This window comes from Amycolatopsis sp. MtRt-6 (genome assembly GCF_017308975.1).
In the GTDB taxonomy this organism is placed as follows: Bacteria; Actinomycetota; Actinomycetes; order Mycobacteriales; family Pseudonocardiaceae; genus Amycolatopsis.
This window is the reverse complement of the sequence record NZ_JADWPD010000025.1, coordinates 115,344-169,846: the sequence shown is the minus strand read 5'-3', so window position 1 is coordinate 169,846 and position 54,503 is coordinate 115,344. Positions and strand designations below refer to the sequence as shown.

Below are 54,503 nucleotides of genomic sequence, written 5' to 3'. Positions count from 1 at the left end.
GGGTGAGCCTTTCGACTGCGGCGGGTCAGTCGTTGCTGCTCCTGGTACAGGTGCATCCGCTGCAGGAGCTATCGGGACATGAGCGTCGGCCATTCGGGTGTTCTCCTACGGGTCTACTGCCAGTACTGCTTATACTGGCGATATGAGCGCTATTGGCACCTTGATCAGGGAAAACCGGCTCAGACTTGGGCTCACCCAGGCTCAGCTCGGGGGGCTTGTCGGCCGGACGCAGGTAGCCGTGTCGGAGTGGGAGCGCGGTGTCGCGCTGCCCTCGTGCGATGGGAAGGACCTGGCGGCGGCGTTGCAGATCTCGCGGGACAAGCTGGTCGCCGCCGTGCAGTCGCAGATGTTCGATGACGATGACGTCCTGCGGGTGCTGCGACAGTGCGATCTGCCGAAAGAGCAGCGCGAGGCTTTGATCACGATCTACCAGGTGATGCGCAAGGCTCAGCCGCCTAGCGCAGGTAGCCAAACCGACGAAGCTGCCTGACCAGTTCAGATTCGTCTTGGGTCGCGTTGACCAACTGCGCGGGTGTCGGGCGCGCAAGGCCGGTGGTGCGGTAACGGCGGCCTCGCTTGGCGAGGTCGCCGAGCTGGCCGCCGACGCCGCGCACGGTGGTGGCCTCGCGGGTGTACTCGTGGTTTCCGGCGGTGTAGACGGCGCCGTGCCGGCGGGCGTTGACGACGCGGGAGATGTCGGCCCCGGCGCGGATCGCGGTCGCGGCGTGGGTGCCGAACGCCTTGTTCTGCTGGGCGTAAGTCATCCGGTCGAACAGGGCACGTGGGGTGTTGGCGGGGCGGCCGGTGCGCCACTGGTCGCGGGTGACCGGGTGCATGGTGCAGTCGCAGTTAGGGTGGCGCAGGAAGCCGGTGCTGTAGCGGTACAACCGGCCCGTGAGCTGGATGCACCGCCCGCATGCGGGCAGGTGCACGCCCCGCTCGTAGCCAGCGATCTCCGGTTCGAGCACCGCGGCCGCCGTCGTGGCCAGACGTCCAGCGTCAGCGGTCTCGGTGGCGACGTAGCGCAGCAGCCGCGCCAGCCCCATCGTCCGTGCCTCGCTCAGCGCCACCCCGAGCGTAAGGGTCCGGCGGAAGTGGCGAAATGCGAAATCCATCAGCGCGACCAGCGGAAGTCCGGTCGTCGCGTGTCCAACCCAAGCCCGCGCGACGAGGACGCCTAGCGGCGCGGACACCACCCCGGCCGCCGCAAGCGTCGCCGCGACGTACAACGGCGCCAGCGCCACCGAGTCGGCCTGCGCTTGCTCCACCGCCGCGACCACCTCCGGCCGGACCTGCTCGGTCCAGACATCGACCGTGTCCGGCCCGGCGGGCAACTGCACCCAAGCCGACTGCGCGCGGTCGACGGCGGCGCGCAGGACGCGTTGCTGGTCGAGGTAGTAGGCGGTATCCGGGCTCGTCGACGGCGCGGTCACCGTAGCGTCCCGGCGTAGACGGGCTCCTGGAACTGCACGGCCGTCGCGGGCCGCAGCCGTGTCCCGGCGACGATGCTCGGCCGCTCAGGGGCGGGCGCGTCCTGCGGCGGCTGGGGGTCGTCCTGGGTGGGCTTGGGGCCGTAGCTGGCGGCCAGGTCTCCTCCGGCGGCGCGGGCGTAAGCCTCCTGGTCCTCGGCCTCCATGTCCTGGATCTGCGCGTCGGAGTAGTCCAGCGCCCGGCGCGCGGCCCGGCGCGGCAGCAGCTTGTCCGCGCTGTAGAGCTTGACCACGGCGTCGGCCTGCGCGGCGAACGTCGGCGTGGCCGGGTCCATCCACTGCGTCTCCACCCGCGCGGCCTCCTCCGGTACCCGACCGTCGCGGACGTGCAGGATCCGCTGGGCCACGCGTTCCCAGCCGTCGCCGAAGGACGCCTGACGCCGTTCGGCTCGCTTGATGTGCCGGGACTCCGAGGAGCGGATCGCGTCCGCCGACGCGGGGTTCTCGGTGCTGTAGCCGAGGAAGTGCGGCGGCAACCCGGACAGCGACGCGACCAGCCGCGCGAGCGCGGCGAGGGTGTTGTGGAAGTTGGAGAGGTCCGCCTCGGGGAACTGCCCGACCGCGACACCGTCCTCTTTCGGAGATTTCGCCGAGGCCCACAGCACGCCGGCGACCGCCTGCCAGGGAGTGAGCGGGTTGCCGTTGCTGTCGACGAAGTCGTTCTTGTCGAAGCCCAGCGCGTACCGTCTCGGCATCGCGTGGAACTCGGCGGACACCATCATGTCCGTGGCGATCTTGCACGCCGCGTCGGACAAGGGCAGCACGCTCGCCAGCTCGGAGCGCCCGAGGCGCGGGAGGGCGTAGCGGCGGCGTCGGATCCGCGGCCGGTTCACCAGCGGCACGACCGGGACGACACCCATGCCGTGCTCGTCGCGGTCGGTCTCGGTCCAGTTCCCGCCGGAGTTGTCGGAGGTGTACCAAATCGTCTCGTTCGGCAGGTACAGCGTGGCGTAAGCCTCCGCCAGGTCCCCGTCGCCCTCCTCGGCGTACTGGCGCTTCAGGGCGGCGCGGACCTCGCGGGTACGCGGGTCCAGGTCGACGTGGACGTCGAACGGAGACTCGATCGTCACCAGCGGCGCACTCGAGTCCTGCTCGTTCGTGCCGACGATCGCGAACGACCGCCCCAGCGCGAGCGCGTCCACGTGGGCTTGGCCGGAGTGCAGGCCGAGGCGGTTTGCCTGCCAGATCCGCCACAGCTCGCGGTCAGCCTCCTGCTCGCCGCCGAGCCGGAACCCGGTCACGTCCAACCGCTCGTCAAGGCTGTCCACGACTAGCTCGGGCCAGTTCACCACTACCTGGCGCACCCGGTTGTCCAGCCGACGCAGCAGCTCCGGGTGCATGTAGGACAGCGACTGCTCGCCCTCGTAGTACGAGTCCAGCAACTCCAGCTGTGGGATTTGCGCATTGTGCTGCCGAGAGACGCGAGTGATCCACGCTTCCGGCGTCAACTCGCTGGCTTCGAAGACCGCGATAGGTCACCTCCTAAGCTGGCAGGCATGACCTGGTGGGCTGCTGTGTTGGGATTCGTTGGCGCGTTGGCTGGCAGTTGGGGCGGTCAGCTCATCGCGTCGAAGAGAGAGGATCGTCGCTGGCTGCGCGAACGTGATCGCGAAGACGTGCGGCACGCACGTGAGATTGAGGTATTTAATAAACGACTATTTCATGACTCGCTGGCGGACTGGAGATCCGAGCGAGTCCTTGCCTATCAGGAGTTCCTCGATTCCTTCGACGACTGGTGGAGATCGTCAGCAATTCTCGGAAGGACAATCTTTCCCGGACTCGCAGAAGGTGTCAGCCTGCCAGAGGTCGAAGTCGACGACCTGTACAGTCAGTATAATCGACTGCAGGCGGCAACAAATCGCCTCGAAATAATTGGCAGCAGAGTAATAAATGACGAAATTGAAAAGATAGTCGGCGAGGCCATGAGGATAACATCCACCGTCGTGAAGATGGAGCGGCTTAGAGCTGATGGTGCAGAGGTCGACGCCGTCAAGGTGGGCAATGTGCTCGCACAATTAGCCACTGCGCGAGGACGAATAAAGGACTTGGCTCGCGCCGATGTCCTGGTTGATCAACGCGATATCGACTCGCAATCTAACTCATGACGATCATCTTTCCAGATTTGGCGCGCTTCTGACCTCTCAATCGCCAGCCTGAAACGGCCATCGCGGCCGTAGGGACAGCGTCGATCCGTTTCCCGGTCTTGCTGCGTTGCGGCTTGTCGGGCCGGATCAGGTCGGGTTCGCCGGGCGGGTGGCGGACTTCGACGGAGTCGAAGCAGTACTCGGCGACGGGGTTGCCGTGGTGGGACCAGGCACGGGACCGGGTAAGGGTCATGAGTTCGGTCATACCGTGGGTCATGGCCTTATAAGTCTGCGGGACCGGGTACATCGGCACTCCAGTCCGCTTCTCCAGTCTCTGGCGGACGGGTTCGCCGGACCATTCGTCGTAGTCGATCTCGGCGACGCGCAGCAGGCCGGTGTCGGCGGTGATGTCGTTCTCGATGACGTCGTAGTCGATGACCTCGCCGGGGGTGGCGGCAATCCAGCCTTGCTCGACCCAGCGAGAGATCCGGCCATCGGTGTGCTCGTCTAGGAAGGCGACTCCAGCTTCGGGAAGCCAGAACCGCCAAAGCGCGGAGACGTGGCCGTCGACGCCGTCCGGCACGATCAGGCACCACGCGGTCAGGTCCAGCTTCGAGGCCAGGTCGAGTCCACCCCAGGCGGGGCGGCGGGCGTGCTGCTCGCGTAGCCGGCCAGGCTCGTCCACCACGGTGCCGACGCAGAGCTGGTAGAGGTGCATCGGCATCCACCGGGTCGACTGGGCGACCCACTGGTTGAGCCGGTACTGGCGGAACACGTTCTCCTTGGCCGGGTCGTTGCGAGCTTCGAGGGCTTCTTCGCGTAGGGCAGCGAGGGAGAGGAAGTCGCCGAGGGCGGGGTTGGAGTGGTACCAGTTGGCCTCGTCCCACGGGTCGGCGTCCTCGGGCAGGTTGCGCAGGTAGACGAACCGGTGCGGCGCCCTCTCAGGGGCGTCGGCGATCTTGACGCATTCGTCGTGCTCCGCCTTGGCGAACGAGCTCGGGTCGTCGCCCGCCGTGGTGGCGGCCAGCAGGAGGGGTTCGAGGCGGGTGCCCATGCCGGTGCGCATGGCGTTCCAGAAGTCCGCGTTGGGCTGGGTCAGCACCTCGTCGAAAATCACGCACGACGGGTTCGAACCGAGGTTACCCAGCGCATCGGACGGGACGACGGCGTAGACGCTGTTGGTCTTCTCGTCGACGATGCGGGCGGAATGCTCGATCACCCGCAGCCGCCGAGACAGCACCGGGGAGAGTGCAACCATGCGGGCGGCAACCTTGAAGACGAGCTTGGCCTGGTCGGTGTCGCGGGCGCAGCCGTAGATCTCCGCAGACTCCACGCCGTCGCCGCAGAGCATGTAGAGCGCGACGAAGGCCAGGAGCTCGCTCTTGCCGTTCTTGCGGGCTAGCTCGATCCAGCCGATCCGGTACCGGCGGACGTAGCACTCGGCTTCGGGGTCCCAGCGGACTTCGCCGAACAGGGGGCGGACGATGCCGTCTCGCTGCCAGGGCGAGAGGATGAACGGGCGGCGGGCCCAGCGGTCTTTGGTGTGGACGCAGATTTCGTGGCAGAACGCGACCGCATGGTCGGCGCGAGGTTCGCAGAGGTGGTCGCCGCGTTGGCGGCACGTGCTGCCATCGAAAGTGCGCCCGCACTCCGGCAGCCCCGATCCCGGTTTCGGGTTTCGTGGTGTGCGGGTCTTCGGGTTGCCGGAGCGCGTTCGCTGGGATGCCGTAGCCGGCGGGTCAGCTGAGGAGGCGGTCCGCGCCCTTGGAGGTGTCGGCATCGGACACCTCGACCTTGATCGACGCCCGATCAGACGGGGTCAGCCCGAACCGCGAGGCGAAGGTCAGGAACGTCCGTTCGGCCTCCGCCTGCACCTGCAGCGCAGGATTCTTCATCAGCCCTGATCCGCCCTGCACCAGCAGCGCCGACCCGTTAACCAGCTGCGTAGCCGCCCGGTACCGGGCCAGGGCCTCGCACAGCACCAGAAACGCGTCGGCGTCCCAGACGGTCAAAACGCCGCGGGACTCCAATCCCGGCGCCAGCCGTGCCCAGATCTCACGAGCCTGCTCCGATGCCCAATCCGGGCACGCGATCTCGGCGGTCGGCGGGACCGGCTCGGCGTCGTTGATCCGATCCTTACGGTCGCCGTGCAAAATGCGCAACGCTGTTGGCTTGGCATCAGGACCTCGTTTTCCCACGTTCACCACCCATTGCAGCTATTGGGAGACTTCGAGGATGCCATCGAGGATCAATTGGGGGCAGACTTCCAGAGCAGCATCCAGCGCCAATTCCAGCGGGACTGCTGTCGATTGGCTACTCACGTCGAGATGTCGAAGCCAGCTTGCTGGGTGGTACCGCGACAGCATGGACAGCGCGAACAAGACACCCCACCACGCGATGAGGGGATGAATGTCCGTGTCGGCACCGGGGGGAGCCGGAAAGACCCAATGGGCGTCGTCCCTGAGGTAACGTCGCCGCCGCCCGCGGACAAACGCCTCGATGTCGTAGCCATCTGGTGCAGGCCACGACCGGGCCACGGACACGATCCTGCGCCCATCGTCCGTCGGCCTGAACGCTGCGGCCGGAGACGAGGACAAATCCTCGATAAGTTGGGCACCCGCCAGACCCGGATACTTGGCAAGGTACTCCGAAACCTCCGCGTGGGTAGCTTCGAGGAAACGATCAGGAACGCTGCCTACCCAGCCGATGAGGTTCATTCCTTGCATTGCCCCGGATAGGTAGAGCCTAAGGACACGAAAGTCGTAGTCTGTCGCTCCGATGCTCGAACTAACCAGTTCCGGTATGCAGTTCCAGAGAAAGGGAAACTCAACCGGTTTCTCTAGAGAGGCAGACGAGAGAAACCGAGCCAGTGTGGTGAAGCTTCCACCTTTGCCGTCGTCCTGAAGAACAAGATCAGATAGCGGGGGCTCCTGGCCGAGGTTGGGCACCTCGATCCCGTGTCCCTTTAGCTGCCACGCATTCTTGTCCTGGCCTGTCGCGGCCGCAGCTATCGCACGGCCGGCCTGGCTGAGACCGTAGAATGCAAGGATCGGTCGGGCGGCATAGTCGACGTTCGCCGCCGCCGCGAACAGCTGCTCGGCTTGTTCGAGCGCTGCATTGAAGACCGTCTGCCGCATTCCTCGCGCTGCCCAGCCCGGTGGATGATGCCGAAGAGCACGCAGCCGTCGCCAAGGAGTCTCCGCAAACCGAGTAGGTTCGTCACGGGGATCTGATCCTGGGTGAAACAACGGCACAGAAGCCTCCGGGCTGGACAACGCTCAATACGACAGGCAGCCAGTCTAGGTGCCGGAGGTGCGGCCTCGGCCAGAGCTAGCGGCGCGGCGGGAGAAGGCGCGGCGGACGCCGGCTACGGCGCGGGCGAAGCGGTTACGCAAAGGGCTACTCCTTTCCTTCAGTGTCGGCGGGCATGGGGATGCCAAGAGCGCGGGCGACGGCGTAGCCGTCGAGGTACTTGTCCCCGATCGGCAGCAGCCGGGCGGCGGCCAGGAACGCGTCCTTGTCCTCGCGGGTCTTGAAGCACAGCGCGAACCAGTACTCGGAGTCGGTGGCCAGCCGGAACCGCTCGTCCTCGCGTTTGGTTCGCTCGCGAAAGCCGCGGGCGACGGCGTCGAGCTCGGCCTCAGAGTCGGCGGCCAGGTCGCCGGTGTACTCGATATCGGCCAGCGGGTCGGGTTCGGGTTCGGCGTTGAGCTGGGCGAGCAGGTCGTCGTGAGAGGTGGGTCCGCCGATCGCGGCGGTGGCCTGCAGCTGGGCGAGCAGATCGCCGTTCGGGTCGGGGTTATCGGTGGAGGTCACGGCGGAAGATCTCCAGGTCGGCGAGCGGGAACCAGTCCAAGATGCGCTGGTAGTCGTCGGGAGCGTGGCGGCGGATCTGGTCGAGGAACCGGAAGTCCAGGCCGTCGAAGGAGCGGCCGAACCACTCGTACTCCGGTGGCAGCGGGCAGGCGTGGCGCTGGAGAGCGGCGCGGACGTCGGCGATGCGCCAGTCCCAGATGATCGAGACCCGCCGGACGTGCTCCTTGAGCGGGCCGTGGGTGACCATGGCCATCCGCCGGTTCGGTGAGTCCGCGGCCCGGACACCGTCGGCGTTCCAAGCCCCGGGCAGGCCCAAGTCGTCACGGATCGCGTCGGCCAGCTCCTGATACGTCGGCTCGGGGAACTGGGCGGCCTCGATGATCGCCAACCGCTCCGGGGGCTGGAACACGAACGCGTTGAGCCACCGGTACAGCGACGGGTGCGGCAGGTTCAGGATCTTCGTGCCGAAGAAGTCCTCGTAGAAGGCCAGCGACTCGTTCACGAACCGCAGGCCGGGGATGAGGTAGAGGTGGTACGGGACGACGGCGATGCCGGCCTCGCGCATCGCCAGCCACGAGGCGAGGGAGTCCTTGCCCCGGGAGAAGCCGAGCAAAACCGGTTTCCCCTCGACCGCGATCTGCGCCCGGATCTGGTCGGACGGGGTGATCCCGTCAATGGTGATCGGCACGACCACCTCCGCCGCGGGTGGAAACCCGGTTTCCGATTGGCAACCTGGTTACCATCGGTGCGTGTCGAACCCGATCGAGAAGAACGCCGACGAGCTGGCCCGCGTGCTGGACGAGATCGAGCAAGCCGCCGAGCAGGCCGCCGGTTGGCTGGATGAACGGGATCGGCTTGTGGTGCACGCGAAAGCCCTCGGCGCCAGCCACCGCCAGATCGCGCCGCACGCGGCCCTGTCGCACACCGGAGTCGGCAAGCTGATCAAGCGGGAAACCGGGTCGGCGGACAGCCGGGCCGACGTGGGTTGAGCGTCGGCGGAAACTTGGCAAGACAGGATCGGGCCTCAGTGGCTTGTGCCTGCCGGGCAGGCTCGGGGGTTGGCCCCCTGGGTGGTGCGGCCCGGCGGCGTGCCGGGCGTTGAGTGTGGGTTTCACGGGGTGTTCCAGCCTCCCCGGGTGCGGGGGTCGGTGGCGGTGCAGTGGGCATGGCAGCGGGCACACAGGCCCCGGCCCCGGGCGGGGTTATCGGGCTCCAGCCCGGCGGCCACCAGCTCACGGCGGATGAGCGGCCAGTGATCGGCCACGGTGGACGGCTCGGCACACGGCCCGGCCGGGTGCCCTGGACAGTCGGTCCGGTCACAGCGGCACACGGGGTCACGGGCCAGCACAGCGGGCCGGAAGCGGGTGCGGTGTGCCCCGGCATAGCCCCGGTCGGTGCTGGTGCCTCCGGCCCGGCGGGCCCTGCTGCGGCACTGCGGGCAGCGGCCCGGGGTGCTGGTGAGGTTCGGGCAGCCGGGGCGAGTGCACCGGCGGGGAGCGCGGGCAGGCAGCGGCACCACCCCCGCCCCGGTCCGTTGCGTGGCCGGCAGGGCCCACCACCCTTGGCGGATGGTGGGCCCTGCTTCACGGTGTGCACGGTCAGGCGTGCCGCGTCTGTTTCCCGTTGTTGTGCTTCGGGCTCCGGCCGGTGCCCCACAGGTCCGGCCACGGGCCGGTGTGTTCGGTCATCCACCGGTCCAGCCCGCCGACTGTCTCGGCGAGCTCGGCCAGCGGCGGCCACTCGGTGTCCTGGGACGGGGTGACCAGGGTTCGGATGTCCTGGAGAGCGGCGGCCGGGTCGTCGATCACCCGCCAGCGGCAGGACTCGTAGCCTGGGTCGGTGTGTGGGTGAGTCCACGGGCCGGGCAGCCCGGCCCCGGCGGACATCCATTCGTCCAGTTGCTGCCAGGCCATCGGCAGGTGCCCGGGGTACTGCGGCACGCGGTGCCGGTACAGGTTCAGCTCCTGACGGATGATGTGGAGCAGGCGGGTGGTGTGGGCGCCGTCGAGCCCGTGCGCGATGCTCGCTTTCATGAATTCCATGGCTCAGGCCACCTGGAACAGGTTGAACGCGAGTTCCTTCGTGTCCCGGGCCTTGCCCACCAGGGCCCTCTCGGCCCGGATACGGGCGGAGTCGGCATCCTCACCCCGGACCGGCGCGTGGTGGTCCAGGTACTCCACCACGGTCTGATACCCGGACCAGTGAGTGCCCCGGGTCTTCTTGCCCTTGATGTTCTCGTTCGTCTCGCCCTTGAAGATCTGCATCAGGGTGCCGGTCAGTGCGTCGTCGCGATCCTTGACAGCGGAGTTGGCCTCCTCGGCCGGGGCAGGCCAGATCTCACGGCACAGCCGCTCGAACTCCTTGATGGTCAACTCAGCTTTGATCATCTTCTCGGCTTCGTCGGCGAACGCATCTCGGTAGTCGAAAGTGATCTTCAGAGCTTCCCGGGCCTCGATGATCCGCTGCGGCGCGTTCGGGGAGTGCCGGACGGTGTAGCGGGACCGGAAGTTGTACAGGGCGGCGGCCTGGGTGTTGGCACACACCACCCTCACCGGGGTAATCAGGAACTCGGAGGACTTCCCAGGCCGGAAGTAGTTGAACCCGGCTAGGTTCAACTCAACCGGGTCCACCCCGCCCACCATGATCCCCTTGGGCAGCCGGGCGGTGATGAAGGTGTCCAGCCCACCCCGCAGCGATCCGGCGGTGTCCACGATCGCCCCGGACTGGTCCAAGATGGCCTGAAGAGTCTGGCCCATTTCCTCATTGGAAATGGGGGTGTAGTCGAGTCCGCCCACGGACAGGACTTCCGGGAGTCCTGTCACCGGGTGGATGCGGACCACGGCGCGGTTGTTCGGGACCTCGACGGCGTGGGTGGTGTCGTGCTCGTCAACGATCCGGCTGTCGTCCTGACCCTCGTGGTCACCGGTGACGCACATGTCGTCGTGCTTCTCACCCAGCGGCTTGGAGCACTCCAGGCACTTGGACCCGGCCACGGCGGCAACCAGCGGTTCCATCCGGACATCCCAGTTGGCCAGCTGGCCCAGCTTGAGGGCTTCCGGCACGGTCATCGGGCCCGGGGCGACCACCCCCAGGCGGTGCCAGCCGGGGGTGTTGGCAGAGACAAAGGCAGCAGTGCCATCGGCATGAATTTCAATCTCATGAGACATGAGAGAAGGACTCCTCTATCCAGTGACACCCTAGAACGGGTGATCAGTGGGGTTATTGATGGTGGCACCACTGACATTACCGGATTTCCGGGCCTTGTCCAGCACTTTCTCATCGGATTATCCGATTGGGCCGTCGGATTCTCGCGTTCAATTCGACGAGCAGCAATAGCGCCAATCGCGGATACGCGTGAGGGCTCGGCGGTGCACCACCGAGCCCTCACGCTGCCCTTCGATATCAGTACCACCATCAATCGAGAGGAGCGTGGCCCATTATGCCCTGCTCCTCGCGTGCTCGTCGACCGCCTTGCCGCGCGATGCCGTGGCCGGCGGGGACGGCCTGGCGGTGTTCGTGGGTAGTGCCGCAGCGACTCGCGCGAACACTGGCACGTCTCACCATCCGAGCACCTGTCGCCACAATCCCTGGAACGGCGTCTTGCGGATGTGCGGCTCGATCTCGGTTTTCCACTGCCACAGCAGGGCGAACCCGTCGCGAGTGGCGCGCAGGCGACGGCCGGACAGGTAGACCAGCCCGTCGGTTTTCGCCCGGGCGAGTTCGTCGGCGCCGACGTCGGCGGGCAGCAGCCCTTTGTCTAGGTTCAGCATCGCCAGGTACAGCACCCGCATGGTGCGGACGTTGCTGGCAAGCTTCTCGTAGAGGTCGAGTTCGAGCCGGACGGTGTCGTCCAGGCCCTCGCGGTAGCGGGTGTACGCCTCGGCGGTGAGCACGTCGTACCCGGTGTCGGGAGTGCGCTCGGCGGCCATCACGGCTGCCGTCCCTTGGCGAGGGCCCAGCGGGCGCGGTCGTGGTCGAGCGGCACGATGTCCGGGCCCTGGATCTCGCCGCCGTCCTCGTACTGGCGGACGTGGTGTGCGCACCACGGTTCGAGCAGGGCGGCGTCGAGGATGGTGGCGAGTTCGCCGCAGGCGGTGTCGGTGCAGGTCGCGCACGCTTCGCAGAGCGCCCCGCCTAACGTGTCCTCCGGCGCGCTGTGCAGCAGCACGGCCACGGCCGGGGTGCCGTCGTTGGCGCACACCGGTGTCGTGCGGTTGTCGGTCATGTGGACTCCCCCTGGGGCAGAACGGTGACGCCGTGGTCGTGGTAGCCGTACTGCGCGGCCCAGTGCTCGGGCTGGAGCCAGACCATGAACGGGAACCACGGCTGGCCGTCGCCGCGTCGCGGCAGCTCGGCCATGACGGCGTCTTCGATGTGGCGGCGCAGCTGGAGCGCGGCGCTGGTGTAGTACTCGGCGCCGAGCTGGCGTTGCGGCGCCTTGTCGGCGTGCTCGCCCAGCAGGTAGCCGTCGTCCAGGCCGCCGAGAGCGACCATGAGGTTGGTGCCCGCGATGTAGACGCGGACGTTCGCGTGGATCGGGATGGTGCCGAAGGCGCGGTGCAGGTCGAGCACGGTGTAGATGCCCTCGGCGACCGGCAGGATCGGTGGCGGGTCGTCGCCGTAGTCCAGGCTGGTCATCGGTCGCCGAACAATGCCGCCAGGGCGCCCCAGCCGAACGGCTCGCCGACGTGCCGCCAGGCCGCGCGGGCGATCTGGCGCAGGTGGAACCGGCGGACTGCGACGTGGCCGGGCGTGTAGCGGTCCTGCTCAGCCGGGGTCAGCAGCCGGACGGTCCCGATGGCGAACCGGACGAGGCCGTTGTATTCCCAGCTGTATTCGTTGAGCTCGGTCCACACCCCGTCGTGGGTCGCCTCGCCCAGCGGGGAGTCGATGTCGTCGGCGTCGAGCCCGAAGACCGCGATGTCGATCCACCACACCTGGGCGATCTCGTAGCGGTAGACCACCGCAGAGAAGGTCAGGAAGTCGAACCTCTCCGGCAGCTCGTCCACGATCCGCTGCGCCAGCGCCGGGATCGACTGGATGTGCGACGTTTCCCCGGCGTGCGCCCCGTAGTGATCGGAATGGCGTCCCGGTGCGTCGTCGGGGCTGATTCCGGGCTCGGGAGCTTTCTTCCACCACTGCATGACAGAGCCTCCACAGAAAGGATTCTGACCCCAGGAACCGGATATTCGGTGAGGTTATCCGGGGGGACTGTTCCCATCCTGTGCGGCAATTCAATCCAAGGCAACCAATATTAATGCGGCCATGCTCACGGGAACAATTCGAGGAATGCGCAGGATCGGGCAATTCTCATTTTTGGTGAATGTCGTTCGTGGAAATGGGGATGTGCGGGCAGCGGCGCGCCGCGTGCGGCCTGCTCGATGAGGGGTGGCCGGGGCCAGCGTCCGGCGGTCGCTGCCCGCACATGACGAAGGCCCGCGCCGAGGGGGAGGGAGCGCGGGCCTTCGAAGAAGAATCGTAACGGCTGACGGTAGGTACAGCTCCGCCAAGCCCGTTCAGTATGCCTGTCCGGTGATCACCGTGTCAAGGCTATTCACAGTCCAGGGCAAGGGTTTCCGCCTGCTGCTGCTCCAAGAGCTGCCCCAGCTGCGTCCAGAAGTCCAAGCCCCAGCGGGAATCACAGGCCGCGCACACCGCTTCGGCACGGTCGGTGTCGATGGACAGTGCAGCTTGGCGCAGCCATTCCTGTTCGGTGACCGACCAGGAGAGCACGGTGGCGTGGCCGCACGTCGGGCAGGCATGGCCGCGCAGTCGGTAGGTCGGGGCAGGGTCAAGGATGGCGCGGCCGGCGGCCACCCAGTGCTCGGCTTCGCGTGTCGCGTAGGCGAGGTAGTCGACGTCGTCGAGCTGCCACTGTTCGGCATACGACGCCCAGAGCCGCACCTGCCCGGACAACGTCCCACGTGGAGCCGGGCTGAGCTGGCTATGTCCGAGCGCGGCCAGCGCGACGCGCAGGGTCTGGCCGATCTCAGCGACCAGAGTCAGCGCGTTGAGCGAAGCTGGAGGCCGGGAGCCGCGCGCGGAGCCGCCGGTGCGTTCGGTGCCGGGCTGGGTCGCGGCCTGCAGCTGGTCGAGCAGGCATGGCGCGACCGCGTGGTCCTGGCGCCCGCCGTCGCGTGACACGACGTGGAGGCCGGGCTGAGTGAGCTGGTCCACCGCGGCGTCGAACGCCAGCCGGGTCATCACCGGGTCCACCTGGCGCACGGTTTCGTCGAGGGTGCGGGTCATCGAGAGGTCTCCTGCTCGGTGCGGGGCGTGCTCGTGCGAGCGAGCTGCTTCTTGGCGCGGTCCAGCCGCGACGGGTGCATCCCGGTGGCGCGGTCGCGGAGTTCGCGGACACCGGCACGGTTGCGCGAGAGCGGGCTGCACACCGCCCACGTCCTCGCCTTGCAGAACGGACAGGGCACCGCGCGTGCCAGCTCACGGTCCGGGTGGTGCTCCCAGCCCATCGCGGCGTACACGGCGCGGATGCCCCGCACTCCTGCCTGCCGGTAGTAGTCCCGCCGCGTCCCCGCTTTCGCTCCTGGCCGACGGACCAACGGGACCACGACGTCCGGCGAGGCGACGGCCGTGCGGTCGCTGGCCGCCTCGATGCGATCGGCGATCTCCGACGGCGTGGCGCGTGCAGCAGCCGGGCCAAGGCCGGCGAACGCCTCCTGGACGTCGGCCGCGGTGCAGCCTGCGAGGCGATCGAGCCAGGCGGACACGAGGTCGTCGGTGACGTGGGCTGCGGTATAGCGCATGAGCAGGCTGCGCATGTCGCGGTTGCTGATCAGTGCATACGGTGTCGTGTTCACGCAGCCTGCCCCGCGGCGAGTTCGCCGAACGCGGCATCCAGCACGGCATCGATCTGCACGGCGTCGGCGTGCCGTAGCTCGGCGTGCCGGACGATCGCGCCGACGCCGTCCTGGTCGTCCTCAGCGATCGCGTCGGTACGCAGTTGCTCGAACTGCTCGATCATCCGCACGTCCCGTTCGCGGCCCGTCGCGTCGATGGCTCCCGTTCGAGTCGCACGCATCCGCTCGCCGACCAGCTCAGGCAGGAATCGCGCCGGGAGTGTCTTGGTCGACCACACGGCGAGTCCGGCGCTGATCACGCTGGTGGCGATGCCGTCGCGCAGCATCGCGATCACCTCGGCCGCCAGCTGCGCCCGCACTCGGCCCGGAACCTCGGCGCCGTAGAAGTCCACCAGCCGCTCAGCCTCGGTGCGCCGCCGCTGCCGCGCCGAAGGCCGCTCGGCCGCTGCGAGGTCGTGCTCGAGTTGCGGTGCCAGCTCGGCGAGCCCGGCTGAAGCCGCGGCCTCGCGTGCGCGCGCGGGAGACCCCACTTTCTTGCTACGAGAAGGAACATCAGGTTCTCCAGTCTCCCGCTCCCCACTCCCTTCTCCCTGGGCCTTCGGCGAAGGGTCCGGCGAAGGGTTCGCGAGAGGGTTCTCCGGCTGGTCCGCCAGCTGGTTCACGGGCGTGGCTGGATCGGACGTCTCGGCGGCACGGCGGGGCGTGGCCGGCGGGCGAGTGGTGCCGCGGATCGACATCGCGGCCTTGACCTCACCGGGCAGTTCCCGCGCCCCAGCCTCCAGCGCGGCCGCTGCAAAGGCTGGGGCCGGACCGGTCACGTCGGCAGGCAGCTGCCGCAGCTCGGCCGCCAATGCGGCCCGCAGCACCGGCGACTCGATCTCGAACGCGACTCGCAGGGCAGCGCGCAGCACGTTCGGCTGCTTGTACAGCTCGTCGTTCCGGATGAACGTGCGGATCAGCAACTCCTCGGTGTCGTGGTCGATCACCACGAACCGGGCTGCGTCCAGCTCGTCCAGGGCCGCTCGCAACGCCGTGATGTCGACGTCGGCGTGTGGGCGGCTCCAGCGCTTGACCGCCAGGTCCAGCACCCCGGCGTAGGACAGCTTCGGCTGCGACACCAGCTGTACGTAGAGCATCTTCGCCAGCAGGGACAGCTGCTGGAAGTCCTCGTCATTCCAGATGTGAACATCGATTCGGGCGTGATCGCGCGCCACGAGTAATCCCCTACAGAGTCTTGAAATCGACGCGGTGAGTACCGCCGTGCCTGGGCACGGCGGGTCGGCGCCTTGACGAGCCGCGCTAGGAGGCGGCGGATTGGGTCTTGCCGTATTCGCGCAGCGCTGCTGCGTCGAACGCGTACACCGGCTGCAGCTTGCCACCGTTGCGCCCGGCAGAGTCGGTGGAACGGACGTAGCGACCGGTCGTCACCAACAGCCCGGCCGCCCGCAGGCGGTTCACCGTCGCGCCGATCAGCTGCGGCTGTATCCAACGCGGCAGCAGTGGGCGCCACCGGTTCGCGAAGGTCTCCCGCAGAGGATCGGCCAGAGCGTCACGCACGATTACCGTGACGATCGTCAGCACCTGAGCCTCGTTGCGCGGTTCCGCGGTGAGCAACGCGGCTACGGTCGCGGCCGTCTCGCCGGACTCCCCTTGCACCGGCGAGCCATGCCCGCCGGCCCGGGCGACCATCGCCCGGGCCAGCGAGACCAGCTCGGCAAACGGAACAGCCTTCATGCGGCCAAAAGACGGAAGGTCCATACCTCCGAGATGTCGCTGAACTCCTCGAAGATGTCGGGGCGGCGCTCCTTGAGCTGGCTCTGATCGAGCGCGATGCGGGTCGAGCTGGCGAACGAGACGACGGGCACCCCGTTGACGGTGCCGACCGTCGCCCCCACAGCGACGAGGGCGGCCTTAAGCACCGCTTCTCCGTCCTTGCGCTCTTGCGACAGCTTCGCCTGCTTGCTCTTGATCCGCCGCAGCGCCCCGATGATGTGGGCAAACGAGTCGATCGATCGCGTGGATGCAAGGTCCACCGGAACCGCAAGCGAATTGGGTGTGTTCTGTACCACGGACTTAACTCCCGAAAGCGGTTAACGCACGCCACAGACCGCCCGATGGGCAAAGTTAGGGGTGCAGTGATCATGACCCTGCTCGACGCCGAGCAGGGCGGATGACGAGTCAGGTGTTGATATGCGTTAACAATTTCTGTTCGGTGTTTTTACTGGTTGACAGCTCAGTGCGGCCGACCATAGCGTGGTTTAGGCCGCGCATGTCAACGATATCCGCGGAAAACACTCGGAATTGCTTACGTCTGTAAACAAGGGGTCCGAATGGCCGAGCAGGGGGAAGTGTCGTTCGCGGAAGCCTTGAGCTTCCTGTTCGACAAGTGCACGCGGGAGGACGGCAAGCCGTACAGCGATCGCGACGTCGCGCGAGCACTCAAGGACGACGGCGTAGACATCTCGTACAGCTACGTCTGGCTGTTGCGCCAAGGCAGGAAAGACGACCCCCGCGCGAGCCACATCCGCGGCTTCGCCCGGTTTTTCGGTGTGCCATCAGGGTTCTTCCTTGATCGCGAGGTGCACAACCGATGGGTAGAGCGGATCGAGCGGAGCAAGGAACCGGCCGTGCCTCCACAACAGCGCAGAGGGCAGGCGGTCTTGCTCCGCAACTTCCCCGGCATGTCCGAGCGGAGCACATCGTTGATTGAAGCGCTTGCGGCACACGTGAGCTCGCTCGAAAGCGAGGACGGCGCGGCAGCCCATGACTGAACGCGCCCGACGGCGCTGTCTCCTGCAGCGGATTCGAAAGTTTCGACGCGTTACCCATGTGCACGGTACTGAGCCGATCACCGATGTTGACGACGTCAAGACGCTGGTCGATGAACTCGACCTGGCTGCCACGGCTGCGCCGGAAACGCTCGCGGTCAGGCTGTCAGAGCTACGAGGGCACCCGATCAAGATCCTGCCCTACCCGGAACCGATCATCGCCGAGTCCCGCCGCACCGAGGAGCCGCTGCCCTACGGGGTTTGGATCGCCGATCCCTCAGCCGACTACGTCTTCTACCGACCAGAAACCACGCCGTCGCACAGGCGGCACATCATCCTGCACGAACTCGGCCACATCTGGTGCCGCCACGCCGGCGAGCAGATCGAGCCGATCAAGACCAGAAACGGTGGTCCGGACCATGCCTCCGTCGCGCGTGCGGTTCAGCGAGCTGGCGGGTTCGCCGAGGACCAGGAACAGGCAGCGGAAGCCTTCGCATACCTGATCGAGCGCCGGACCCGGCCCAACCTCTCCGCGACCGGCGACACGCCGGCCGCCCGCTACCGCCTCTTGGAGGACTGATGTCACTCGTCATCGCACAGCTGCAGTCAACACTGGTCTGGCTCGCCGTAACGGGCGCGCTGATCTACTGGTACAGATCCTGGCGCCGCTCCCGGACACCGGGCCTCTTGGCGATGGTCAAGGCGCTGGCCGCGTTGAACGTCGCCCTCATCCTGGGCACTGACTTCGGCGTCGCCAACTGGCTGTTCGGCGTGCCGACCTTGCCGAACTACCTGGTTCACGTGTTGACGCTCTTCGCTGCGTACTTTTTGCAGCTGTTCGTGCTGCACCTGGCCCACCCGACCGCCGCCGTACCGGCCAAGGTGCGAGTCCGCACCCGAATCCTCGTGATCGCGGAGCTCGCGCTTGGCCTGCTCTACCTCGTCGGTCCCGTGCACAGCACTGGCCCGGCGATCAACGGCGAAGCCGGAAACCCCGCCCTGGCCGTCGCCTACCTCGCGATCTTCGAGATCTATCTCGGCATCGCGATGTTCGACGTCGTGTATGTCGCCCGGCACGCCCGCGAACTTCGCCGCGGCTACCTCCGTACAGGCCTGCGCTTGCTGCGCTGGGGCGGGATCACCGGGCTGGTCTTCGTCGCGCACAAGGTGCTGTACTCGCTCACCTTGGCGGTCGGCTTCAGCCCAGCATGGGCGCACGCGCTGAACGGCGTGGTCGCCGGGCTCCTGACGACAGTCGGCATTCTGCTGCTCATGGCAGGGGTCACCGTCCCGGCCGTCGGGCCGCGGCACCAGCTCCGACGCCACTACCGCCAGCTCGAACCGCTCTGGCGAGACCTCACGGCCTTCGCTCCCGAGGTGAAGTTCAGCGGCGTTCCGACCGGCCGAACCGACATCACTGATCGCGTTCGCCAGCGCATGACCGAGATCAACGACGTGCTCGTTGGTCCCCTCCAGGCGTACCTTGACCCCGCCGTCTACGCGGCAGCGCTGGCGGACACCCGGCGCGAGGCCGGCCGCGAGATGCCCGCAGCCGCTGTGGCGCAGGCGGTGACCATCGCCACAGCGCTGGCCAGTGCCGAACCGGTCAACGCCGACGAATCGGTAGCGTTTACTCCGGCAGACGCGACGGATGACCGCGACGAAGCCGCGTGGTTCGCCGCCGTCGCCACCGCCTACACCACGCTGACCCGCACCAGCCAGGAGACCAGCAGCGATGTCCTCGACACTGCCCACTGAAACCGCACCCGCCGGACCTCGGCAGCGGCTTGCCCGGGTGGCGACGGAGGTCCTGGCGCCGTGGGTGTGGGTGCTCGGCCTGCCGCTCGTCGTGGCTTGGCAGGTCACTGGGCACCACCTCGGCGAGACCCTGCTCTGGGGCCTGATCGTCGGCGTCACCGGTTCACTCATCCCGATGGCCGTTATCGTCCGTGGCGCCAAGCAGGGCAAATGGGACAGCCACCACGTCACCAACCGAGCCGGACGCCTGGTTCCGTTCGCCGCGTGCATCAGCTCGCTGGCCGCCGGGTTCGTCATCCTGCTGGTGGGCAACGCCCCGCACGAGATGATCGCGCTGGCTGCGGCCGAGCTCGCGTGCCTGGTCGTCGCGCTGGCGGTCACCTTCGGTCTCCGGTTCAAGATTTCGATGCACGCCATCGTCGCCGCTGGTGCGACCGTCATGCTGATGAAGGTCTACGGCCCCTGGCTGGCGCTGCTGTTCGTGGCGGTCGCCTGGGTCTGCTGGTCCCGCGTCGAGCTCAAGGACCACACCGCGGCGCAGGTCACCACAGGCGCGATCGCCGGCGTCGTGCTCGGTGGTGGCGTCTACTTGACGTTGGCCGCGGTGCTCGCGTAGGTCCGGCGGCGTCGGTTTCTCGCCGAGGGCCCCTTGGGCTGACCGGCGGGCATCCCTACGTCGCCCATTCGTCGTGCAGGAGCGAGTACAGGACGGAGTCGCGCCAGGCACCGTTCGTGAAGACGTGATCGCGCAGGACACCTTCTCGGACGAATCCCAGCTTCTCCACGACTGCTTGCGAAGCAGCGTTGTCCGGACCGATCGCCGCGGTGACCCGGTGCAGGGAGAGCGAACCGAAGGCGTATCCGAGCATGATGCTGACGGCATCGCTCGCGTAGCCTCGGCCCCAGTGGGCAGCCGCCACCGCGTAACCGAGCTTCGCCGCCTTGACTCCCGTGAGCGCCAGGCGGCAGAAGCCGATCAAGCCGTCGTCGTCGAGTTGTGTCATCGCAAGGTAGAACTCGTTGCGAGGCTGGGACTTGGATCGCTGGACAGCCCCGTCGATCATCTCTTGTGCGGCAGCCGGACTGCGGCTGTCGAACGACAGGAACTTGGTGACCCGGTCGTCCCCGACGATCGAATAGGCTGCAGCGCCGTCAGCACTGACGAATTCGCGCAAGCGAGTTCGTTGCCCGGTAAGTGAAACCTCGCCATCGGGTGCTGTCGGTTCGGTCGTCGTCACTGCGGCAGCGCCAGCCGCTGGGATGCGAACGAACGCATCGAGTCGCCGAGTTCGTCGACCGCACGGCCGTCGGCGTCGAGGGCCGCCAGCCGGTTTTCGACGTGCTCGACCGCGGTAACGACGCCGTGCGTGCGCTGGGCAATGGGTAGTACAAGGACCCCGACCATTGCGTCCGCTGCACCCTCGAACTCACCGCGGTGGATACGGGCTATGGCCAGTGCGCATCGCGTGCCCGCTTCGTCGCCGAACGCCCGATCTGAGCTGGGAGCGGCGTCATACGCCGCAGTGGCTTCCAGCGCGAACCGTTCGCTCTCCTCCGCGAAGTCCGGCCCGGCCCACGCCAGCGCTTCTGCGGCGTAGTACAGCTGACGAGGACGGTTGAAGGTGCAGAAACCGCCGAGTTCGTCGAGGTCGTCGCGCCGGACCTGGTCCCGGGCTTCGGTCGCTCGATCGACGGCGCCCCGCGCCTCCTCGTACCGGCCGAGCGCCGCGAGCGAGCGCGCCTCGCCGGCCGCCAGCCAGACGGCCGAGGTGTTGGGGCTGTGTAGTGCGAACTGCGAACCCTCACCGGCGTATCGAACGGAGTCGTCGTAGCGGCCTGCCCAGTACGCGATCAGCGACTGCAGCCCCTTCGCCCACGCCTTCAAGCCGTCATGGCCGGCGTTGTCGGCGGCGGTGAACGCCGCGCGGGCGTGGGTCATCGCCTCCTGTGGCGAGTTGAGGTCGTGGGCAGCGCGAGCCATCAGCCCGGACGCCACGCCTGCCAGCAGGAACAGGTCCAGGGTCTGACTTGGGCGCTGTCGACCTTCGAGGAGACCAAAGATCTCGCTCTGTGTCGCGCTCATCTTGCCGAGCAGGCTTTCCAGCGGTTTCTGCTGGTAGTCGACGGTCAGCCCTCGAACGTCGTCGGTCAGTTGGTCGAGTGTTTCTGCACCCACGTTGGGGACCTCCGTCCTGCTCAGGAACTCGCGCGCCCGCTGAGCGCTCGTGGCGAGGACCTGCCGTTGCCAGTCCTGCTGCGCGGGATCGTGCGGCAGGGCGATTACCTCGTTCGAGTGAGCTTGTAGTACAAGCCCGCTTCCGTGTGGTGGGCCGAACAAACGAACCGCCGACTCGCAGAACATTTGCTCAAGAGCGGCCTGCGAATGCGGATACGGCCGGCCCTTCATGTCTCCACCGAGCCAGCGATAGGCCTGCCGTTCCGAGAGTTCGGTGCCCGTGATCTCCCGGTGGCGGTCACGCAGGTCTTGGACGGTCATGTGCTGCTGCTTCATCAGCTGCGCGAGCCGGGTGCGCGGTAGCTCGTCCTCGACCATCATCTCTCCCGTCTCCACGGACAAGTCCCAGGTTAGGGCGCTGTCACCGCCTCGGCGAGCTTGATCGCCAGATGGCAGAAGAAGGCAGAGGAAGTCAGTGGCCATGACGTTCCGATGTCAGCGAAGGCCACGCGAACCTGGAGTCGTCCACCCACGCTGTGTGACCAGCGCAAACAGTCGAAGCCCAGGAAGAGGGACGGGTCATGGTGACGGTCTTGATCGCGGTTCCACTGTCTGTAGCGGCCGCCCTGGTGTTGTTGCTCGTCACCACCGCCTCGTTGTCGGCGGTCGCCAGGTGGTCAGCCTGCCGATGGGTGCACCTTTGTCCCATCGTCCCTGTGCCCAGGCGGCCCGGTGGTCGGAGCGGGTTTCCGACACTGATTCGATCACCGGGTATCCAGCCAGCCGACTGGTGAAGGCGCGAAGTCGGCTGGGCGCGCACGCTCATGGACCCAGGCGTGCGCGTTTGAATACGCAGACATGAGCCGGGCCGTCGCCTGCCCTGGCCGTCTGCGTTGCTGGCCCGCGTAACCCACGCATCATCCCCCTCATGCGGGTTACGCGGGCCAGCCCTCAACGTGAGAGGAACTGTTCCTATGACCGCTACCGCGGCGCACGGCTCATCGCCTATACCGTTTCCCGCCGCAAACTGTGATTCCCGTCCGCGGCGGGCCCTGTTGGCTGCAGCTCACAAGTATGCCGCCTTGGGTTGGCGCGTACTTCCTGGTCCAGTTTGCGATGGTATCGCGAATTGTCATCCCATTTCTGTGAAACCCCTGGGTGTTGCCGAACCTACTGTGCCGCCCGAGCGCGCGACGACAGACCGACGAGTCGTTGCGACCTGGTGGGAGACGCATCAGCACGCGATCTTGGCGCCAGTAGGCGACTCTTTCGAAGTATTGCGGGTATCCACTTCGCTCGCTTGCGAGGCATCTGCACTTCTTGAGGAGAGACATTTAGGCCCGGTCGCCCTGGCGCCTAGTGGTGGCTATTTCTTCGTAGCGCCCGGCGCGACCATTCCGCGAGAGTTGAGCCGCATGAGAGGAATCGAACTCATGCACCCGAACTCACTCATGGTACTGCCTCCCAGTCGAGTTCTCGGTGGCGTGGTCACCTGGTGGATCTCACCCCTTCGCTCAGAGGGAAAGCTGGGCGACATTCGAATTATTGAGGACTCAATACTGAAGACGATTCCTCGCCTGGCAGCGCAATGAGCAGCGCTCAGGCGCTGGCTCCGCTTTATTCGGTATCGAGTCTTGATTCGTCGAGTGCAAGCAAAGCGGCGAGCGAAATGCAGCAACAGCGCCAGACCACTTGGCGCGCGGTGTTACACGACAATGTACTGCATCAAGTCGCCACCGATGCGGGCCGCCTAAGTGCCAGTGGAAAAATCTACGCAGTTTCAGGTTGCGGCGTTGTCTGCACGCTGGACGTTGAAAACGTAGAAGGATTCCGGTGTCCGAAGTGCTTCCCGCCATGGCCAACTGATCAGGATACGCAGGTCATTCCCCGAGTTCTTCCGCCTCTGCCGAAGCGGGTTCCGCGGCCAGTGCCACCCCCTGGGGTTCGAAAGTCGAACCGTAACAGCGGCTGGTTCGGCATGTAGCCGCCAAGTTGTCACGTCATGTCCATTGACGTGCAGAAGAAAAATTGAGGAGGAAATCAGATGGACGAGAAGAACGCCCTTGTGGTTGGCGTTCGGGATCTGTCCGGGGTGCGTGACCGGCTCGATCTGTCCCATGGCGACCCGTCGACGTCGGGTGGCGGCGACGGGCACGGGGACGCGGGCGGCGACGGGCTGAACATCCCGGAGTGATCTGACTCATCGAACTGCGGTGGCGGACCAGGCAATCCGCGCTGGTCCGCCATCGCTCGCAAGAGAAGCGAGGCACATATGGACCACTACCTGGTGGAAGCAATCGAGAAGGCGCTCGGATGGAACGGACCCCAGCACCTCGGCCAGCAATTCGCTCAGGGCGCCATGGCAGTGCCGGCACTCTGCGCCAGGTTGCTAACCCCCACGAGGCTGCTGGACGTGATCATGCGGCGCTCGCTCACGTCGCCGCAGCTCCGATGCTTCCGGGGCGGGGAGGAGATGCACCCGGACGCATACCTGGCCAATGCCGTGACTCGCCGAGGCCAAAGCCTCTCAATGGCGCGCATGGATCGCCTTGGCCATTTCATGGAGTCGGGCTGCACGATCGTGCTCGACACGCTGGACACGTTCGACCCCGCCATGGAGATCACGTGCCAGGCGTTGCAGTGGTGGTCACGGGAACTGGTTCAGGTGAACACATACCTGACCACGAACGACGCCGCCGGGTTCAACATGCACTGGGACGACCACGACGTCATCATCGTTCAGCTCGGTGGCGAAAAGTCGTGGGAGGTGCGCGGGACCTCAAGAACTGCACCGATGTACCGTGACGCGGAGCGGAACAACGAACCCCCGGCGGACGTCGTGTGGTCCGGCACCATGAAGGCTGGCGACGTCATGCACATTCCACGCGGCTACTGGCACCAGGCCACGCGCGCCGAGCACGGGAACGGCTACAGCCTTCACGCCACCTTCGGATTCGTGAAGCGAACTGGGGTCGACTGGTTCAGCTGGGTTGCCGACCGGTCGCGCCAGCAGGAGCGGTTCCGCGTCGATCTGGATCGCTGGGGAACCGCAGCGGATCGAGCTGCGGACACGGAATATCTGGTCGCCGCGGCGTCGGGTCTCCTGGGCGAGTACCCGCAGGAGACCTACCTGGCGGCGCGTGAGCATGAACGGCCGTCCCGTCGGCACGTCAGCACGTCGGGCGTTTTCGACCCGCTGACCGACGTCGTGTGCGTGGCGGACTTCCCGCCCCGGTTTGAGGAGAACGGCGACACGCTGGACGTCGTGGCGGTGAGCAAGGCGATCACGTTTGCCGCACGAGCTGAGCCCGCCCTTCGTCTTCTGCTGTCGGGAAACCCGGCGAACATCGAGCGGGTTTCCCGAGTTACAGGTATCGACGCCGCAGCTCTCGCCAAGACCTTGGTGGATGAGGGCCTATGCGCGGAACTAACCGACGAGCTGGCGGCAGGCTACGTCGGGCTCGTCGATACCACTTGGCCCCCTGCAGTGCGCACGTACCCGGGAACGTTCTAGGAGCGCAGTTCCGCGAGCAGCAATTCCGCCGCCGCCTTCGCGGGCTCCGATAGAGGAGTCGGCCGCCCGCGACGGGCGGCGATGCGGATTGCATTCGCGCAGACCAGCAGCTGAGACAGCCTGCCAGACCGCGTCTGCAAGTCGGCGGCGAACTCGCGCTGAACGCGTGCCGCCACCGCAGGGTCCGGCAGCGCTGACTGCCACAACGTCGCGGCATCGAGCCCACGCGGGGCCATGCCCCAGTCTTCCCAGTCGATCAGGTGCCCCTCGATCGAGATGTTTCCCGGGTGCACGTCGGCGTGGGCCGTCCGCCACTCGTCCACGGTGGTGTCCACCCCCGGGAAGACTTCGCCGATTCGTTTCGTCAGGTGCGCCTGCGTCATGCCCACCCGCTCGGTCGGGTGAGCGCCGAGAGCGGTCAACGACTCCCGCAGAGCGGTCCACCAGGCGTCGGGCAGCGTCGCGATCGTGGCAAGATCGCCCACGATCGGCGCAGAGATCAGCTCGACCTCGTCAGCTCGCCAGGCGACTTCGCGCGGGCTGTCGATCCAGGTTGTGGCCTGGAACCACTCCGGCTTCCGGACGTTCTTGATGGTCGCGGCGGCCTCCAGCCCGACCCAAACCGCACTGTTGATCTTCCAGCGGTTCCGCCGCTCGATCCGGGCCCACGTCTCGTTGCTTGTCCGGAAGCCCTCCGTTGCGCCGGACTCGCCGAACACCACTGACGACCTGTCAAGCCGAAGCCCGAAGACATGCTCAACGCGGCGGAGCACGTCTTCATGCTCATGCTCGCGCACGTCGAGCACAGCTACGGGAGTGGCACTGACCGGCTGAGCAGTGGACACGCGGGGAGCCCCTTCGACGTCGGCAACCTATCCGCCCATTATCCACTATCCATGGCTGTCGACTTTCGTTAGGTAAGCTCACCACTACGCTCCGGCTCCCTACCCCGGAGGAGTCGGAACCCCTCCGGGGTACTCCCACCGGCCTATGCCGCTGAGCAGCGAAAACACCTTCGATGTGGTTAGGTGCCTCAGTCCCAACTTGACTAAGGCGGCCTTCGGTGCATCCAACGCACCCAATGTGGCCTTCGGTGCGCCCAACGCACCCAATGTGGCCTTCGGTGCGTCCACCGCACCGAAGGCCACATTGGGGCGCTCGGGGCCGGCTCCGGAGCCGCGGGATCCGCTAGGCCGGCACGCGGCCGGCGAACCGCCTGGGCCGGAAGTCACCGATCTCGACCGTAGGCTCGCCGAACGCCAGCGCGACCGCCGCCTCGGCGGACGCCGGTGCCATCTTGAAGCCCACCCCCGAAAACCCCGTGGCGAAGACCGTGCGCGGCCGCCCCGGCAGGCTGCCCAGCAGCGGTGCCTGGTCCGCCGTGAAAAGGTCCGGGAACGCGTCCGCGCGCACGATGCTCGGCACCAGTCCCGGCAGGAACTCCGCCACCGTCTCGCACGCCTCGGCCGTCTCCGCCGGGGTCAGCTCGCGCTCGACCCGGCCGGCGTGCTCGGCGGGCCGGGACCGGCCGTCGAGCGTGGCCTTCACCGTCACCCCGTCGGTGCTCGGGGCGCCGTACAGGGAACGGTCGCTCTCGATCCGGCTGAAGATCGGGAACCGCTCCGGCGCGAACTCCGCCGGCCGGCGGGCCACGAACCACGTGAGGTAGTTCCGGCGGGGGTGGACGGCGGCCGCGATCGGTGGCGGCAGCAGGTCCTTCGACCAGCCGCCCGCCGCGACGATCACCCGCTCGAACCGCCAGGTGCGCGGCCCGGACCGGAGCACCACCGCGTCCGGTTCCTCCCGGATCTCGTCGATCGCCGTGCCTTCCAGCACCTCGGCGCCGGCGTCGCGGGCGGCCTGGGTCGCGGCGAGCACCGCGCGGTCGGTGCGCAGGAACCCGGCCCGCGGGTCGAACACCGCGCAGTCGTCCGGCCGCAGCCCGTGCTGCGGGTAGCGGGCGGCGAGCTCGTCGTGCTCCAGGAATTCGAACGGGGTTCCGTTGGCCTTCGTGGTCGCCAGCAGCTCCCCCAGGTAGCCGCCGTCGCGCGCACCGATCGCGAGGCCGCCGCAGCGGGTGAGGATCTCCTGACCGGTCTCGGCTTCGAGCTCCGGCCACAGCACGTTCGCCCGCTCCAGCAGCGGGGCGAACCGGGGGCCGCGGCGGTACGTCATCCGGAACAGCCGGGTGTCGCCGCCGACCGCGCTGCGCGTGTGGCCCGGCGTCCAGGCCTCGAAGCCGACGACCGCACCGGACCCGGTCCCGGACCGCCGCGCCGCCAGCCACAGGGCCATGCTGCCCACGCTGCCCAGGCCGACGACCGCCAGCTTGCCGTCCATCACAACACCCTTTCGAGGAATTCCCGGGTCCGCCGCTCGGCCGGGTTGGCGAGCACTTCACGGGCGTCGCCGCGCTCGACGGCGATCCCCTCGTCCATGAACAGGATGTCCTTGGCCACTTCGCGCGCGAACCCCATCTCGTGGGTGACGACGAGCATCGTCATCCCGAGGTCGGCGAGGTCGCGCATGACGGCGAGCACCTCGCCGACCCGCTCCGGGTCGAGCGCGCTCGTCGGCTCGTCGAACAGCATGATCGTCGGCTCCATCGCCAGCGCGCGGGCGATCGCGACCCGTTGCTGCTGGCCGCCGGACAGCTGGGCCGGGTACTTGTGGCCGCAGTTCGCGAGCCCGACCCGGGCCAGCAGCTCGGCGGCCTGCTCCCGGGCCGCCTTCTTGGCGGTCTTCTTCACCAGCACCGGCCCCGACATCACGTTGGCCTCGGCCGTCATGTTCGGGAAGAGGTTGAACTGCTGGAACACCATCCCGATCCGCGTCCGCTGCTCGGCCAGCCGCTGCGGGGGCACCGCGTGGTAGGCGTTCGCGTGCTCGACGTAGCCGAAGTCCTCGCCGTTGACCCGCAGCACGCCGCGGTCGATCTTCTCCAGCCCGTTGATGCACCGCAGCAGGGTGGACTTCCCCGAGCCGCTGGGGCCGATGATGCACGAGATCTCGCCGGCCGCGACGGTCAGGTCGATCTCGTTCAGCACCCGGTGCTGCCCGAAGCTCTTGCACAGCTTGCGTGCCACGATCGTGCCGTCGGCGCTCACAGCAGCGACTCCTTCACCTTGATCGCCGGCCGCGAGGAGCGCGAGAACCGGCGTTCGATCATCGACTGGGGAACGCTGAGCGTGAGCGTCATGATCAGGTACCACAGGCTGGCCACGATGAGCAGCGGGATGGTCTCGTAGGTCCGCGCGTAGATCGACTGCGCGCTCTGCAGCAGGTCGGCGACGCCGAGCACGCTGACCAGCGACGTCTCCTTGAGCATTCCGATCACCTGGTTGCCCGTCGCCGGGATGATCGCGGGCATGGTCTGCGGGATGATCACCCGCCGCAGCTTGGTGAACTCGCTCATGCCGAGCGACTCGGCCGCCTCGAACTGCCCGCGGGGCACCGCCGCGAAGCCGCCGCGGATGATCTCGGCCATGTAGGCGGCCTGGTTGAGCGTCAGCCCGACGATCGCCGCGGTGAGCGGGGTGATCAGCGCGTTCATGTCCACGGGGTGGCCGGCGATGGCCAGGTTCGGGTACAGCGCGGCCACGTTGAACCAGAACACCAGCTGGACCAGGACCGGGGTGCCCCGGAAGAACATGATGTACAGCCGCGCCAGCCCGGAGATCGGGGCCTGCGACGACATCCGCATGATCGCGAGGACGAGCCCGAGCAGCGTGCCCAGCGCCATGCTCACCGCGGTCAGCATGAGGGTGATGCCGATGCCGTCGAGGATGGAGGCTGCGGTGAAGTACCGCAGCACCACGTCCCACTGGAAGTTCTCGTTGCTGACCAGCGCGTAGAGCAGCCCGGCGACGACCGCGACCGCCACCACCCAGGCGACGTAGTCCCGCGTGCGCGGGGGCCTGATCCGCTTCTTCTCCTCGGGCAGCACTGCGGTCACCGGTTCCCTCACTTCGGTTGCGGCTTGGAGCGGGCGGCCTTGGTGACACCCAGGCCGTCAAAACCCCAGCGGGACAACGCTTCCTGGTACTTCGGGCTGTCGATGACCGACTGCAGCGCGGCCTGCACGGCCGGGGTCAACGGCGAGTTGAGGTTCAAGGCGATGGCCACCGGCAACGGGTTCAGCACCGGCTGCAGGACGTCGAAGGCGTTCGGCTGCTTGGCCTTCGCCCAGTTGAGCGAGGTCGCGTCGTAGAACACGCCGTCGATGCGCCGGGAGGCGACCTGGGTCAGCGCGTCGTTGACACTCGGCAGCGCGACGGCCTTGATCGGGTCTTTCCCTTTGCTCACACAGTTGTCCTGGTTCAGCTTCGGCAGCCACTTGAGTTCCTGGGTGGTGCCGGACTGCACGCCGAGAGTGGCACCGCACAGCGAGTCCATGGCCAGGTGCTTGGGGTTGCCGTGTGCCGTGGCGACCGCGGAGCCGTTCGTCAGGTAGTCGATCATGTCGAGCACCTTCAGCCGCTCGGCCGAGGTCCCCATCGTCGACACCGTGAGGTCGTAGCGGTTGCCCTGGAGGCCGGGGATGATGACGTCGAACTTGACGTTCTTGATCTCCAGCTTCAAGCCCAGCTTGGCCGCGATGAGCCGGGCGATGTCCGGGTTGAACCCGATCGGGGTGTTGTTGTCCGAAGCCATGAAGGTCGTCGGCGGGCTGGTCAGGTCCTCCGCGGCGACCAGGGTGCCCTTGGCCTTCACGTCGGCGGGCAGCAGGGCGACCGCCGCCGGGTCGGGCTGCACGCCGACCGAAATGTCGTCGGTGTGCTCGGTGGGGGCGGCCCCGCCGCCACCCACCGGCGCGGCACCCTGGGTGGTGCACGCTGTCAGGCTCATCGCCGCGGTGAAGACCACCGCGCTCATCGCTGCCTTGACCCGCATCTGATTCTCCTTCGCCGGAGCGGCCCGGGGACGAGCGAAACACGCCCGGTTGCCGATGTCTACTGGGTTCGATTCACTGTGGACTGATGCTGCGGGCCCCCCGCGATGATCGTGCACCTCGGCTCGCTCATCGCAGCCACCGCGAACCGGACGCCTTCGCGCCCGATCCCCGAACTCTTGAACCCCCCGAACGGCATCGAATCGATCCGCAAGTCGCTCGTGCCGTTGACGACCACGGCACCGGCGTGCAGCCGGTCCGCTATGGACAGTGCCTCGTCGAGCCCACCGGTGAAGACACCGGCGTGCAGGGCCTGGGCGCTGTTCGCCGCCGCGACCGCGGCCGCGGCGGACTCGACCGGCACCACCGTGACCACCGGGCCGAACACCTCGCGCACCAGCACGTCGGCGTCCGCCGGCACGCCGGTGAGGACGGTCGGGTGGTAGTAGGCGCCGTCGCGCCGGGCGCCGGTGTGCGCGCGGGCACCGCCGGCGAGTGCCGCGTCGACCCAGGCTTCGACCCGGGCGGCTTCGGCCTCGCCGATCATCGGGCCGACGCCGGTCGTCCGGTCGGTCTTCGGGCCGACCTTCAGCGCGCGGGTGCCGGCCGTGATGCGGGTCAGCAGTGCGTCGTGGATCGATGCGTCGGCGTAGACGCGCTGGACCGACAGGCAGTTCTGCCCCGCGCACCCGAACGCGCCCCGCACGATCGCGTCGGCGGCGGCGTCGAGGTCGGCGTCACCGCACACGATCACCGGGTTGTTGCCGCCGAGCTCCATCAGCAGCTTCTTCGGCCCGGCCGCCGCGGCGATCCGCGCGGCCGTGACCGGCCCGCCGGTGAACGAGACCACGTCGACGCCGGCGTGCGTCACCAGCGCGTGACCGGTCGCCCCGTCGCCGCAGACGACCGCGAGCCGGGCCGGTGGCACCCCGGCCCGCAGCAGGATCTCCGCCAGGGCCAGTGCCGAGTGCGGCGTGGCCTCCGCGGGCTTCACCACGACGCCGTTGCCCGCGATCAGCGCCGGGCCGACCTTGTGGGCGACCAGGTTGAGCGGGTCGTTGAACGGCGTGATGGCCGCGACGACGCCGAGCGGCGCGCGGACGAACCAGCCGCGCTTGCCGGCGCCCCGGTCGCTGTCGTCGAACTCGAGCACCTCGCCGCGCAGGACCGGGCCGGCCGCCGCGGACAGGCGCAGGGTCTCCGCGCAGCGCCGCACCTCCTGCTCGGCCTCGGTGATCGTCTTGCTGCCCTCGGTGCTGATGATCCCGGCCAGCCAGGGCAGTTCGTCACGCACGATGCGCGCGGCCTCGTCCAGGGCTTCCCGCCGCTGCCACAGCGGCCACGGCTCGGCGGCCGCGCGGGCTGCCGCGCGGACGGCCGCGTCGACGTCGGCGGCGTCGTTGCGCGCGACCCAGCCGACGGGCGTGCCGTCGTGCGGGTCGGACACCGCCACGGTGAGCCCGGCGGTCTGCCACGCACCGGCGACCAGCGCACCGCCGGGCAGGCCGAACGACGCGGTCCGCGGCGCGGTCCCGGTGGCCGCCGCGGTCATGAGATCGCGTCCAGCACGCGTGCCCCGCCGCCGATCAGCGGCAGGAACCACGGACGGCCGAAGTGCCCCGGGACCGGCGGGAACTTGACGTCGCCCCAGATGTTGGCGGCCGCGTCGCCGGAGATGAACCGGGCCATCATCTGGCCCATGTAGGTGGCCATCTGCACGCCGTGGCCGCTGTAGCCGAGGGAGTAGTGGACGCCGTCGCGCCGGCCCGCGTGCACGAGCTGGTCCATCGACAGGTCGACCAGCCCGCCCCACGTGTAGTCGATCCGGGTGCCCGCGAGGTACGGGAACAGCTCGGTCATCGCCTTGACGAGGATCTGCCCGCTGCGGACGTCGGAGTCCGGGCTGGACATCGCGAACCGGGCGCGGCCGCCGAAGAGCAGGCGGTTGTCGGGGGTGATCCGGAAGTAGTAGATGAGGTTCTTGCTGTCCGAGGCCTGCCGCCGGTTCGGCAGGATCCGGTCCACGACGTCCTGGGCGAGAGGCTCGGTGACGATGATGAAGCTGCCGACGGGGATCAGCCGCCGCCGCAGCCACGGCGTCACCTTGCCGGTGTAGCCGCTGGTGGCGATCAGCACCTCGGCCGCGTGCACGCGGCCGCGGGTCGTCTGCAGGACGTGCCCGCCGCCGGGGCCGGGGTCCAGCGTGGTCACTTCGGCGTTCTCGCAGATCGTCGCGCCGAGGGCGTCGGCGGTCTTCGCGAGGCCGTGCACGAACTTGCCGACGTGCAGGCCCGCGGCGAGCGGGTCGACGGTGGCCCCGTGGTAGAAGTCGGAGCCGATCTCGGTGTGGATGTCCGCCTTCGGGACGGTGATGACTTCGTGTCCGGCGAGCTCCTTCAGGGCCTTCCGGGTCTTGACCATCGCCTCGAAGTGCGCGGGGCGGTAGGCGAGGGTGAGCTTGCCGGAGCGCGCGAAGTCGCAGTCGATCTGGTGGTCGGCGACCAGCTTTTCGATGCTGTCGATCGCGTCGTTGTAGGTCCGGAACATCGAGACCGCGCGGTCGGCGCCGTAGCGTTTGACGGCGGTGCCGAAGCCGATCGCGAGGCCGGTGGTGGCCATGCCGCCGTTGCGGCCGGAGGCGCCCCAGCCGATGGTGTTCTGCTCGAGCACGGCCACGGACGCGCCGAGCTTGCGCAGTTCGACGGCCGCCGAGGTCCCGGTCAGCCCGCCACCGACGACGGCGACGTCGACGCGTTCGGGGACCGGCGTCCGCCGGTGGTCCGCGCCGGGGGTGGCGGTGTCCTGCCAGTACGAGGTCAGTTTCATCGTGGTCAGAGCCCCAGCAGGCCGTTCAGCTCGTCGAGCGAGTCGACCTTCGTGTAGCCGTACACCGGGGCCGGCGGGTCGTAGCCGCGGTCGAGCAGCACGGTGTTGGTGAAGCCCAGGTCGTGGCAGGGCATCAGGTCGTACCGGGTGTGCGACGAGACGTGCAGGAACTGCTCCGGCGGCGTGTTCAGCTGGTCGAGCATGTACTCGAAGGCGGCGTAGCGGGGCTTGTAGAAGCCGGCCTGCTCGGCGGTGTAGACGGCGTGGAAGTCGGCGCCGAGCCGGGGGACGCTCACGTCGAGGTAGCGGGTGTTGGCGTTGGAGAGGATCACCAGCGGGTAGTGCTCCCCCAGCTTCTTCAGCGGGCTGGGGATGTCGGCGTGCGCGCCCCAGGACAGGACGGCGTCGGAGAAGCGCTCACCGGCGTCCCCGGCGACCTCGAGGCCCCACTTCTTGCAGGTCCGGGCGTAGGCGTCGTGGAGGACCTGCTGGTAGTCGTAGAACTCCCCGCAGACCTGGTCGTACCGGTAGCCGCGGAAGTCGATCACGAACCGGTCGAACTGCTCGGGGGTGAGCCGGTCGCCGACGAGCTCGCGGGTGACCGGGGTGATCTGGAAGTTGATGAGCGTGCCGTAGCAGTCGAAGGAGACGTACTTCGGCCGGAAGGCTGAGTCGATCACGGTGAGCCCTTTCCAGGTGAAGCGAAGGTGTCCGGCAGGAAGCGACAGTAAGCTGGGTCACTGCAAACTGTCAACAGTTCACTGTGAACGTGCTTCGTTAAGCTCGTGTATCGTCAACAGTCTTCAGTGAACGAACGATCGCAGGGGGTACCCGGATGAAGAACCTGAACCTGCAGGCCATCGATTACCCGTCGGTGTCCGGCACCATCGCCGCCCAGATCAGGAACAACATCCTCGGCGGCACCCTGCAGCCGGCCCAGGCGCTGTCGGAGTCCGAGATCGCCAAGCAGCTGGGTGTGTCACGCGGCCCGGTGCGCGAGGCACTGCAGCGGCTGGTGCAGGAAGGCCTGCTGGTCCGCATCCCCAACCGGGGCGTCTTCGTCACCGACATCACGTCCGAGGACATCGCCGAAATCTACGAGGCCCGCCAGACCCTGGAGGCCCGCTGCGGCGAGAAGGTGCTGGCCGCGGACGACGACGTCCTCGACCGGACGGTGCGCGAACTGCAGGCGATCGTCGACGAGATCGGCCCGGCGGAACGCTCGGGCCGCTGGCGCGAGGTCGTCGAACTCGACCTGCGCTTCCACAGCACGCTGGTGGCGGCGTCCGGCAACTCGCGGATCCAGCGGGCGTACTCGACGCTGATCGCCGAGTCGTCCCTGTCGATCAACCGGCTGGAACGCTGGTACCCCTCCGAAGACTCGCTCCTGCAGGAGCACCAGGCCATCGTCCACGCGCTGGCGGCCCGGGACGCGACCGCGTTCACCCGGGCCCTCGACCTCCACTACCTCCAGACACGTATGGAGAACACCAGCCAGCGTTCGTGATCCTCAGAGGCCGAGCAACGGCGGCACCTGGGAGAGCAGGTTGACTTCGTGGTAGCCGTAGCCGGGTGTGCTCGGCTCGAACCCGCGGTTGACGTGGACCTTGTGCGTGATGCCCAGGTCGTTCGCGGCCATGAGGTCGTAGCGCGGGCTGGCGGAGACGTGCAGGATGTCCTTCGGCCCGCAGCCGAGCTGCTTCAGCATGTACTCGAAGGCCTGGTACCGCGGTTTGTAGGCCTGGGCCTGCTCGGCGGTGTAGACCGCGTGGAACGGGGCGCCGAGCTTCTCCACGTTGCTCATGACCTGGTCGTCGGCGGCGTTGCTGAGGATGACCAGGGGGTAGCGGGACGCCAGCGTCCGCAGCGCTTCGGGCACCTCGGGGTAGGGCCCCCAGGTCGGGATCGCGTCCACGATGGCCTGGCTGTCGGCCTTCCGGTACGGCAGGTCGAAGCGTTCGAGGGCCTTGCGCAGCGAGTCGTGGATGATGTCCGGGAACGGCTTCCAGGGGTTCAGCACCTCGTCCAGCCGCTGCCATTTGAAGCTCTGGAGGACTTCGTCCATCAGGTCGGCCGGGACGATGTCGGCCAGCCGCTCGCGGGTCAGATCCGTGATGTGCCACCGGATCAGCGTCCCGTGCATGTCGAACGTGATGTACTTGGGTTCGAACTCGATCATGGCTGTTTTCCTTTCGTGAGGTGGGTGACGACGTCGTCGAGCGGCACGGCCAGCGCGCGCTCCACGTTGAGCCAGTCGTCCTTCGCGTGTTCGAAGAGGTAGTCACGCCGGTCCGGGACGCGCCGCGCGCGCCAGCCGGCCAGCAGCGCGCGCAGCGTGAGCCGGGCCAGCGCGGCGACCGGGAGCAGCGGGAGTTCCGCCTCCTTGATCGGCCGCACCCCGGTGTAGCCGGCGGCGAAGGCGCAGGCCTCCCGCCAGGGGCTGCCCGGCGTCCGGCCGAGCAGGTTCGCCAGCGTCACGGCGGGATCGAAGATCACCGCGCTGCGCACGGTGTCACCGAAGTCGATGACACCCGTCACGAACTCGTCGCGCCGCCGGTCCACGACGATGTTGTGCGGGCTGAAGTCACCGTGGATCACCTGCGTCTCCAGGTGGTCGAGGGCGGGGACGACAGCCGCCTCGAAGAGCGCGAAGACAGCTCGCGCCAGCCGGTGGTGCCCGGGGTCCGGCACCTGCTCGGCGAGTCCGGTCAGCCGGTGGAAGTGCCGGATGTCCCACACCAGCCCGCGCCGGTCCGCGGGGTGGGTGAACGCCGCGAGCGCGACGTCGACGCGGGCCAGCACCTCCCCCGCGCGGGCGAGCTGAGCCGGCTCCGCCGTCGTCTGCGCCAGGACCTCGCCGTCGACGTAGCCGAGCACCCGGAGAACGCGGGTGCCGCTGTCGCGCGCCGCGAGGAGGACGTGGTCGGCCCCGTCCACCGTCAGCTTCACCCGCTGGATCGGCAGCTCCGCGGCGGTGTCCTCGAGAAACCGCAGCACGGCGGTCTGGAGCGCCACTGTGGTCTCCGGCTCGTCCGGCGGGGAGACCTTCACGAGGTAGTTCCCCGCTCCGGTCCGGAGCCGGAAGGTGTCGTCCTTCTCCGTCGCCACCCGCTCGAGTTCTCCGTGGAGGGAGTAGTGCCGCGCGACGAGGGCGCTCACGAGCGCGACGTCCACGGGCTCGTGCGGCGACGCCAGGCCGCTCTCCGCCAGGAGCCGCTCGGCGGAGCTCACAGCCGGACCTTCGCGACCTCGGCGAAGGTCTCCAGGAACCGGGTCACGTCCGCGGCGGTGAACGCCAGCGGCGGACGGATCTTCAGGATGTTCGCGGCCTGGCCCGTGCCGCTGATGAGGACCCGGCGCTCGCGCAGGTCGTTGATGACGTCCTCGGCCCGCGCGCGATCGGGCTCCCGGTCCTCGGCGATCTCCACCCCGACGTACAGGCCGCTGCCGCGGACTTCGGCGACGTGCGCGGAGCCCTTGGTGATCTCTTCGAGCCCCTTCCGGAGCGCGGTGCCGTTCTCGAGCACGCGCTGCCGGACGTTCTCCTCCTCGAAGACGTCCAGCACGGCGGCACCGGCGGCCACCGGGATCGAGCTGCCCCCGAACGTGTTGAAGTAGCGGACGGTCCGCCCGAACTCGTCGGAGACCTCGGGGCGGAACACGACCCCGGAGATCGGCATCCCGTTGCCCATCGGCTTGCCCAGGGTGACGATGTCCGGGAGCACGCCGTGGCGGTCGAAGCCCCACATCGTCTCGCCGAGCCGGGCGAACCCCGCCTGCACCTCGTCCGCGATGTAGACACCGCCGGCCGCGCGGACCTCGGCCACGACGCCCGGGAGGTAGCCGACCGGGTCGGTGAAGATCCCGTCGCTGGAGTACGCGCCGTCGGTGATCAGCGCCGCGACCCGGAACCCGTGGCGCTCGAGGTCGTCGATCGCGCCGCGGACCTGGGCACGCATGTGCTCGGCGAGTGACACGCCGGGCGCGGCGAGCCGCGGGTCGGGCGGGTCGATGACGCGGACGTCCGGGCCCAGCGGGGAGCCCGCCCCCAGCGTGGGTGAGAAGCTCGCGACCTCGCTGGTGATGCCGTGGTAGGCCCAGCGGGTCACGATGATCCCGGTGCCGCCGGTGTGGAACTTCGCCACCCGCACCGCGAGGTCGTTCGCCTCCGAGCCACTGCAGGCGAGGCTCAGCCTGCTCAGCCCTTCGGGGAAGGTCGCGAGCAGCCGCTCGGCGTAGGCGACCAGGGCTTCCTCGACGTACCGCGTGTTGGTGTTCACCGTCGCCACCTGGCGCGCGACCGCTTCGGCCACGTGCGGGTGAGCGTGGCCGACGCAGGGAACGTTGTTGTAGGCGTCCAGGTAGTCGTTGCCGTCGCGGTCGATCAGGTGGGCGCCGTGCCCGGCGACGAACTCGACCGGCTCGCGGTAGATGAGCGTGTAGCCGGGGCCGAGCACCTCGCCGCGGCGGCGGATGGTCTCCCGGAGGGCCGCCGGGAGGTCGCCCAGCACCGCGGGGTCGAACCGGTTGGGGTAGCCGGCGATTGCCCGGCTCAACGTCGAAGTCATCGGCGGTCACCTTCACATCTCGTGCGGCTGGTGGGTCGCTGCCGGGACCGACCATAACACGATTCGTTCCAGTTCCAACCTGAAACTTTTACAGCCGCCGGTCGACGCCCGGCCGGTCTCCCGCGAGAGGCCTCAGAAAGCCGGCGCGGGCTGGGCCGCGCGCCGGCCGCGCGCCTCGATCACCGCGTCGCGCAGCCGGTCCCGGGCCGGCGCCAGGCAGGCGATCACCGCTCCGCGCGCCGTGGACAGGCCGACGACCTGCGTCACGACCTTGACCTCGGGCGCCACCGGGAGGATCCGGTCGAGACGGCCGCGCACCTCGGGCAGCACCTCCTCGACGAGCGGGCACAACCGGCCCGCGAAGTAGACCGTTTCCGGATCCAGCGTCACGGCGACCGCGCTCACGGCGGTCACGATCGCCGTGGCGAACGCGTCCAGCACCGCGGCGCGCGCCGCGTCGTCCCGCCGCCCTCGCCACAGTTCCTCGACGCGCTTCAGGTCGAGCCCGCGGCCACGGGCGAACTTGAGGAGCCCTTTCACGCTCAGCAGCCCGTCGAGGGTCTCTTCGCCGACCCCGGCACAGAGGACGCCGATCCCCCCGAAAGCCGGGGTGCGCCCGCGGACGAGTTCGTGTCCCGCGCAGCCGGCGAAGTTGAGCACGCTGCTGACGTTGAAGAGCGCGGCGTTTCCGACGCTGGCGTCCTCCGCCAGGATGCCCAGCAGGGACGCGTTGGCGTCACTGTCGAGGAACACGGGGGCGTCGACCAGATCCGCGAGAGCGCGCCGGAGGCCGGAACCCGTGAAGATCTTCGCCGCCCGCGCCGGGCCGAAGATCTCCGCGCCGTCGCGGACCCGGCCGGGCACCGCGACGACGAGCTGACGCAGGGGACCCCGCCCCGCTCCGGCCGTCTCCTCGACCAGACCGGCCAGCCACTTCGCGGCATCGCCTGCCTCGTCGTGGTTCACGGTCGGGACGACGACGTGGCCGACCTCGCGACCCCGCAGATCGGCGACCAGGACACCGGTGGTCAGCACCCCGAAACTGACTCCGGCCACGTGCCCGGCCGTGCCGGGGACGTCCAGGTAGGTCGACCGCCTGCCCCGGCCACCGGCCGCGTCGACCCCGCCGTCGGCGACGAAGCCGTCCGCACGGAGTTCTTCGACCGCGCGCGACACCGTGGCCTTGCTCAGGCCGGTGAGTTCGATGACCTCGGTGCGCGTCACCGGCGCCCGGGAGAGGACCACCTCGAGAACCGAGGCCTTGGTGTAGTCGCGCGATGTCGGGTTGCTCGCCACCTCACGACCATAGCGATCCGGGGCGGCGGACAGGCCCGTCCCCCGAAATACGTTTCAGATTGAATCTGGAACAGCACTCGTCAACTGTTGACAGTTGACGAGTGCGCGCCGATACTCGCTTCCACTCCGCTCTCCGGATCGCCCTTGGAGGACTCCGTGGCCTTCGACAGCAAGCCGAAGTTCGTCACGTTCGACATGAACGGGACGCTGATCCACTTCCGCATCAACGACGCCATCCGCCGGACCCTGGGCGACCGCCTCCCGCCGGAGATCGCCGACGAGTTCCTCCGCGCGGGCAACGCCTACCGGATCGACGAGTGCATGGGCGAATGGCAGCCCTTCCACCAGGTCGTCGCCCACTCGCTGGAACGGACCATGCGCCGGTTCGGCATGGAGTACCGGGAAAGCGACGCCGAGGCCGTGTACGAGGAGGTCCCGACCTGGACCCCCTACCCCGGCGTCACCGCGGCGCTGAACCGCCTGGCGGAGGCGGTTCCCCTGGTGATCGTGACGAACACCGACAACGCGCACGCGGCCCGCCTGGTGGAGAACCTCCAGGCCCCGTTCGAGGTCGTCATCACGGCCGAGCAGATGGGCGTCTACAAGCCCCGGCTGCGCGCGTTCGAGTACACCTTCGACAAGCTCGGCGTGACCCCGGACGAGCTCGTGCACGTCTCGGCGAGCCCGAAGTACGACCACCGCCCCGCGGCGGTCATGGGCATCGAGCGCAAGGTGTACGTCGACCGCGGTTTCGAGCAGGACGAGCACTGGCTCGGCTACGAGCGGATCACCGACATCGCGGACCTGCCCGTGCTGTTCGGCCTGCCGCGCCCGTGACCGGCCCCGGTTCGGCGGCGGACCACCAGCTGGTCTGCGCCGCTTCACAGCCCACCGAAAGAGGCGCACCGTGAACCGGCTCCGGCAAGCACTCGACGGTCTGCTCGGGCGGATCGACACCCCCGCGCCGATCGTGCTCGCCGACGTCGTGCAGGACAACATCGACCGCATGCAGGCCTTCGCCGCCGGGCACGGCCTCGTGCCGGCCGGCGTCTTCACCTACCCGGGTCACGGGAGCGCCGGCCGGGACGCGCACGCCCGCGCCGCCCGCGACCAGGAAGCCGCACTCACCACCGCGGTCCGCGGCTAAGCGTCGCCGGCACGAAGGGCGTGCTGGCCAAGCTCAACGAGTACCACGGTTTCCTCGCCTGACCGGCCCACCCCGCGAAGGAGCGTCCCCATGAGACTCGAGAACACCACCGCCCTGGTGACCGGCGCCGGCAGCGGAATCGGCGAGGCGGTGACCGCCCGCTTCCGCCGCGAGGGCGCGCGCCTGCTCCTCACCGGCCGCCGGGAGCGGCTCGCCACCGCGGACCCCGCCGACCGGTACGTCCCGGGAGACCTCAACGACGAGGCGTTCGTCGAGGAGCTGGCCCACCGCGCGGCGGCGGACTTCGGCACGGTGCAGGCCGTCGTCCTCAACCACGGCCTGCAGGCCGGCGGTCCGCTCACGGAGATGGCCTACGAGGACGCGAAGGACGTCCTCCACAGCAACCTGCTCAGCGCGTTCCTGGTGATGAAGCACTTCGCACCGCTGATGCCACCGGAAGGAGGCTCGTTCGTCTGCGTCGGCTCACGCCTCGGCATCGTCGGCAAGCCCGAGGAGGTCCTGTACTCCGCGGCCAAGGGCGGCCTGATCATGCTCGCCAAGGGCGCGGCGATCGAATGGGCCCCGCGCGGCATCCGCGTCAACGTCGTCGCCCCGGGCCTGACGGCCACCCCGGTCATCGAGGCCTCGTTCCGGCGCAAAGCCGACCCCGAGGCGTATCGCCGCCACCGCGAGGACCAGATCCCCTTGGGCCGCCTCGCGACACCGGAGGAGGTGGCGGCCGCGATCCTCTTCCTGGCCTCACCGGAGTCGTCGTACATCACCGGAGCGGTCCTGCCCGTCGACGGCGGGTACACCGCGTTCTGAACCCTTGACTCCCCAGCCGAGCCCGCCCCGGCGTCCCGATGCCGGGGCGGGCTCCCCTCCCCGGGGCTTCAGTTGGTGTCGAGGGCGACCGCGATGTCCCCGATGTTCAGCGGGTACTGCCCCACCGCCGTGGCCGCGCCGGTCAGCAGGTTCACGCTGTACAGCGAGCTCTGGCCCCCGACCGCCAGCGTGGCGAACCCGGTCACCGACACCGTCTTGCCCGCCACCAGGTCGCTGTAGATGTCGAAGCCCGCGTTCGGGCCGGCGTCGACGCCGAGCGCGCCGGTCGCGGCCAGCGTTCCGTTGTTGGCCGGCGACTGGATCATCACCTGGTCGGTGGCCGTGTTGATGTCGACGAGCGTCGTCGCGGTGTCGGGGTTCAGGTCGTTGTTCGTGTACGCGGCGGCCGTCACGCCGCGGGTCGGCCCCAGCGCCGGCGGCGTGGTCAGGATGGCGTCTTCGGCCGTGACGCCGTCGGCGAGGTTGTGCCGCAGGTTCTGGCCCTGGTCGCTGACCAGCCGGAGCCGGTCGGCGGCCGGGTTGAAGTCGACGCCGAAGCTGGTGCCCCACAACGGAACGCTCAGCTGGGAGACCTTCTTGACGACGACGTCGGGCGTCGCCGGCGGCATGCTGATCGTGTAGACGCCGCCGTTGTTGCCGACGCCGTACAGCAGGCCGTTCTGGATGCGGAAGTCGATCCCGAGCAGGGCCGTGTCGCCGCTGAGGCCGGTGATGACCCGGACCCAGTCGAGCACCTGCGGCCGGTCGGTGGTGAACGTCGCCATCAGCGTGCCGTCGGCCGAGATGCCGTACGCGCGCAGGCCCGCCGTCTGGGCGGCGCTGCTGCCCGCCGTGCCGATCGAGACCGCGCCGGCGGCCGACAGCGCCGCGGCCACGACGGCGATGCTTCTCCTGAGCCGTGCCTTCATCGTTCGTCTCCTCCTCGCGCTCCGGGGCGAGCCGACGCTATGCGGGCGGACTGGACAAGGATTGGACGTCGGCTGGACTCGGCGCATCGGCGTCTTGCGGACCCGGCGCCGGGGCCACGACATTGGGGGCACACGAAAACCAAGGGGGTCGACATGCGAAGAATCGGCACGCTCACCGCGATCACGGCCGGGGTGCTCGCCAGCGTCCCGTTCATCACCGGCGCCGCGGCGGCGGACGGCTGCTGGGCGACCGAACCGATCGATTTGGCCAACGAAGGGGTGTGGACGTACCGCAACCAGGTCGCGTGGTGCGCGAAGGACGGGGAGGTCACCTCGGTCGAGGTGAAGGTGACGCACCAGGTGCTCAACCCGGCCTGCACCTGGGCGGGCCGGGTCGAGGAGTCGGTGACGCCGGCGAAGGACGGCGCGCGGACGGCGTTCGACCTGAGCGAGTTCACCTGCCCGGGCGCGATCGGCGCCAAGGGCGTGAACCCGTGGGTGATCGTCACCGTCCAGCCGGACGGCACCTACACGGTCGACGCCACCGGCATCCGCCCGTAGCCCGGGACACCGGTGCGCGGCCTCACGGCGGCAGCCGGTCGAGCAGCGCGCGGGTCCGGCTCTCCCCCAGCCCGTGCCCGGTTTCCCGGTGCACCGCGAGCGCGGTCCGGGCGTGCTCGGCCGCGGCACCGGGTTCGCCGCGGGCGAGCAGGGCGCCGGCCAGCGCCGTCAGGGCCTGGCCCTGCAGCGCCCGGTAGCCCGCCCGCTCGGCGAGCACCAGGGCCTCCCGGGCGGGCTCCGGGTCCGCGGTGACCGTCGCCAGGCCGATCAGCGCGTCGACCTCCGGGTACCGGTCGCCGGTCTCGCGGATCAGGTCGAGGGCCTGGCCGTACCGGCGGACCGCCGTCGGGCGGTCGCCGAAGCGGGCGAGCACGGCCGCGGACGCGGCCAGCGCCTCCGCCTCGGTCCGTGGGTCCCCCGCCTCCCGGGCGAGCGCTAGTCCCGTGCCGGCGCATTCGAGGGCCACGGCCCGGTGGCCGCGATCGCCGTGCGCCAGGGCCAGCCGGCTGCGGGTTTCCGCTTCGCCGCCGCGGTTTCCCGCCTCGCACTGCAGGTCGAGGGAGCGGCAAAGCAGTTCCACCGCCTCGGCCGTCCGCCCGCGGGCGCGCTGCGTCTGCCCGAGGTTGGCGAGGTTGATCGCTTCGCCGTACCGGGACCCGATCCGGCGGTACCGGCGCAGCGCCTGGGTGTAGTGGTCGGCGGCCTCGGCGAGCTTGCCCATTTCCCAGTGGACGAGCCCGAGGTTGCCGAAGGCGACGGCCTCCCCCGCCGGCTGGCCGATCCGCCTGCTGAGGGCCAGCCCGCGGCCGAACCGGGCCGCGGCGTCGGCGAGCCGCCCGGACTGCCAGTAGACGCACCCCAGGTTGCCGAGCACCGCGGCCTGCGCCTCGGCCCAGTCCGCCTGCCGCGCGAGCAGCAGCGAGGCCGTGTACTGGCGGACCGCCTGCCGGTACCGGCCCTGGCGGAAGTGCAGGTCGGCGAGGCTGAGCCGGCCGGCGGCCCGGGCGCGGGGGCCGCCGTCCGCCTCGGCGGCGCGCAAGCCGGCTTCGGCGGTCGCGAGCCATTCGGCGCCGCGCATGCACATCCAGAAGTACCCGCGCAACGCGTCGGCGAGCCGCCACGCCATCGCCCGCGGGCCACCGCCGGCCGCGAACCGCACGGCGGCGACGAGGTTGCCGCGTTCGGTGTCCAGCCACGCCGACGCCTCGCTCAGCCCGGGAAAAGCAGCCGGGACGCCGGACACCGGCAGCCGCAGCATGTGCGGGTAGAGGAGGCGGGCGGCGCCGTCCACCCCCGCCAGGTACCAGTCGTACAGGCGCCGCAGCGCCCGCTCGCGGTCCGCGGCGGCCTCCAGCCGCTCGGCCTGCTCGGCGGCGTACCGGCGGAGCAGGTCGTGGAAGCGGTACCGGCCCGGCACGTGGTGTTCGACGAGGTGCGCGGCGGCGAGCCGGTCCAGCAGGGCAGCCACCCGCGGGGCCTCGGTGCCGGCCAGCGCGGCCACGGCGTCGGTGCCGACGTCCACGCCGGGAACCAGGCTCAGCAACCGGAACAGCCGCTGGGCGTCGGCGGGCAGGGCGGCGTGGGACAGGTCGAACGCGGTCCGCACCGCCGTCTGGTCGTCGCCCGGCACCGCGAGCGCGGCGAGCAGGTTGCCCTCGCGCAGTTCCGCGACGTAGTCCTCGATGCCGGAGCCGGGCCGGTCGGCGAGGTTGGCCGCGGCGATCCGCAGCGCGAGCGGGAGGTGGACGCACAGCTTGGCGAACTCCAGCGCCGCCTCGGGCTCGGCGCGGACGCGCCCGCGGCCCAGGACGTCCGCGAGCAGGTCGACGGCGTCGTCGGGGCTGAGCACGTCGAGGGTGAGCCGGCGCGCGCCGTGCACGGCGACCAGGCCCGTCAGGCGGTCGCGCGCGGTCACCACCACCAGGCACCCGGGTCCGGCCGGCAGCAGCGGCCGGACCTGGTCCGGGTCGACGGCGTTGTCCAGCAGGACGAGGATCCGCCGGTCGGTCGTCAGGGTCCGGTACAGGGCCGCGGCGGTTTCCCCGTCGGGGGGCACGCGTTCGGGCGGAATTCCCAGCGCGGACAGGAACTGCGCGAGGATTTCGACCGGCGCGGCCGGGGCGCCCGGGGCGTGGCCGCGCAGGTTCGCGTACAGCTGCCCGTCCGGGAAGCGGTTCCGGACGCGGTGCGCCCAGTACACGGCCAGCGCCGTCTTGCCGACGCCCGCCGTGCCGGAGATCGCGGCGATGCCGCCGCGCACCAGGTCGTCCAGCAGGGCCAGTTCCGCCGCCCGGCCGGTGAACCCGCGCGGCTCGGCGGGGAGCTGCTTCGGGATCCGGTGCACCGGCCGGGGTTCGGCGGGCGCCTCGGCGGAGTCGCGCAGCACGGCGGCGTGCGCGGCGAGCAGCTCCGGCCCCGGGTCGATGCCGAGCTCGTCGACGAGCCGCGTCCGCACCTGCCCGTAGAGCCGCAACGCCTCGCCACGCTGCCCGAGTGCGTGGTGGGCGCGGATCAGCAGGGCCTGCGCGGCTTCGTCGAGAGGCTGCTCCGCGGCGGCTTCGGCGAGGCCGGGCAGGACTTCCGCGGCCGCCCCGACGTCGATCATCGCCGCGGCGTACCGGGAAAACGCTTCCCGGCGCTCGGCGACCAGCGAAACGACCTTCGGGTGGCCGGTGAGCGGCGGCAGGTCGGCCAGCGGCCTGCCGTGCCACAGCCGCAGCGCCTCGCCGAGGGCAGTCACGACGCGGTCGGCGTCGGTGTCGCGGTACGCGTCGTTCGCCTCGGCGAGGAGTTCGCGGAACCGCCAGAGGTCGACGTCGACGGCGTCCCGCCGCACGGCGTAGCCCCCGCCGACGTGCGGCAGCACCCCGCTGCCCGCGCGCGGCGCGCGCCCGGGTTCGAGCAGCCGCCGCAGGTGCTTGACGTGCGTCTGGACGACGTTCACCGCGCTCGGCGGCGGCCGGTCGCCCCACAACGCGTCCACGAGGTCGCGCCGGGCCACGGCGTCCCCGCCGGCGAGCGCGAGCAGCCCGAGCACCGCGCGCCGGCCCGGCGGCCCGAGCTCGACTTCGGCGCCGTCGCGCCAAACCCGCAGCGAACCCAGCACCTGGATGCGTACTGACCTCGTTGCCACCTGGCTCCCCGCTATCGGCTGCCGGTCAAAAACGTACTGGGCCCGGCCTGGAGCACACAAGGAAGTGGCTCCGCTCGGGCTAAGCGCCGCCGTCCAATCACCGTCCAGCCGCCGTCCAGCCCCGCTTGATGAGGTGAGCCTGCCCCATCCACCGGAGAGGAAAGAGGCGGACATGAGAAACCGTGCGTGGAAAACGTGCACCCGGACCGCGGTGGCGCTCGCCGTCAGCGCGCTGACCTTGACCACGGGCGCGGCGGTGGCGTCCGCCGCCCCGGCCGGCACCGTCGCCCAGTCGAGCGCGGCCGCGCTCGACGTGTCCCACGGCCGGTTCGACCTCGTCCTCCCGGACGCGCGGACGGCCCGCACCGTGGCCGACGACGAGGTCACCGCCTACCACGGCTTCAGCACCTTCCAGAGCCTCACGATCCAGTCGCAGGGCTTCGACATCGAAGGGCGCATCCAGGGCAGGCTCCGCAGCTACAACTTCAAGAGCCTGTGGCAGGTCTACAACCTGCCGTCGTCGTCCGGCTGGAAGGTGTGGGTGGCCAGCTTCAAGAAGGACACCAGCCAAAGCGTCCTGAAGGAGACCTTCCGCAGCGAGCAGCTGATCGACATCAACATCGACATCAAGTTCAAGGTCTCGGCCGCCAACCTGCGGGGCGTGTCCACCCTGCGGATCGGCTTCGAGACGTTGCGGCTGAACTTCAACGGGACGACGAAGGACTTCACGGTCGTCAACGGGGCGTCCGGCGGCGCCAAGGACCAGAACAACAACGACGTCCCGGTCGACTTCGAGCCGGTCTGACCGGAGTACCCGGCCAAGGGGGTCAGCATGCTTTCGATCGGGAAGACCCGGGGTCTGGCGAGGTCCGCCGCGACCGCGGCGGCCACCATCGCGCTCCTGGCCGGCGGCGCCACCGCCGCCCAGGCGGCCGACGCGCACTTCGTGCCGAAGGCCACCGAAGCCGCCTGGGACGGCATCGCCGCCACTGTCACGTTCCAGGAGGTGGACGTGGCGCTGGACGCCGACGCGACGGTCATTTCCGTCCAGGTGACCGTCGACGTGCATGTCACCTGCACGCGCGGCCAGTCGGTGCTCGACATCCGCAAGTCCGCGACCGCCCTGGAGGTCGCGGAGTACCCGATAGCCGAAGACGGCACGGTCGCGGGGACGGCCAAGCTGCCCCTCGAGGTGAACGGACTGAAGGTCCCCGGCTATTCGTGCGTGACACGGCACCTGTCGATCACGGCGGCCTTGGAGGACTTCTGGACCGGGGCCACCCTGGTCCACAAGACCTGACCGCCGTGCGAAGACCCCCGGCGTGCGTCTCGGTGGCCCCCTGTCGGGACCACGCCGGGCCACCGGCTCGCCTGCGGTGGCGCCACCGGAGAACCGAGGTCGGGGCGGACCTCGATCACCGGCCGGCCAGTGCTTCCCGGCCCGCGGCCGTCAGCTCCGCCCGCACCCGGGTCCGCGGCGGCGCCGGGTGTGCCGGGCCCACGAGGCCCGTGTGCGCCAGCTCGTGGGCCGTGCTCTGGTCGCAGCACGGGAGCCCGTCCACGTACAGGTCCGGCTCCACGCTCACCGTGATGTGCGCCCGGCCCGCCGCCACCGCGCGCAGCATCGCCACCGCCCGGTCGGTCAGGCTCGGCGGTCTCGTCGCGGTCGTCATGGGCCCGTGATGCCGAGCTCGGTGTCGAGCATCGAGAAGATCTCGTCGTCGGTGGCCCCGGCCAGGTGCTCGTCGTCCCGTTCGCCGGGCTGGAGGTCCGCCACCAGTGCTTCGAGCCGGGCCAGCACCTTCGCCTTCTCGGCCGGGTCGTGGACCGCCGTCAGCAGGGGCCGCAAACCGTCCAGGGCCGCGAACACCGGCGGTGGCCCGGATTCGCCGGCCAGCTCGCGGGCCAGGTGGGCCGCCAGCGCGGCCGGCACCGGGTGGTCGAACACCAGGGTCGGCGACAGCTTGAGCCCCGTGGCCGCGCTCAGCCGGTTGCGCAGTTCCACCGCCGTCAGGGAGTCGAACCCGAGGTCGCGGAACGAGCGTTCCGCGCCCACCGCGTCCGGGCCCGCCATGCCGAGCACCAGCGCCGCCTGGGTCCGCACCACCCGCAGCAGCGCCCGCTCCCGTTCCTCCGGCGCGAGCGCGGCGAGGCCGGGGTCCGCGGCCGGGGCGCCGGTCGCGCGGCGCGGGGGACGGCGGGTCAGCGCCGACAGCAGCGGCGACGAGCCGCCGGACACCCTGGCGGGGACCACGAACGGCGCCGCGCCGGCCAGCGCGGTGTCGAGCAGGGCCAGGCCGTCGGCGTCGGACAGCGGTCGCAGGCCACGGTTCGCCAGCCGGGTCCAGTCCACTTCGGACAGCCGGCCCGCCATCCCGTCCGCGCGGTCCCACGGGCCCCAAGCCAGCGACGTCGCCGGCAGGCCGGCAGCCCGGCGGTGCAGTGCCAGCGCGTCGAGGAAAGCGTTTGCGGCCGCGTAGTTGCCCTGCCCGGGCGTGCCCCAGATCCCGGACACCGACGAAAACAGCACGAAGGCGTCGAGGTCCTGGTCCCGGGTCAGTTCGTGCAGCAGCCGGGCGCCGTCCGCCTTCGGCCGCAGCACCGCGGCGAGCCGTTCCGGCGTCAGTGCCTCGACCGGGGCGTCGTCCAGCACGCCCGCGGTGTGCACCACCGCGCGCAGCGGGGCCGACGCGGGGATCGCGCCGAGCACGGACGTCATCCCGGCGCGGTCGGCGGCGTCGCACGCCACGACCCGGACCGCCGCCCCCTGGGCGGCCACGGCCGCGACGGTCGCGGGCATGCCGTCGGCGGCCACGCCCCGCCGGGACGTCAGGACGACGTTGCGCGCGCCGCGGGCCACGTGCGGCGCGACGAGCCCGCCGAGACCACCGGACGCACCGGTCACCAGCACCGTGCCCGGCCGGGGTGCCGCCGGGAACGTCAGCACCACCTTGCCGACGTTGCGGCCCTGGCTCAGGAACCGGAACGCCTCGGCCGCCTGCCGCACGTCCCAGCACGTGACCGGCAGCGGCCGCAGCACCCCGCAAGCGAACAACGGGCTCAGCGCGGCCAGCACCGGTCCCATCCCCGCCGCACCCGTTTCCAGCAGGTCGAACGCCCGGTACCAGACGTCCACCGGGTCGCGGACGTCGGTCTTGCCCATCTCCACGAACCGGCCGGCCGGCGCCAGCAGCCGCAGCGACGCGTCGACGAACTCGCCGGACAGGGCGTTGAGCACGACGTCGACGCCGCGCCCCTCGGTCGCGGCGCGGAACACGTCCTCGAATTCGAGGGTCCGCGAAGAGGCAACCTGGTCGCAGCCGGCCAGCACGGGCCACTTCGCCGGGCTCGCCGTGCCGAACACCCGGGCGCCGAGGTGCCGGGCCAGCTGGACCGCCGCCTGGCCCACGCCACCGGCGGCCGCGTGCACCAGCACGGATTCGCCGGCCGCGAGCCCGGCCAGTTCCACCAGGCCGTAGTGGGCCGTGGCGAACGCCACCGGCGCCGCCGCGGCCTCCGCCCACGTCCACCCGGCCGGTTTCGGGATCACCAGCCGGGCGTCCGTCACGGCCGTCGGTGCGAAGGCCCCGGTGAAGATGCCCATGACCGTGTCCCCGGCGGTCAGGCCGGAGACTTCGCTGCCCACCTCGACGACGACGCCCGCCGCCTCCAGCCCGAGTGGTCCCGCCGGACCGGGGTACATGCCCAGCACGGTCAGCACGTCCCGGAAGTTCACCCCGGCCGCGCGCACCGCGACCCGCACCTCGCCCGGCCCGATCGGCCGGTCTTCCGCCGCCTGCGGTGTGAGTGCTTCCAGGGTGCCCTGGCTCGCGCAGCCGAGTCTCCAGTTCCCGTCCGGCAGCGCGAGTTCCGCGGTGCCCCGGACGAGCCGCGGGACCCGCAGCTCCCCGCCGCGCACCGCGAACTCCGCCTCGCCCAGCCCGGCCCCGGCGGCGAGCAGGCCGCCCGCCGCGAGATCGTCCACATCGGACAGCAGGATCCGGCCGGGGTGTTCGGCGGCCGCGGTCCGCAGCAGGCCCCAGGCCGGGGCCGCGGCCGGCCGCACCGGCACGCCGGGTCCGGCGTCGACCGCGCGTTCGGTGACGGCCAGCAGCCGCGACGCGGCGAGGTCGTCCAGCGCCAGCCAGGCCTGCACCAGGTCCAGTGCCGCGACGGCCGGGTTTTCCCGCTCCGGCACGCGCACCACGACGGTCGGCGGCACTTCGGCGCCCGCGCGGACGGCTTCGGCCAGCTCGCCGAGCGAAGCACCACGCCGGGCTCCGGGGATGTCCGGCGCGCCGTCGAGCAGCACCCAGCCGGTGGTGTCCGGGGTTCCGGGTGCTTCGACCGGCTGCCAGTCCAGCCGGAAGAGCGCGTCGCGGACGACGGCGGCGGTGCCCGGCGTGAAGTCGCGCAAGGTCAACGATCCGGCGGTGACGACCGGGTGGCCGGCGGTGTCCGCCAGCGTCACCGCGACGCCCCCGCCGTCCGCCGGGGCGATGCGGACGCGGGCCGCGGCCGCGCCGGTGGCGTGCACGACGACGTCCGACCACGCGAACGGCACCCGGGTGCCACCCGCCAGGCCGAGGACGTGCAGGGCGGCGTCGAACAGGGCCGGGTGCACGGCGTACCCGTCCCCCGTGCCGTCCGGGAGCGCGACTTCGGCGAACAGCTCGTCGTCGCGCTGCCAGGCGGCCGTCACGCCGCGGAACGCCGGCCCGTAGGCCAGGCCCGCCTCGGCCAGCGCGGGGTAGAAGCCGTCGAGGTCGAGCGGGGTCGCTCCGGCGGGTGGCCACTGCGCGAGGCCGGGCGCGGCACCGGCGTCCGGGGCGAGGACGCCGGTCGCGTGCCGCGTCCAGGCGCCGCCCTCGTCCGGGCGGGCGTACACCGCCAGGTCGCGGCGGCCGTCGTCGCCGGGCGCCGCGACGGTCACCTGCACCTCGACGCCGCCGCGGCCGGGCAGCGTCAGGGGGTTTTCGATGAGCAGCTCGGCCACCCGCGGGCAGCCCGCCGTGTCCCCGGCCCGGACGGCCAGCTCGACCAGCGCGGTCCCGGGGACCACCACCGACCCGGCGACGACGTGGTCGGCGAGCCACGGGTGGGAGCGCAGGGAGAGCCGTCCGGTCAGGAGCAGTTCTTCGCCGCCCGCGACCTCCAGCGCGGTGCCGAGCACCGGGTGGTCCGCGGTGTCCGGCGCTCCCCCGTCCAGCCACAGCCGGGTGCGCTGGAAGGCGTACGCCGGCAGCGTGACCCGGCGGGCGCCGGCGCCGTCGAAGAACCCGGCCCAGCCGATCGCGCGGCCGCGGACGTGCAGCCCCGCGAGCGCCGTGGCCGCCGTCACCGGCTCGGGCCGGTTGCGGCGCAGGACGGGGAGCCACACTTCGCCGTCGGCGGGGACCACCATCGGGGTGAGCGCCGCGTCCGGGCCGATCTCGACGAACGTCCGGACCCCCTGGGACCGCAACGACGTCACCATGTCGGCGAACCGCACCGGTTCCCGCACGTGCCGCACCCAGTAGCCCGGGTCGGTCACCGGTCCCGCGACCAGTGGCAGCCTCGGTTCGTGATACGTCACCGAAGCCGTCACCTCGGCGAACTGCGCCAGCATCGGCTCCATCAGCGGCGAGTGGAACGCGTGCGACACCGAAAGCCGCTTCGTCCGCGCGCCCACCTCGGCCAGCTTTCCCGCCGCGGCCAGGACGTCACCCTCCACTCCGGACAGAACGACCGACCGTGGGCCGTTGACCGCCGCCACCGCCGCACCCGGGAACTCCGCCAGGACCGCGAGCACCTCGTCCTCGCTCGCGGTCACCGCGACCATCGCGCCGCCACGCGGCAACGCCTGCATCAGCCGGCCGCGCGCGGTGACCAGGCGGGCGGCGTCGGCGAGCGACCACACCCCCGCCGTGTACGCCGCGGCCAGCTCGCCGATCGAATGCCCGGCGACGACGTCCGGCTCGGCACCCCACGACTTCAGCAGCGCGACGAGCGCGACCTCCACCGCGAACAGCCCCGCCTGCGCCCACTGGGTCTCGCCGAGCAGGTCACTGTCCACAACGGACTTCAGCGGCCGGTCGAGGTGCCGGTCCAGTTCCGCGCACACCTCGTCGAACGCCGCCGCGAACACCGGATACGCGTCGGACAACTCCCGGCCCATGCCCCGCCGCTGCGCGCCCTGGCCGCTGAAGACGAAGGCCGTCTTCCCCGCCGTCCCGGCCGTCCCGGTGACGACGTTCGGCGCTTCTTCGCCGTCGGCCAGCGCGGCGAGCCCGGCGCGCAGCTCGTCGCCGTCGCGGCCGGTCACCACGGCGCGGTACGGCAGGCTCGCCCGGGCGGTCGCCAGTGACCAGCCGACGTCGGCCGGATCCCGGTCCGCCGCCCCGGCCAGCCGCCGGGCCTGGGCGGCCAGCGCGTCCGGGGTCCGCGCCGACACGGGCCACGCCACCACCGGCAGCGTGCGGACCACTGCCGGAACCGGCTCGGATTCGGGGGCCTGTTCCAGGACGACGTGCGCGTTGGTGCCGCTGATCCCGAACGACGAGACCGCGGCCCGGCGCGGCCGTCCGTGGTCCGGCCACGGCGTCGCTTCGGTGACCAGCCGGACGGTGCCCGCCGACCAGTCCACTGCGGACGTCGGCGCGGCGGCGTGCAGGGTCGGCGGGACGACGCCGTGCCGCAGCGCGGAGACCAGCTTGAGGATGCCGGCCACCCCGGCGGCGGCCTGGGTGTGGCCGATGTTCGACTTCACCGTGCCGAGCAGCAACGGCGTCTCGCGGCCGGTGCCGTACGCGGCGATCAGGGCCTCGGCCTCGATCGGGTCGCCGAGCCGGGTACCGGTGCCGTGCCCTTCGACGACGTCCACTTCGGACGGTGACAGGTCCGCGTCGGCCAGCGCCGCGCGGATCACGCGCTGCTGCGCCGGGCCGTTGGGGGCGGTCAGGCCGTTGGACGCGCCGTCGGAGTTCACCGCGCTGCCGCGGATCACGGCCAGCACCTCGTGCCCGTGGCGCCGGGCGTCGGAAAGCCGTTCCAGCACGAGCATCCCGGCACCTTCGGCCATGCCCATCCCGTCGGCCGAGCGGCCGTAGGCCTTGCAGCGCCCGTCGGAGGCGAGGCCCTGCTGGCGGGTGAACCAGACCAGCCACTCCGGGGTCGAGTGCACGGTCACCCCGCCGGCCAGTGCCAGCGCGCACTCCCCCGCGCGCAGGGCGCGGGCCGCGAGGTGCACGGCGACCAGCGACGACGAGCACGCGGTGTCCACGGTGACCGCCGGGCCCTCCAGGCCGAGGGTGTAGGCGATCCGGCCGGAGAGCACGCTGGTCGTGAGGCCGGTCAGCAGGTGCCCGCCGCGGACGTCGTCGTGCAGCGAGCCGGCGGGCCCGCCCGCGTAGCCGGACGCGAACGCGCCGGCGAACACGCCGACGTCCGCGCCCTTCAGAGTCCCGGCGTCGATTCCGGCGTGTTCGAGGGCTTCCCAGGACACCTCCAGCGCGAGCCGCTGCTGCGGGTCCATGGTCAGGGCCTCGCGCGGGCTGAGGCCGAAGAACTCCGGGTCGAAGCCCGCGATGTCGCGGAGGAACCCGCCGGCGCCGTCGAGGTCCCAGCCGCGGTCGGCGGGGTAGCCCCCGATCGCGTCGGTCCCGGCGGCGACGAGGTCCCAGAGCGTGTCGGCGTCGTCCGCCCCGCCGGGCAGCCGGCAGGCGGTGCCCACGATCGCCACCGGCTCCCGCGCCCGGTCTTCGGCGGCCCGCAGCCGCTCCCGCGTCGTCGCCAGCTCGGCGCTGACGCGCTTGAGGTAGTCGCGAAGCTTGGTTTCGTCGGCCATTCTCAGCTCCCCAGCTGGCTGTCGAGGAAGGCGAACATGTCGTCGTCGCCGGCCGCCGCCAGCCGGTCGGCGACGGCCTCGCCGGCCGCTTCGGCCGGGTCGAGGCGGGCGAGCAGCCCCCGCAGCCGCGTGACGAGCCGCGCGCGGGCGGCGTCGTCGGTCACGGCCGGCGCGGTGACCTCGACGCGGTCCAGGTCGGCGAAGGCGGCCGGCACCGGGTCCGGGTCACCGGTGAGTTCCCGTTCGAGGTGGCGGGCCAGCGCTTCGGGGGCGGGGTGGTCGAACACGACGGCCGGGGACAGCGGCACGCCGGTCGCCGTGTGCAGCCGGTTGCGCAGCTCGACCGCCGTCAGCGAGTCGAACCCCTGCTCGCGGAACGACCGCGCGGCCTCGACGCCGTCGGGGTCGCCCAGGCCGAGGACGAGCGCGGCCTGCGTCCGGACGAGCTGCAGCAGCGCCGGGAACCGGTCACCGGGCGGGAGCGCACCGAGGCGATCGGCCAGGCCGGCTTCGGCGGGTGCCGGGCGCGGGGCTTTGCGGCGGACGAGCCCGGACAGCAGCGGCGGTGGCTCGTCCCCGGCGTCGACCCGGGCCGGGACGAGGGTCGCTTCGCCGGTGTGCAGCGCGGCGTCGAGCAGGGCGAGGCCGTCGGCGTCGGACAGCGGCCGCAGCCCCTGCCGCGCCAGCCGCGCCCAGTCCACTTCGGACAGTGTGCCCGCCATGCCGCCGGCGTGCTGCCACGGGCCCCAGGCCAGCGAGGCCGCGGGCAGGCCGAGGTGACGCCGGTGTGCGGCGAGCGCGTCGAGGAAGGCGTTGGCCGCGGCGTAGTTGCCCTGCCCCGGGTTGCCCCAGATCCCGGCCACCGAGGAGAAGAGCACGAACTGCTCCAGCGCGAGGTGCCGGGTCAGCTCGTGCAGCAGCCACGCGCCGCCGGCCTTCGGCCGCAGCACCGCCGCGATCCGGTCCGGGGTGAGCGAGCCGACGGCGGCGTCGTCCAGCACGCCCGCGGTGTGCACGACGGCCCGCAGCGGCGCGGTGGCGGGGATCGCGTCGAGGACGGCGGCGAGATCGGCGCGTTCGGCGACGTCACAAGCGGTGACGCGCACGTCGGCGCCCGCGTCCGCGAGCCGCGCGGCCGTTTCCGGCAGGCCGGGCGCGGCGGGACCGCGGCGGGAGAGCAGGAGCAGCCGACGCCCGCGGCGCGCGAGGTGCCGGGCGACGAGCGTGCCGAGAGCGCCGGAGGAGCCGGTGACCAGCACGGTGCCCGGCTCGGGGGCCGCGGGGACGGTGAGCACGACCTTGCCGACGTTGCGGCCCTGGCTCAGGAACCGGAAGGCTTCGGCTGCCTGCCGCACGTCCCAGCAGGACACCGGCAGCGGCCGCAGCGCGCCGGAGGCGAACAGCGGGCTCAGCGCGGCCAGCACCCGGCCTTCGGCGCCGGATTCCAGCAGGTCGAAGGCCTGGTACGAGACGCCGTCCGGGTCGCGGAGATCGGTCTTGCCCATTTCGACGAACCGGCCGCCGGGGGCGAGCAGCCGCAGCGAGGCATCGACGAACTCCCCCGAGAGGGCGTTGAGCACGACGTCGACCCCGCGCCCGCCGGTCGCTTTCCGGAAGGCGTCTTCGAAGTCGAGGGTCCGCGAGGAGGCGACGTGGTCGCACCCGGCGAGGACCGGCCACTTCCGCTGGCCGGCGGTCCCGAGCACCCGCGCGCCGAGGTACCGGGCCACTTGGACGGCGGCCTGTCCCACGCCCCCGGCGGCGGCGTGCACCAGCACGGATTCCCCGGCTCCGAGGCGGCCCAGTTCGACGAGGCCGTAGTGGGCGGTCGCGAACGCGATGGGCGCGGCAGCGGCCTCGGCCCAAGACCACCCGGGTGGTTTCGGGATCACGAGATCGGCATCCGTCACGGCGGTCGGCGAGAAGGCGCCCCGGAAGACGCCCATGACGGCGTCCCCGACGGCGGGTTTCTCGACCCCGGCACCGACCTCGACGACCACACCGGCGGCCTCCAGGCCCAGCGGCCCGGCCGGGCCGGGGTACATGTCGAGGGTGGTGAGCACGTCCCGGAAGTTGAC

53 protein-coding genes and 1 pseudogene (1 of these 54 only partly in view) are annotated in these 54,503 nt (G+C 70.2%); 17 read left to right on the top strand and 37 right to left on the bottom strand.

Translation table 11 applies throughout. The features are described 5' to 3' along the window. Nucleotides 1–142: 142 nt before the first annotated feature. Nucleotides 143–490, top strand: coding sequence for a helix-turn-helix domain-containing protein (locus tag I4Q55_RS34380; RefSeq protein WP_206793996.1), 348 nt, complete (start codon nt 143–145; stop codon nt 488–490). Here I4Q55_RS34380 and I4Q55_RS34375 read toward each other — a convergent pair. After that, the gene (locus I4Q55_RS34375) at nt 456–1,433 is read right to left on the bottom strand and encodes a hypothetical protein (protein ID WP_206793994.1); all 978 of its coding nucleotides are present in this window, start codon (nt 1,431–1,433) and stop codon (nt 456–458) included. The genes I4Q55_RS34380 and I4Q55_RS34375 overlap by 35 nt on opposite strands. Continuing rightward, nucleotides 1,430–2,938 carry a phage portal protein gene (locus I4Q55_RS34370; protein WP_277992015.1) on the bottom strand — a complete coding sequence of 503 codons (1,509 nt, stop codon included), beginning with the start codon at nt 2,936–2,938 and terminating at the stop codon, nt 1,430–1,432. The genes I4Q55_RS34375 and I4Q55_RS34370 overlap by 4 nt, the downstream gene beginning before the upstream one ends. A gap of 48 nt (nt 2,939–2,986) precedes the next feature. On the opposite strand from I4Q55_RS34370, the gene I4Q55_RS34365 reads away from it, so the two are divergent. Beyond that, nucleotides 2,987–3,595, top strand: coding sequence for a hypothetical protein (locus tag I4Q55_RS34365; RefSeq protein ID WP_206793992.1), 609 nt, complete (start codon nt 2,987–2,989; stop codon nt 3,593–3,595). Here the strand turns inward: I4Q55_RS34365 and I4Q55_RS34360 are convergent. From I4Q55_RS34360 to I4Q55_RS34340, 5 genes are all read right to left on the bottom strand, one after another. Continuing rightward, nucleotides 3,585–5,354, bottom strand: a complete 1,770-nt coding sequence (locus I4Q55_RS34360; RefSeq protein ID WP_206793990.1) for a terminase large subunit — start codon at nt 5,352–5,354, stop codon at nt 3,585–3,587. The genes I4Q55_RS34365 and I4Q55_RS34360 overlap by 11 nt on opposite strands. Then, nucleotides 5,314–5,781: a phage terminase small subunit P27 family gene (locus I4Q55_RS34355; protein ID WP_307793394.1), complete on the bottom strand. Its 468-nt coding sequence runs from the start codon at nt 5,779–5,781 to the stop codon at nt 5,314–5,316. The genes I4Q55_RS34360 and I4Q55_RS34355 overlap by 41 nt, the downstream gene beginning before the upstream one ends. Nucleotides 5,782–5,790: 9 nt before the next feature. Continuing rightward, nucleotides 5,791–6,711: a YaaC family protein gene (locus I4Q55_RS34350; RefSeq protein ID WP_206793988.1), complete on the bottom strand. Its 921-nt coding sequence runs from the start codon at nt 6,709–6,711 to the stop codon at nt 5,791–5,793. A gap of 262 nt (nt 6,712–6,973) precedes the next feature. Further along, nucleotides 6,974–7,390: a hypothetical protein gene (locus I4Q55_RS34345; protein ID WP_206793985.1), complete on the bottom strand. Its 417-nt coding sequence runs from the start codon at nt 7,388–7,390 to the stop codon at nt 6,974–6,976. Further along, nucleotides 7,374–8,078: a hypothetical protein gene (locus tag I4Q55_RS34340; RefSeq protein WP_206793982.1), complete on the bottom strand. Its 705-nt coding sequence runs from the start codon at nt 8,076–8,078 to the stop codon at nt 7,374–7,376. The genes I4Q55_RS34345 and I4Q55_RS34340 overlap by 17 nt, the downstream gene beginning before the upstream one ends. A gap of 61 nt (nt 8,079–8,139) precedes the next feature. Between I4Q55_RS34340 and I4Q55_RS34335 the strand changes: the two genes are divergently transcribed. Further along, entirely contained in the window at nt 8,140–8,379 is a 240-nt protein-coding gene (locus I4Q55_RS34335) for a hypothetical protein (RefSeq protein ID WP_206793981.1), read from the top strand. Between the two features lie 609 nt (nt 8,380–8,988). On the opposite strand, the gene I4Q55_RS34330 is transcribed toward I4Q55_RS34335, so the two are convergent. The 11 genes from I4Q55_RS34330 to I4Q55_RS34280 form a co-directional block, all read right to left on the bottom strand. Further along, nucleotides 8,989–9,432: a hypothetical protein gene (locus I4Q55_RS34330; protein WP_206793980.1), complete on the bottom strand. Its 444-nt coding sequence runs from the start codon at nt 9,430–9,432 to the stop codon at nt 8,989–8,991. A gap of 3 nt (nt 9,433–9,435) precedes the next feature. Next, nucleotides 9,436–10,557 (bottom strand): DUF932 domain-containing protein, encoded by a 1,122-nt coding sequence (locus I4Q55_RS34325; RefSeq protein WP_206793979.1) that lies wholly within the window; start codon nt 10,555–10,557, stop codon nt 9,436–9,438. A gap of 390 nt (nt 10,558–10,947) precedes the next feature. After that, nucleotides 10,948–11,319 carry a hypothetical protein gene (locus I4Q55_RS34320; protein ID WP_206793978.1) on the bottom strand — a complete coding sequence of 124 codons (372 nt, stop codon included), beginning with the start codon at nt 11,317–11,319 and terminating at the stop codon, nt 10,948–10,950. After that, nucleotides 11,319–11,615, bottom strand: a complete 297-nt coding sequence (locus I4Q55_RS34315; RefSeq protein ID WP_206793977.1) for a hypothetical protein — start codon at nt 11,613–11,615, stop codon at nt 11,319–11,321. The genes I4Q55_RS34320 and I4Q55_RS34315 overlap by 1 nt, the downstream gene beginning before the upstream one ends. Further along, nucleotides 11,612–12,028 (bottom strand): hypothetical protein, encoded by a 417-nt coding sequence (locus tag I4Q55_RS34310; protein WP_206793976.1) that lies wholly within the window; start codon nt 12,026–12,028, stop codon nt 11,612–11,614. The genes I4Q55_RS34315 and I4Q55_RS34310 overlap by 4 nt, the downstream gene beginning before the upstream one ends. Further along, entirely contained in the window at nt 12,025–12,534 is a 510-nt protein-coding gene (locus I4Q55_RS34305) for a hypothetical protein (protein ID WP_206793975.1), read from the bottom strand. The genes I4Q55_RS34310 and I4Q55_RS34305 overlap by 4 nt, the downstream gene beginning before the upstream one ends. 406 nt (nt 12,535–12,940) lie before the next feature. Then, complete coding sequence (locus I4Q55_RS34300; RefSeq protein ID WP_206793974.1) at nt 12,941–13,639, bottom strand: hypothetical protein; 699 nt, start codon at nt 13,637–13,639, stop codon at nt 12,941–12,943. Next, nucleotides 13,636–14,208, bottom strand: coding sequence for a hypothetical protein (locus I4Q55_RS34295; RefSeq protein WP_206793973.1), 573 nt, complete (start codon nt 14,206–14,208; stop codon nt 13,636–13,638). The genes I4Q55_RS34300 and I4Q55_RS34295 overlap by 4 nt, the downstream gene beginning before the upstream one ends. Then, entirely contained in the window at nt 14,205–15,422 is a 1,218-nt protein-coding gene (locus I4Q55_RS34290; RefSeq protein WP_206793971.1) for a hypothetical protein, read from the bottom strand. Before I4Q55_RS34290 ends, I4Q55_RS34295 begins: the two co-directional genes overlap by 4 nt. Nucleotides 15,423–15,507: 85 nt before the next feature. Beyond that, the gene (locus I4Q55_RS34285; protein ID WP_206793968.1) at nt 15,508–15,942 is read right to left on the bottom strand and encodes a hypothetical protein; all 435 of its coding nucleotides are present in this window, start codon (nt 15,940–15,942) and stop codon (nt 15,508–15,510) included. Then, nucleotides 15,939–16,277, bottom strand: coding sequence for a hypothetical protein (locus tag I4Q55_RS34280; protein WP_206793966.1), 339 nt, complete (start codon nt 16,275–16,277; stop codon nt 15,939–15,941). The genes I4Q55_RS34285 and I4Q55_RS34280 overlap by 4 nt, the downstream gene beginning before the upstream one ends. A 261-nt stretch (nt 16,278–16,538) precedes the next feature. Here I4Q55_RS34280 and I4Q55_RS34275 point away from each other — a divergent pair, with 261 nt between their 5' ends. Genes I4Q55_RS34275 through I4Q55_RS34260 form a run of 4 tightly spaced genes read left to right on the top strand, consistent with a single transcriptional unit; the run spans nt 16,539 to nt 19,350 of the window. Further along, the gene (locus I4Q55_RS34275; RefSeq protein WP_206793963.1) at nt 16,539–16,979 is read left to right on the top strand and encodes a hypothetical protein; all 441 of its coding nucleotides are present in this window, start codon (nt 16,539–16,541) and stop codon (nt 16,977–16,979) included. Further along, on the top strand, nt 16,972–17,556 hold the full coding sequence (locus I4Q55_RS34270) for a hypothetical protein (RefSeq protein WP_206793962.1): 585 nt from the start codon (nt 16,972–16,974) through the stop codon (nt 17,554–17,556). Before I4Q55_RS34275 ends, I4Q55_RS34270 begins: the two co-directional genes overlap by 8 nt. Next, entirely contained in the window at nt 17,556–18,734 is a 1,179-nt protein-coding gene (locus I4Q55_RS34265; protein ID WP_206793960.1) for an MAB_1171c family putative transporter, read from the top strand. The genes I4Q55_RS34270 and I4Q55_RS34265 overlap by 1 nt, the downstream gene beginning before the upstream one ends. After that, entirely contained in the window at nt 18,712–19,350 is a 639-nt protein-coding gene (locus I4Q55_RS34260) for a hypothetical protein (RefSeq protein ID WP_206793958.1), read from the top strand. The genes I4Q55_RS34265 and I4Q55_RS34260 overlap by 23 nt, the downstream gene beginning before the upstream one ends. Nucleotides 19,351–19,405: 55 nt before the next feature. Here the strand turns inward: I4Q55_RS34260 and I4Q55_RS34255 are convergent, their stop codons facing one another. Next, nucleotides 19,406–19,972 (bottom strand): GNAT family N-acetyltransferase, encoded by a 567-nt coding sequence (locus tag I4Q55_RS34255; protein WP_206793956.1) that lies wholly within the window; start codon nt 19,970–19,972, stop codon nt 19,406–19,408. Continuing rightward, nucleotides 19,969–21,288, bottom strand: coding sequence for a hypothetical protein (locus tag I4Q55_RS34250; RefSeq protein ID WP_206793954.1), 1,320 nt, complete (start codon nt 21,286–21,288; stop codon nt 19,969–19,971). Before I4Q55_RS34250 ends, I4Q55_RS34255 begins: the two co-directional genes overlap by 4 nt. Nucleotides 21,289–21,884: 596 nt before the next feature. Here I4Q55_RS34250 and I4Q55_RS51065 point away from each other — a divergent pair. The 3 genes from I4Q55_RS51065 to I4Q55_RS34235 all read left to right on the top strand — a co-directional run bounded on the left by I4Q55_RS51065 (nt 21,885) and on the right by I4Q55_RS34235 (nt 24,424). Beyond that, the gene (locus I4Q55_RS51065) at nt 21,885–22,502 is read left to right on the top strand and encodes a bifunctional DNA primase/polymerase (protein ID WP_206793952.1); all 618 of its coding nucleotides are present in this window, start codon (nt 21,885–21,887) and stop codon (nt 22,500–22,502) included. 452 nt (nt 22,503–22,954) lie between these two features. Further along, complete coding sequence (locus I4Q55_RS34240) at nt 22,955–23,104, top strand: hypothetical protein (protein WP_206793950.1); 150 nt, start codon at nt 22,955–22,957, stop codon at nt 23,102–23,104. A 78-nt stretch (nt 23,105–23,182) separates the two neighbouring features. Further along, entirely contained in the window at nt 23,183–24,424 is a 1,242-nt protein-coding gene (locus I4Q55_RS34235) for a JmjC domain-containing protein (protein ID WP_206793948.1), read from the top strand. Here I4Q55_RS34235 and I4Q55_RS50715 read toward each other — a convergent pair. From I4Q55_RS50715 to I4Q55_RS34195, 8 genes are all read right to left on the bottom strand, one after another. Further along, the gene (locus tag I4Q55_RS50715) at nt 24,421–25,230 is read right to left on the bottom strand and encodes a phosphotransferase (protein ID WP_307793393.1); all 810 of its coding nucleotides are present in this window, start codon (nt 25,228–25,230) and stop codon (nt 24,421–24,423) included. The genes I4Q55_RS34235 and I4Q55_RS50715 overlap by 4 nt on opposite strands. A 382-nt stretch (nt 25,231–25,612) precedes the next feature. After that, nucleotides 25,613–26,764, bottom strand: coding sequence for an FAD-dependent oxidoreductase (locus I4Q55_RS34225; protein WP_206793944.1), 1,152 nt, complete (start codon nt 26,762–26,764; stop codon nt 25,613–25,615). Next, complete coding sequence (locus I4Q55_RS34220) at nt 26,764–27,531, bottom strand: amino acid ABC transporter ATP-binding protein (protein ID WP_206793942.1); 768 nt, start codon at nt 27,529–27,531, stop codon at nt 26,764–26,766. Before I4Q55_RS34220 ends, I4Q55_RS34225 begins: the two co-directional genes overlap by 1 nt. Beyond that, nucleotides 27,528–28,379, bottom strand: coding sequence for an amino acid ABC transporter permease (locus I4Q55_RS34215; RefSeq protein ID WP_206793940.1), 852 nt, complete (start codon nt 28,377–28,379; stop codon nt 27,528–27,530). The genes I4Q55_RS34220 and I4Q55_RS34215 overlap by 4 nt, the downstream gene beginning before the upstream one ends. Nucleotides 28,380–28,387: 8 nt before the next feature. Beyond that, nucleotides 28,388–29,317 carry an ABC transporter substrate-binding protein gene (locus I4Q55_RS34210; protein WP_242547294.1) on the bottom strand — a complete coding sequence of 310 codons (930 nt, stop codon included), beginning with the start codon at nt 29,315–29,317 and terminating at the stop codon, nt 28,388–28,390. A 59-nt stretch (nt 29,318–29,376) separates the two neighbouring features. Then, nucleotides 29,377–30,867 (bottom strand): aldehyde dehydrogenase family protein, encoded by a 1,491-nt coding sequence (locus I4Q55_RS34205; protein WP_206793937.1) that lies wholly within the window; start codon nt 30,865–30,867, stop codon nt 29,377–29,379. Beyond that, on the bottom strand, nt 30,864–32,141 hold the full coding sequence (locus I4Q55_RS34200) for an FAD-binding oxidoreductase (protein WP_206793935.1): 1,278 nt from the start codon (nt 32,139–32,141) through the stop codon (nt 30,864–30,866). The genes I4Q55_RS34205 and I4Q55_RS34200 overlap by 4 nt, the downstream gene beginning before the upstream one ends. Before the next feature lie 5 nt (nt 32,142–32,146). Further along, on the bottom strand, nt 32,147–32,821 hold the full coding sequence (locus I4Q55_RS34195; RefSeq protein WP_206793933.1) for a haloacid dehalogenase type II: 675 nt from the start codon (nt 32,819–32,821) through the stop codon (nt 32,147–32,149). Between the two features lie 155 nt (nt 32,822–32,976). Here I4Q55_RS34195 and I4Q55_RS34190 point away from each other — a divergent pair, with 155 nt between their 5' ends. Further along, a complete protein-coding gene (locus I4Q55_RS34190) occupies nt 32,977–33,648 on the top strand; it encodes a GntR family transcriptional regulator (RefSeq protein ID WP_206793931.1) in 672 nt (223 codons plus the stop codon). Nucleotides 33,649–33,651: 3 nt separating this feature from the next. On the opposite strand, the gene I4Q55_RS34185 is transcribed toward I4Q55_RS34190, so the two are convergent. The 4 genes from I4Q55_RS34185 to I4Q55_RS34170 form a co-directional block, all read right to left on the bottom strand. Beyond that, the gene (locus tag I4Q55_RS34185) at nt 33,652–34,320 is read right to left on the bottom strand and encodes a haloacid dehalogenase type II (RefSeq protein WP_206793929.1); all 669 of its coding nucleotides are present in this window, start codon (nt 34,318–34,320) and stop codon (nt 33,652–33,654) included. Beyond that, the gene (locus tag I4Q55_RS34180) at nt 34,317–35,372 is read right to left on the bottom strand and encodes a phosphotransferase (RefSeq protein ID WP_206793928.1); all 1,056 of its coding nucleotides are present in this window, start codon (nt 35,370–35,372) and stop codon (nt 34,317–34,319) included. The genes I4Q55_RS34185 and I4Q55_RS34180 overlap by 4 nt, the downstream gene beginning before the upstream one ends. Beyond that, a complete protein-coding gene (locus I4Q55_RS34175) occupies nt 35,369–36,709 on the bottom strand; it encodes an aspartate aminotransferase family protein (protein ID WP_206793926.1) in 1,341 nt (446 codons plus the stop codon). The genes I4Q55_RS34180 and I4Q55_RS34175 overlap by 4 nt, the downstream gene beginning before the upstream one ends. A gap of 132 nt (nt 36,710–36,841) precedes the next feature. Further along, nucleotides 36,842–38,005: an ROK family transcriptional regulator gene (locus I4Q55_RS34170; protein WP_206793923.1), complete on the bottom strand. Its 1,164-nt coding sequence runs from the start codon at nt 38,003–38,005 to the stop codon at nt 36,842–36,844. Nucleotides 38,006–38,161: 156 nt separating this feature from the next. Between I4Q55_RS34170 and I4Q55_RS34165 the strand changes: the two genes are divergently transcribed. The 3 genes from I4Q55_RS34165 to I4Q55_RS34155 all read left to right on the top strand — a co-directional run bounded on the left by I4Q55_RS34165 (nt 38,162) and on the right by I4Q55_RS34155 (nt 39,977). After that, nucleotides 38,162–38,842 (top strand): haloacid dehalogenase type II, encoded by a 681-nt coding sequence (locus I4Q55_RS34165; RefSeq protein WP_307793392.1) that lies wholly within the window; start codon nt 38,162–38,164, stop codon nt 38,840–38,842. A gap of 70 nt (nt 38,843–38,912) precedes the next feature. Next, a complete protein-coding gene (locus I4Q55_RS34160) occupies nt 38,913–39,152 on the top strand; it encodes a hypothetical protein (protein WP_206793921.1) in 240 nt (79 codons plus the stop codon). A 90-nt stretch (nt 39,153–39,242) separates the two neighbouring features. Next, entirely contained in the window at nt 39,243–39,977 is a 735-nt protein-coding gene (locus tag I4Q55_RS34155) for an SDR family NAD(P)-dependent oxidoreductase (protein ID WP_206793919.1), read from the top strand. Nucleotides 39,978–40,045: 68 nt separating this feature from the next. Here I4Q55_RS34155 and I4Q55_RS34150 read toward each other — a convergent pair whose 3' ends face one another. Next, complete coding sequence (locus tag I4Q55_RS34150; protein WP_206793917.1) at nt 40,046–40,906, bottom strand: DUF4394 domain-containing protein; 861 nt, start codon at nt 40,904–40,906, stop codon at nt 40,046–40,048. A 153-nt stretch (nt 40,907–41,059) separates the two neighbouring features. On the opposite strand from I4Q55_RS34150, the gene I4Q55_RS34145 reads away from it, so the two are divergent. Continuing rightward, nucleotides 41,060–41,467, top strand: coding sequence for a hypothetical protein (locus I4Q55_RS34145; protein WP_206793915.1), 408 nt, complete (start codon nt 41,060–41,062; stop codon nt 41,465–41,467). Between the two features lie 22 nt (nt 41,468–41,489). On the opposite strand, the gene I4Q55_RS34140 is transcribed toward I4Q55_RS34145, so the two are convergent. After that, the gene (locus tag I4Q55_RS34140) at nt 41,490–44,600 is read right to left on the bottom strand and encodes a BTAD domain-containing putative transcriptional regulator (protein ID WP_307793391.1); all 3,111 of its coding nucleotides are present in this window, start codon (nt 44,598–44,600) and stop codon (nt 41,490–41,492) included. 172 nt (nt 44,601–44,772) lie between these two features. Here I4Q55_RS34140 and I4Q55_RS34135 point away from each other — a divergent pair, with 172 nt between their 5' ends. Beyond that, complete coding sequence (locus tag I4Q55_RS34135; protein WP_206793913.1) at nt 44,773–45,405, top strand: hypothetical protein; 633 nt, start codon at nt 44,773–44,775, stop codon at nt 45,403–45,405. A 27-nt stretch (nt 45,406–45,432) separates the two neighbouring features. After that, entirely contained in the window at nt 45,433–45,900 is a 468-nt protein-coding gene (locus I4Q55_RS34130) for a hypothetical protein (RefSeq protein ID WP_206793911.1), read from the top strand. Nucleotides 45,901–46,015: 115 nt separating this feature from the next. Here the strand turns inward: I4Q55_RS34130 and I4Q55_RS34125 are convergent, their stop codons facing one another. The 3 genes and pseudogenes from I4Q55_RS34125 to I4Q55_RS34115 form a co-directional block, all read right to left on the bottom strand. Beyond that, nucleotides 46,016–46,273: a hypothetical protein gene (locus tag I4Q55_RS34125; RefSeq protein WP_206793909.1), complete on the bottom strand. Its 258-nt coding sequence runs from the start codon at nt 46,271–46,273 to the stop codon at nt 46,016–46,018. Next, nucleotides 46,270–52,425, bottom strand: a complete 6,156-nt coding sequence (locus I4Q55_RS34120) for a type I polyketide synthase (RefSeq protein ID WP_206793908.1) — start codon at nt 52,423–52,425, stop codon at nt 46,270–46,272. The genes I4Q55_RS34125 and I4Q55_RS34120 overlap by 4 nt, the downstream gene beginning before the upstream one ends. Nucleotides 52,426–52,427: 2 nt before the next feature. Further along, nucleotides 52,428–54,503, bottom strand: a pseudogene (locus tag I4Q55_RS34115) (type I polyketide synthase); its annotated part runs 6,954 nt beyond the window's last position; the annotation flags it as partial.

Bases quoted from the DNA above. Each gene is read 5' to 3' on its own strand.
- I4Q55_RS34350 (WP_206793988.1), bottom strand. From the start codon at position 6,711: ATGCGGCAGACGGTCTTCAATGCAGCGCTCGAACAAGCCGAGCAGCTG.
- I4Q55_RS34130 (WP_206793911.1), top strand. From the start codon at position 45,433: ATGCTTTCGATCGGGAAGACCCGGGGTCTGGCGAGGTCCGCCGCGACC.
- I4Q55_RS34120 (WP_206793908.1), bottom strand. From the start codon at position 52,425: ATGGCCGACGAAACCAAGCTTCGCGACTACCTCAAGCGCGTCAGCGCC.
- I4Q55_RS34175 (WP_206793926.1), bottom strand. From the start codon at position 36,709: ATGACTTCGACGTTGAGCCGGGCAATCGCCGGCTACCCCAACCGGTTC.
- I4Q55_RS34210 (WP_242547294.1), bottom strand. From the start codon at position 29,317: ATGCGGGTCAAGGCAGCGATGAGCGCGGTGGTCTTCACCGCGGCGATG.
- I4Q55_RS34250 (WP_206793954.1), bottom strand. From the start codon at position 21,288: ATGGTCGAGGACGAGCTACCGCGCACCCGGCTCGCGCAGCTGATGAAG.
- I4Q55_RS34300 (WP_206793974.1), bottom strand. From the start codon at position 13,639: ATGACCCGCACCCTCGACGAAACCGTGCGCCAGGTGGACCCGGTGATG.
- I4Q55_RS34240 (WP_206793950.1), top strand. From the start codon at position 22,955: ATGGACGAGAAGAACGCCCTTGTGGTTGGCGTTCGGGATCTGTCCGGG.
- I4Q55_RS34205 (WP_206793937.1), bottom strand. From the start codon at position 30,867: ATGACCGCGGCGGCCACCGGGACCGCGCCGCGGACCGCGTCGTTCGGC.
- I4Q55_RS34325 (WP_206793979.1), bottom strand. From the start codon at position 10,557: ATGTCTCATGAGATTGAAATTCATGCCGATGGCACTGCTGCCTTTGTC.
- I4Q55_RS34190 (WP_206793931.1), top strand. From the start codon at position 32,977: ATGAAGAACCTGAACCTGCAGGCCATCGATTACCCGTCGGTGTCCGGC.
- I4Q55_RS34315 (WP_206793977.1), bottom strand. From the start codon at position 11,615: ATGACCGACAACCGCACGACACCGGTGTGCGCCAACGACGGCACCCCG.
- I4Q55_RS34260 (WP_206793958.1), top strand. From the start codon at position 18,712: ATGTCCTCGACACTGCCCACTGAAACCGCACCCGCCGGACCTCGGCAG.
- I4Q55_RS34235 (WP_206793948.1), top strand. From the start codon at position 23,183: ATGGACCACTACCTGGTGGAAGCAATCGAGAAGGCGCTCGGATGGAAC.
- I4Q55_RS34155 (WP_206793919.1), top strand. From the start codon at position 39,243: ATGAGACTCGAGAACACCACCGCCCTGGTGACCGGCGCCGGCAGCGGA.
- I4Q55_RS34275 (WP_206793963.1), top strand. From the start codon at position 16,539: ATGGCCGAGCAGGGGGAAGTGTCGTTCGCGGAAGCCTTGAGCTTCCTG.
- I4Q55_RS34310 (WP_206793976.1), bottom strand. From the start codon at position 12,028: ATGACCAGCCTGGACTACGGCGACGACCCGCCACCGATCCTGCCGGTC.
- I4Q55_RS34200 (WP_206793935.1), bottom strand. From the start codon at position 32,141: ATGAAACTGACCTCGTACTGGCAGGACACCGCCACCCCCGGCGCGGAC.
- I4Q55_RS34305 (WP_206793975.1), bottom strand. From the start codon at position 12,534: ATGCAGTGGTGGAAGAAAGCTCCCGAGCCCGGAATCAGCCCCGACGAC.
- I4Q55_RS34185 (WP_206793929.1), bottom strand. From the start codon at position 34,320: ATGATCGAGTTCGAACCCAAGTACATCACGTTCGACATGCACGGGACG.
- I4Q55_RS34270 (WP_206793962.1), top strand. From the start codon at position 16,972: ATGACTGAACGCGCCCGACGGCGCTGTCTCCTGCAGCGGATTCGAAAG.
- I4Q55_RS34360 (WP_206793990.1), bottom strand. From the start codon at position 5,354: ATGCCGACACCTCCAAGGGCGCGGACCGCCTCCTCAGCTGACCCGCCG.
- I4Q55_RS34145 (WP_206793915.1), top strand. From the start codon at position 41,060: ATGCGAAGAATCGGCACGCTCACCGCGATCACGGCCGGGGTGCTCGCC.
- I4Q55_RS34330 (WP_206793980.1), bottom strand. From the start codon at position 9,432: ATGGAATTCATGAAAGCGAGCATCGCGCACGGGCTCGACGGCGCCCAC.
- I4Q55_RS34125 (WP_206793909.1), bottom strand. From the start codon at position 46,273: ATGACGACCGCGACGAGACCGCCGAGCCTGACCGACCGGGCGGTGGCG.
- I4Q55_RS34150 (WP_206793917.1), bottom strand. From the start codon at position 40,906: ATGAAGGCACGGCTCAGGAGAAGCATCGCCGTCGTGGCCGCGGCGCTG.
- I4Q55_RS34380 (WP_206793996.1), top strand. From the start codon at position 143: ATGAGCGCTATTGGCACCTTGATCAGGGAAAACCGGCTCAGACTTGGG.
- I4Q55_RS34135 (WP_206793913.1), top strand. From the start codon at position 44,773: ATGAGAAACCGTGCGTGGAAAACGTGCACCCGGACCGCGGTGGCGCTC.
- I4Q55_RS34365 (WP_206793992.1), top strand. From the start codon at position 2,987: ATGACCTGGTGGGCTGCTGTGTTGGGATTCGTTGGCGCGTTGGCTGGC.
- I4Q55_RS34320 (WP_206793978.1), bottom strand. From the start codon at position 11,319: ATGGCCGCCGAGCGCACTCCCGACACCGGGTACGACGTGCTCACCGCC.
- I4Q55_RS34285 (WP_206793968.1), bottom strand. From the start codon at position 15,942: ATGAAGGCTGTTCCGTTTGCCGAGCTGGTCTCGCTGGCCCGGGCGATG.
- I4Q55_RS51065 (WP_206793952.1), top strand. From the start codon at position 21,885: ATGACCGCTACCGCGGCGCACGGCTCATCGCCTATACCGTTTCCCGCC.
- I4Q55_RS34265 (WP_206793960.1), top strand. From the start codon at position 17,556: ATGTCACTCGTCATCGCACAGCTGCAGTCAACACTGGTCTGGCTCGCC.
- I4Q55_RS34225 (WP_206793944.1), bottom strand. From the start codon at position 26,764: ATGGACGGCAAGCTGGCGGTCGTCGGCCTGGGCAGCGTGGGCAGCATG.